At 52.5% G+C, this 57439-nt stretch carries 53 protein-coding genes, 1 tRNA gene and 1 riboswitch; of the genes, 39 read left to right on the forward strand and 15 right to left on the reverse strand.

The features are described 5' to 3' along the window. Window positions 1–93: 93 nt before the first annotated feature. Window positions 94–822 carry an LOG family protein gene (locus HMPREF2865_RS06405; RefSeq protein ID WP_003686578.1) on the reverse strand — a complete coding sequence of 243 codons (729 nt, stop codon included), beginning with the start codon at window positions 820–822 and terminating at the stop codon, window positions 94–96. Window positions 823–963: 141 nt separating this feature from the next. Here HMPREF2865_RS06405 and truC point away from each other — a divergent pair, with 141 nt between their 5' ends. The 34 genes from truC (at window position 964) to murJ (ending at window position 36243) form a co-directional block, all read left to right on the forward strand. After that, window positions 964–1680 carry a tRNA pseudouridine(65) synthase TruC gene (gene truC, locus HMPREF2865_RS06410; RefSeq protein WP_070646572.1) on the forward strand — a complete coding sequence of 239 codons (717 nt, stop codon included), beginning with the start codon at window positions 964–966 and terminating at the stop codon, window positions 1678–1680. Window positions 1681–1777: 97 nt separating this feature from the next. Further along, on the forward strand, window positions 1778–2881 hold the full coding sequence (prfB, locus tag HMPREF2865_RS06415) for a peptide chain release factor 2 (protein WP_003681666.1): 1104 nt from the start codon (window positions 1778–1780) through the stop codon (window positions 2879–2881). A 448-nt stretch (window positions 2882–3329) separates the two neighbouring features. After that, window positions 3330–4787, forward strand: coding sequence for an oligopeptide:H+ symporter (locus HMPREF2865_RS06420; protein ID WP_070646478.1), 1458 nt, complete (start codon window positions 3330–3332; stop codon window positions 4785–4787). A 334-nt stretch (window positions 4788–5121) separates the two neighbouring features. Continuing rightward, entirely contained in the window at window positions 5122–5478 is a 357-nt protein-coding gene (locus HMPREF2865_RS06425) for an NADH-quinone oxidoreductase subunit A (protein WP_003686600.1), read from the forward strand. After that, a complete protein-coding gene (locus tag HMPREF2865_RS06430) occupies window positions 5469–5951 on the forward strand; it encodes a NuoB/complex I 20 kDa subunit family protein (protein WP_002215610.1) in 483 nt (160 codons plus the stop codon). The genes HMPREF2865_RS06425 and HMPREF2865_RS06430 overlap by 10 nt, the downstream gene beginning before the upstream one ends. Window positions 5952–5963: 12 nt before the next feature. Further along, entirely contained in the window at window positions 5964–6557 is a 594-nt protein-coding gene (locus HMPREF2865_RS06435) for an NADH-quinone oxidoreductase subunit C (protein WP_049332999.1), read from the forward strand. Continuing rightward, window positions 6547–7803, forward strand: coding sequence for an NADH dehydrogenase (quinone) subunit D (gene nuoD / locus HMPREF2865_RS06440; RefSeq protein ID WP_070646479.1), 1257 nt, complete (start codon window positions 6547–6549; stop codon window positions 7801–7803). The genes HMPREF2865_RS06435 and nuoD overlap by 11 nt, the downstream gene beginning before the upstream one ends. Then, the gene (nuoE, locus tag HMPREF2865_RS06445) at window positions 7803–8276 is read left to right on the forward strand and encodes an NADH-quinone oxidoreductase subunit NuoE (protein ID WP_004467713.1); all 474 of its coding nucleotides are present in this window, start codon (window positions 7803–7805) and stop codon (window positions 8274–8276) included. The genes nuoD and nuoE overlap by 1 nt, the downstream gene beginning before the upstream one ends. Window positions 8277–8371: 95 nt before the next feature. Continuing rightward, window positions 8372–8956 carry a cold shock domain-containing protein gene (locus HMPREF2865_RS06450; RefSeq protein ID WP_070646480.1) on the forward strand — a complete coding sequence of 195 codons (585 nt, stop codon included), beginning with the start codon at window positions 8372–8374 and terminating at the stop codon, window positions 8954–8956. Window positions 8957–9139: 183 nt separating this feature from the next. Beyond that, complete coding sequence (gene nuoF, locus HMPREF2865_RS06455; protein ID WP_003676995.1) at window positions 9140–10435, forward strand: NADH-quinone oxidoreductase subunit NuoF; 1296 nt, start codon at window positions 9140–9142, stop codon at window positions 10433–10435. Between the two features lie 58 nt (window positions 10436–10493). Further along, window positions 10494–12755, forward strand: coding sequence for an NADH-quinone oxidoreductase subunit NuoG (gene nuoG / locus HMPREF2865_RS06460; RefSeq protein WP_070646481.1), 2262 nt, complete (start codon window positions 10494–10496; stop codon window positions 12753–12755). A 2-nt stretch (window positions 12756–12757) separates the two neighbouring features. Further along, the gene (gene nuoH / locus HMPREF2865_RS06465) at window positions 12758–13834 is read left to right on the forward strand and encodes an NADH-quinone oxidoreductase subunit NuoH (protein WP_070646482.1); all 1077 of its coding nucleotides are present in this window, start codon (window positions 12758–12760) and stop codon (window positions 13832–13834) included. Between the two features lie 75 nt (window positions 13835–13909). Further along, on the forward strand, window positions 13910–14305 hold the full coding sequence (locus HMPREF2865_RS06470) for a GFA family protein (RefSeq protein WP_003676990.1): 396 nt from the start codon (window positions 13910–13912) through the stop codon (window positions 14303–14305). Window positions 14306–14360: 55 nt separating this feature from the next. After that, a complete protein-coding gene (gene nuoI, locus HMPREF2865_RS06475) occupies window positions 14361–14840 on the forward strand; it encodes an NADH-quinone oxidoreductase subunit NuoI (protein ID WP_003747878.1) in 480 nt (159 codons plus the stop codon). A gap of 11 nt (window positions 14841–14851) precedes the next feature. Continuing rightward, window positions 14852–15523 carry an NADH-quinone oxidoreductase subunit J gene (locus tag HMPREF2865_RS06480; protein ID WP_070646483.1) on the forward strand — a complete coding sequence of 224 codons (672 nt, stop codon included), beginning with the start codon at window positions 14852–14854 and terminating at the stop codon, window positions 15521–15523. After that, window positions 15520–15825, forward strand: a complete 306-nt coding sequence (nuoK, locus tag HMPREF2865_RS06485; RefSeq protein ID WP_003747881.1) for an NADH-quinone oxidoreductase subunit NuoK — start codon at window positions 15520–15522, stop codon at window positions 15823–15825. Before HMPREF2865_RS06480 ends, nuoK begins: the two co-directional genes overlap by 4 nt. A gap of 2 nt (window positions 15826–15827) precedes the next feature. Beyond that, the gene (gene nuoL / locus HMPREF2865_RS06490) at window positions 15828–17852 is read left to right on the forward strand and encodes an NADH-quinone oxidoreductase subunit L (protein WP_070646484.1); all 2025 of its coding nucleotides are present in this window, start codon (window positions 15828–15830) and stop codon (window positions 17850–17852) included. Window positions 17853–17925: 73 nt separating this feature from the next. Beyond that, window positions 17926–18231 carry a chorismate mutase gene (locus tag HMPREF2865_RS06495; RefSeq protein ID WP_049332987.1) on the forward strand — a complete coding sequence of 102 codons (306 nt, stop codon included), beginning with the start codon at window positions 17926–17928 and terminating at the stop codon, window positions 18229–18231. A 222-nt stretch (window positions 18232–18453) separates the two neighbouring features. After that, window positions 18454–19950 carry an NADH-quinone oxidoreductase subunit M gene (locus tag HMPREF2865_RS06500; RefSeq protein WP_070646485.1) on the forward strand — a complete coding sequence of 499 codons (1497 nt, stop codon included), beginning with the start codon at window positions 18454–18456 and terminating at the stop codon, window positions 19948–19950. A 9-nt stretch (window positions 19951–19959) separates the two neighbouring features. Continuing rightward, window positions 19960–21402 carry an NADH-quinone oxidoreductase subunit NuoN gene (nuoN, locus tag HMPREF2865_RS06505; RefSeq protein WP_070646486.1) on the forward strand — a complete coding sequence of 481 codons (1443 nt, stop codon included), beginning with the start codon at window positions 19960–19962 and terminating at the stop codon, window positions 21400–21402. Window positions 21403–21622: 220 nt separating this feature from the next. Further along, complete coding sequence (locus HMPREF2865_RS06510; RefSeq protein WP_003686671.1) at window positions 21623–21922, forward strand: DUF2818 family protein; 300 nt, start codon at window positions 21623–21625, stop codon at window positions 21920–21922. 175 nt (window positions 21923–22097) lie between these two features. Further along, window positions 22098–22655: a ribosome recycling factor gene (frr, locus tag HMPREF2865_RS06515; RefSeq protein WP_063068560.1), complete on the forward strand. Its 558-nt coding sequence runs from the start codon at window positions 22098–22100 to the stop codon at window positions 22653–22655. Between the two features lie 57 nt (window positions 22656–22712). Beyond that, window positions 22713–23459 (forward strand): isoprenyl transferase, encoded by a 747-nt coding sequence (locus tag HMPREF2865_RS06520; protein WP_070646487.1) that lies wholly within the window; start codon window positions 22713–22715, stop codon window positions 23457–23459. Window positions 23460–23464: 5 nt separating this feature from the next. Next, on the forward strand, window positions 23465–24259 hold the full coding sequence (locus HMPREF2865_RS06525) for a phosphatidate cytidylyltransferase (RefSeq protein ID WP_070646488.1): 795 nt from the start codon (window positions 23465–23467) through the stop codon (window positions 24257–24259). Window positions 24260–24292: 33 nt separating this feature from the next. Then, window positions 24293–25042 (forward strand): SIMPL domain-containing protein, encoded by a 750-nt coding sequence (locus tag HMPREF2865_RS06530; RefSeq protein ID WP_003747899.1) that lies wholly within the window; start codon window positions 24293–24295, stop codon window positions 25040–25042. 117 nt (window positions 25043–25159) lie between these two features. Next, window positions 25160–26341 (forward strand): 1-deoxy-D-xylulose-5-phosphate reductoisomerase, encoded by a 1182-nt coding sequence (ispC, locus tag HMPREF2865_RS06535; protein WP_070646573.1) that lies wholly within the window; start codon window positions 25160–25162, stop codon window positions 26339–26341. A 132-nt stretch (window positions 26342–26473) separates the two neighbouring features. Then, entirely contained in the window at window positions 26474–27814 is a 1341-nt protein-coding gene (rseP, locus tag HMPREF2865_RS06540; RefSeq protein WP_070646489.1) for an RIP metalloprotease RseP, read from the forward strand. 3 nt (window positions 27815–27817) lie between these two features. After that, window positions 27818–30220 (forward strand): outer membrane protein assembly factor BamA, encoded by a 2403-nt coding sequence (gene bamA / locus HMPREF2865_RS06545; protein ID WP_070646490.1) that lies wholly within the window; start codon window positions 27818–27820, stop codon window positions 30218–30220. A gap of 111 nt (window positions 30221–30331) precedes the next feature. Further along, window positions 30332–30841 (forward strand): OmpH/Skp family outer membrane protein, encoded by a 510-nt coding sequence (locus tag HMPREF2865_RS06550; protein ID WP_039864258.1) that lies wholly within the window; start codon window positions 30332–30334, stop codon window positions 30839–30841. Between the two features lie 101 nt (window positions 30842–30942). After that, the gene (gene lpxD / locus HMPREF2865_RS06555) at window positions 30943–31983 is read left to right on the forward strand and encodes a UDP-3-O-(3-hydroxymyristoyl)glucosamine N-acyltransferase (protein WP_070646491.1); all 1041 of its coding nucleotides are present in this window, start codon (window positions 30943–30945) and stop codon (window positions 31981–31983) included. Window positions 31984–32056: 73 nt separating this feature from the next. Further along, complete coding sequence (gene fabZ, locus HMPREF2865_RS06560; RefSeq protein ID WP_003681704.1) at window positions 32057–32506, forward strand: 3-hydroxyacyl-ACP dehydratase FabZ; 450 nt, start codon at window positions 32057–32059, stop codon at window positions 32504–32506. Window positions 32507–32580: 74 nt separating this feature from the next. Next, window positions 32581–33357: an acyl-ACP--UDP-N-acetylglucosamine O-acyltransferase gene (gene lpxA / locus HMPREF2865_RS06565; protein ID WP_070646492.1), complete on the forward strand. Its 777-nt coding sequence runs from the start codon at window positions 32581–32583 to the stop codon at window positions 33355–33357. 162 nt (window positions 33358–33519) lie between these two features. Next, a complete protein-coding gene (gene lpxB, locus HMPREF2865_RS06570; protein WP_070646493.1) occupies window positions 33520–34695 on the forward strand; it encodes a lipid-A-disaccharide synthase in 1176 nt (391 codons plus the stop codon). Window positions 34696–34704: 9 nt separating this feature from the next. Continuing rightward, window positions 34705–36243 (forward strand): murein biosynthesis integral membrane protein MurJ, encoded by a 1539-nt coding sequence (gene murJ, locus HMPREF2865_RS06575; protein WP_070646494.1) that lies wholly within the window; start codon window positions 34705–34707, stop codon window positions 36241–36243. A gap of 91 nt (window positions 36244–36334) precedes the next feature. Here murJ and thiC read toward each other — a convergent pair whose 3' ends face one another. Then, window positions 36335–38224, reverse strand: a complete 1890-nt coding sequence (thiC, locus tag HMPREF2865_RS06580) for a phosphomethylpyrimidine synthase ThiC (protein WP_070646495.1) — start codon at window positions 38222–38224, stop codon at window positions 36335–36337. A 94-nt stretch (window positions 38225–38318) separates the two neighbouring features. Beyond that, window positions 38319–38418: riboswitch (TPP riboswitch) on the reverse strand. A 110-nt stretch (window positions 38419–38528) separates the two neighbouring features. On the opposite strand from thiC, the gene HMPREF2865_RS06585 reads away from it, so the two are divergent. Further along, window positions 38529–38605, forward strand: a tRNA-Met gene (locus HMPREF2865_RS06585). Window positions 38606–38783: 178 nt separating this feature from the next. Here the strand turns inward: HMPREF2865_RS06585 and HMPREF2865_RS06590 are convergent. Then, a complete protein-coding gene (locus tag HMPREF2865_RS06590; RefSeq protein ID WP_070646496.1) occupies window positions 38784–39920 on the reverse strand; it encodes an FUSC family protein in 1137 nt (378 codons plus the stop codon). A gap of 154 nt (window positions 39921–40074) precedes the next feature. On the opposite strand from HMPREF2865_RS06590, the gene rnhB reads away from it, so the two are divergent. After that, on the forward strand, window positions 40075–40668 hold the full coding sequence (gene rnhB / locus HMPREF2865_RS06595) for a ribonuclease HII (RefSeq protein WP_070646574.1): 594 nt from the start codon (window positions 40075–40077) through the stop codon (window positions 40666–40668). 56 nt (window positions 40669–40724) lie between these two features. On the opposite strand, the gene HMPREF2865_RS06600 is transcribed toward rnhB, so the two are convergent. After that, window positions 40725–41729 carry a quinone-dependent dihydroorotate dehydrogenase gene (locus HMPREF2865_RS06600; protein WP_049332957.1) on the reverse strand — a complete coding sequence of 335 codons (1005 nt, stop codon included), beginning with the start codon at window positions 41727–41729 and terminating at the stop codon, window positions 40725–40727. Window positions 41730–41977: 248 nt separating this feature from the next. Here HMPREF2865_RS06600 and HMPREF2865_RS06605 point away from each other — a divergent pair, with 248 nt between their 5' ends. Continuing rightward, a complete protein-coding gene (locus HMPREF2865_RS06605) occupies window positions 41978–43987 on the forward strand; it encodes an OPT family oligopeptide transporter (protein ID WP_070646497.1) in 2010 nt (669 codons plus the stop codon). Window positions 43988–44045: 58 nt separating this feature from the next. Here HMPREF2865_RS06605 and waaA read toward each other — a convergent pair whose 3' ends face one another. From waaA to HMPREF2865_RS06655, 10 genes are all read right to left on the reverse strand, one after another. Beyond that, a complete protein-coding gene (waaA, locus tag HMPREF2865_RS06610; RefSeq protein WP_070646498.1) occupies window positions 44046–45308 on the reverse strand; it encodes a lipid IV(A) 3-deoxy-D-manno-octulosonic acid transferase in 1263 nt (420 codons plus the stop codon). Between the two features lie 138 nt (window positions 45309–45446). Then, window positions 45447–45878 (reverse strand): plastocyanin/azurin family copper-binding protein, encoded by a 432-nt coding sequence (locus HMPREF2865_RS06615; RefSeq protein WP_063068540.1) that lies wholly within the window; start codon window positions 45876–45878, stop codon window positions 45447–45449. Between the two features lie 70 nt (window positions 45879–45948). After that, entirely contained in the window at window positions 45949–46713 is a 765-nt protein-coding gene (locus HMPREF2865_RS06620; RefSeq protein WP_004519103.1) for an ABC transporter ATP-binding protein, read from the reverse strand. A gap of 10 nt (window positions 46714–46723) precedes the next feature. Next, window positions 46724–47770, reverse strand: coding sequence for a FecCD family ABC transporter permease (locus tag HMPREF2865_RS06625; protein WP_049332949.1), 1047 nt, complete (start codon window positions 47768–47770; stop codon window positions 46724–46726). A 116-nt stretch (window positions 47771–47886) separates the two neighbouring features. Then, entirely contained in the window at window positions 47887–49002 is a 1116-nt protein-coding gene (locus HMPREF2865_RS06630) for an ABC transporter substrate-binding protein (protein WP_070646499.1), read from the reverse strand. 515 nt (window positions 49003–49517) lie between these two features. Beyond that, entirely contained in the window at window positions 49518–51281 is a 1764-nt protein-coding gene (gene ptsP / locus HMPREF2865_RS06635) for a phosphoenolpyruvate--protein phosphotransferase (protein ID WP_070646500.1), read from the reverse strand. Then, window positions 51281–51550, reverse strand: a complete 270-nt coding sequence (locus HMPREF2865_RS06640) for an HPr family phosphocarrier protein (RefSeq protein WP_003683718.1) — start codon at window positions 51548–51550, stop codon at window positions 51281–51283. Before HMPREF2865_RS06640 ends, ptsP begins: the two co-directional genes overlap by 1 nt. Window positions 51551–51599: 49 nt before the next feature. Then, entirely contained in the window at window positions 51600–52028 is a 429-nt protein-coding gene (locus HMPREF2865_RS06645; RefSeq protein WP_049335776.1) for a PTS sugar transporter subunit IIA, read from the reverse strand. A 58-nt stretch (window positions 52029–52086) separates the two neighbouring features. Further along, window positions 52087–52650 carry a hypoxanthine-guanine phosphoribosyltransferase gene (locus HMPREF2865_RS06650; RefSeq protein ID WP_070646501.1) on the reverse strand — a complete coding sequence of 188 codons (564 nt, stop codon included), beginning with the start codon at window positions 52648–52650 and terminating at the stop codon, window positions 52087–52089. A 115-nt stretch (window positions 52651–52765) separates the two neighbouring features. After that, a complete protein-coding gene (locus tag HMPREF2865_RS06655; RefSeq protein ID WP_070646502.1) occupies window positions 52766–54295 on the reverse strand; it encodes an ABC transporter permease in 1530 nt (509 codons plus the stop codon). Between the two features lie 233 nt (window positions 54296–54528). Between HMPREF2865_RS06655 and HMPREF2865_RS06665 the strand changes: the two genes are divergently transcribed. Both HMPREF2865_RS06665 and pdxA read left to right on the forward strand, forming a co-directional pair. Then, a complete protein-coding gene (locus tag HMPREF2865_RS06665; protein ID WP_003747948.1) occupies window positions 54529–55059 on the forward strand; it encodes a cytochrome b in 531 nt (176 codons plus the stop codon). Window positions 55060–55215: 156 nt separating this feature from the next. Further along, on the forward strand, window positions 55216–56220 hold the full coding sequence (gene pdxA / locus HMPREF2865_RS06670; RefSeq protein WP_070646504.1) for a 4-hydroxythreonine-4-phosphate dehydrogenase PdxA: 1005 nt from the start codon (window positions 55216–55218) through the stop codon (window positions 56218–56220). 190 nt (window positions 56221–56410) lie between these two features. Here pdxA and HMPREF2865_RS06675 read toward each other — a convergent pair whose 3' ends face one another. Next, window positions 56411–57406 carry a S49 family peptidase gene (locus HMPREF2865_RS06675; RefSeq protein WP_070646505.1) on the reverse strand — a complete coding sequence of 332 codons (996 nt, stop codon included), beginning with the start codon at window positions 57404–57406 and terminating at the stop codon, window positions 56411–56413. Window positions 57407–57439: the final 33 nt, after the last annotated feature.

Below are 57439 nucleotides of genomic sequence, written 5' to 3' on the forward strand. Positions count from 1 at the left end.
AAAGGCCGTCTGAAAACATTTTCAGACGGCCTTTATTAATGAAGCAAAGGGTAGGTGGGATAACCGCCCTTTTTTAGTTGAAACCTTAGTTTTTTACAGCCCCAGCGACCAAGCATTTTGGTGTTCGGACAAGTCTTCCAAGCGGTTTTCGTAATGGGCGAAGATTTCTTCGATGATTTCGTCTTCGTCGTCGATGACGCGGATCAAGTTCAAATCCTCTTCCAAAATCAGGTTTCTGCCCAGCAACTGCTCGCGTATCCAGTCCAACAGCCCTGCCCAAAATGCTTTGCCCACTAAGATAATCGGGCGGTCGGGCGTTTTGCCGGTTTGTACCAAAGTCAGGCTTTCAAACAATTCGTCCAACGTGCCGAAACCGCCGGGCATGACGACATACGCCACGGCGTGTTTGACGAACATGACTTTGCGCGGGAAGAAGTGTTGGAATTTAATCGACAAATCTTGATACGGATTGGCTTTTTGCTCGTGCGGCAACACGATATTCAGCCCCACCGCCGGGCTTGCGCCTGCAAATGCGCCTTTGTTGGCCGCTTCCATAATGCCCGGCCCGCCGCCGGAAATGACGGAAAATCCGGCATCCGACAGTTTGCGTGCCAAGCGTAATGTGAACTCGTAGTCGGGATGGTTTTCGGGTGTGCGCGCGCTGCCGTAAATGCTGACGGCTGGCTGAATGGCGCGCAATTCTTCGCCGGCTTCGACAAATTCGGAAATAATCTTCAATACATGATACGACTCGCGCGCCTGAATATCGCGGCGTGTTTCGTCGGGCAGCATGGGTTTGGGCAGTTTTTTGAGCAGGCTCACGGCTTTTCCTTCGTGTTTTTATGTGCAGTATTGTAACCCGAAAGGGACGGGCCGTCTGAAAGTTGGGTTTCGGCGGCAAGTGTGCCTGCCACATTTTCAAAAGCCCGTTACAATATCTGCTTTTATTTTTACTGCTTTGCCATGCTCGATATTATCCACCGCGACAGCCGCACCATCGCCGTCAACAAACCTGCCGGAATGCTGGTGCACCGAAGCTGGTTAGACAAACACGAAACCCGTTTTGCCGTGCAGACCCTGCGCGACCAAATCGGGCAGCACGTCTATCCCGTCCACCGCCTCGACCGCCCGACTTCCGGCGTCTTGCTGTTTGCCCTCGATACGGAAGCTGCACGGTTATTGACGCAGCAATTTGAAAATAAAACCATCGAAAAAACTTATTGGGCGATTGTTCGCGGTCATCTGCCTTCAGACGGCCTGATTGATTACGCCCTCAAATATATGCCCGACAAAATCGCTGAAGCGCAGACCGAAGCGACTTTGCAGGAAGCGCAAACCGCCTATCGTTGTCTGGCACAAACCGAGTTGCCGTTCCAATCCGCACTGCGTTATCCGACCTCGCGTTATTCGTGGGCCGAACTCACGCCGCACACCGGCCGCAAACACCAACTCCGCCGCCATATGAAACACATTTTCCACCCCATCGTCGGCGACACCAACTACGGCGATTTGCGCCAAAACCATGCCGTTGCCGAACATATCGGCACGCAACGCCTGATGTTGCACGCGCGAAGCCTCAGTTTTCAAAGCATAGAAGACGGCAGCCGGATGACTGTACAAGCGCCGACAGACAACGACTGGCGGCTTTGGATGGAAAAATTCAAAATCGAGGCCGTCTGAAAAGCCAAACTGCACATTTTCAGACGGCCCGGTCATGGAAAAAAACAGGCAAATCCCTTACAATACGCCCCTAAAATTTTGAAAGAACACAAGAATCATGGAAGCCGAAGTAATCAACCAGCTTAACAACACCCTAAACGACTTGGAGAAGCGCAGCGAAGACATCCGCGTCTACATGGACTACCAAGGCAAAAAAGACCGCCTTGAAGAAGTCGTCGGCCTCTCCGAAGACCCGGAACTCTGGAACGACCCCAAACGCGCCCAAGAAATCGGCAAAGAGCGCAAAATCCTCGAAGGCATCGTGGTGACGCTCGACAACATCGCCACAGGTATCGAAGACAACCGCATGCTGATTGAAATGGCTGTCGAAGAAAACGACGAAGAAGGTTTCGCCGCCGTACAGGAAGATGTGGCCGGTTTGGAAAAACAAATGGCCGACCTCGAATTCAAACGAATGTTCAACCAGCCTGCCGACCCGAACAACTGCTTTATCGACATTACCGCAGGCGCGGGCGGTACCGAAGCCGAAGACTGGGCGGGCATGTTGTTCCGTATGTACAGCCGCTACGCCGAGCGCAAAGGCTTCAAAATCGAAATCCTTGAAGAAGACGACGGCGAAATCGCAGGTATCAACCGCGCCACCATCCGCGTGGAAGGCGAATACGCCTACGGCCTGCTGCGCACGGAAACCGGCGTTCACCGCTTGGTGCGCTACTCGCCGTTTGACTCGAACAACAAACGCCACACGTCTTTTTCATCCGTGTTTGTTTACCCCGAAATCGACGATTCCATCGAAATCGAAATCAACCCTGCCGATTTGCGCATCGACACTTACCGCGCATCGGGTGCCGGCGGTCAGCACATTAACAAAACCGACTCCGCCGTGCGTATTACTCACGAGCCGACAGGGATTGTGGTGCAATGTCAAAACGACCGTTCTCAACACGCCAACAAAGCCGCCGCGATGGAAATGTTGAAATCCAAACTGTACGAATTGGAAATGCGCAAACGCAACGAAGAGAAGCAGGCTTTGGAAGAAGGCAAATCCGATGTGGGTTGGGGCAGCCAAATCCGCTCATACGTTTTGGATTCCTCACGCATTAAAGACCTGCGTACAGGCTACGAAGTCGGCAACACCAAAGCCGTATTGGACGGCGACTTGGACGGCTTCATCGAAGCCAGCCTGAAACAAGGTGTGTAAACCGTAAGAGATAAACAGGCCGTCTGAAAGATTTCAGACGGCCTGTTTGTTGTTGAATATGGCAGTAACTATATCCACTGCGATGATTTATATTTCCAGCGGAAAAGGTTTTATCTATTTGAATAAGATAAAGTCTTATCAGCCTAAATGAAATACTGAACGCAGTAAATATATCCGTTTTTGGCCGCATGAAAAATACAATATAGAAAATCTAAAAATTAATGGGTTTTTAAATATGTAGGGCATGACGGAGATGGCCGCGATATGCTTGTTATGTAGCTATTGAGTTCTTTTTTAAATGCGAATATTAATCTTTTTGTAAAAATATGCTTTTTAATGTTTTGCAAATGCAAAGATTGACGGTAATATATGGTTTCCATAAAAATGATTGGTAGGTATAACAGGCCGTCTGAAGCCTGAGCCTGTCTAATATATAGGAGAACTCATAATGTCCGGTCAAAAGCCGTCTTCTGCCGAGAAAACCTTCTTCGGCCATCCTTTGCAATTATCCACCCTATTCCATATTGAGCTGTGGGAACGTTTTTCCTTCTACGGTATGCAGGGCATCCTGCTGATTTATCTGTATTACACCGCGAATCAAGGCGGTTTGGGTATGGATAAGGCTTTGGCCGGCGGTATTGTTGGCGCATACGGCGGCAGCGTTTACCTGTCCACCATTCTCGGCGCATGGTTAGCCGACCGCATTTGGGGCGCGGAGCGTACCCTGTTTATCGCCGGCATTGTCGTAATGATCGGCCATATTTTATTGGCGATTGTGCCGGGCTTGATGGGATTGCTGTTGGGCTTGGTGTTTATCGCGCTGGGCAGCGGCGGCGTGAAATCGTCTGCCGGTTCGATGGTCGGTTCTTTGTATGAACGGGACGACCTGCGAGAATTGCGTGATGCCGGTTTCTCCATTTTCTATATTTCCATCAATATTGGCGGTTTCTTAGGCCCTTTGTTGACCGGTATTTTGCAAGACAGAATGGGTTTCCATTACGGTTTCGGCGCAGCGGCCGTCGGTATGGCATTTGGCCTGCTGTGGTATTCGCGCGGCCGTAAAAACCTGCCGCATACGCCGGCTCCGAATCCGTTGCGTCCTGAAAAGATACAGACTGCAATAGCTGTCGGCGTGTTGCTGGTTTTGGTGTTGAGCAGCGTGATTGCTTCCGGCGCGCTCAATCTTGAGAACTTTTCACGCTGGCTTTTGGGCGTGGTCATTATCACCGTTATCGCTTATTTTGCACGTTTGCTGGGCAGCAGCCAAGTTGAGGCAGCCAATAAACGTTACATCATGGCCTATATTCCGCTGTTTTTGACTATTTGTATGTTCTGGGCGGTTTGGTTTCAGGTGTACACCGTTGCAACGGTTTATTTTGACGAAACGGTTGACCGTACTTTCTTCGGCTTTACCGTGCCTGTTTCATGGAAAGATTCGATACAGGCCATGTGGGTGGTTCTCTTTTCCGGCGTGATGGCCACGGTGTGGACGAAAATGGGCAAACGCCAACCTAAAACACCGTTGAAGTTTGCACTGGCCATGTTGGTAACCGGCGCCTCTTATTTGTGTTTCATTCCGTATATTTCATCCGAGACCCCGATGCCGATTATCGTGTTTATGCTGATGTTGCTGGCAATTACGATAGGCGAGTTGATGCTGTCGCCGATTTCGCTGTCGTTTTCCACCAAAATCGCACCGAGCATGTTTAAAACACAAATGGTTGCGTTGAATTTCTTAGCATTGTCCATTGGCTTTACCTTGGGCGGAGTGTTGTTTAAAGACTACTACAATGCTCAGTCGCCATTGGATTTCTACTGGATGCTGGCCACCATCGGCGCAGTAACCTGCGGTATCCTGCTGGTACTCACCCCAGTATTGAACCGCATGCTCAAAGGTGTCGATTGATTTTTCTATTTAAAATAATGTGATGTACACAGGCCGTCTGAAAAGAATCAGTTTTCAGACGGCCTGATGTTTTTATTGAGGTTTGGAAAAGGGTGGTTTTCCATATTTTTGAAGTAAATCGGACAGGCAGAAAATCCAAATTAAATGATACATGATTAAACTGAAATTAAAATTGTGAAATATTAAATAAGAATAAGAATTGTTCTCATAACTTTATTGAATTTATTAGGGTTTTTTTACTGATTTGCTGATATTTACCTTTAAATGGCTTTTGAAATTCGATAAAATGGTAACCTATTTTTAAGATTTGTCTGTCAACCAGTTAGGTACGACCATGTTGGCCAGTTACTTTCCCGTCCTCGTATTCATCCTCGTCGGCCTTGCGGCCGGCGTGCTGTTTATTCTGCTCGGCACAATTTTAGGCCCGAAACGTCACTATGCCGAAAAAGACGCGGCTTACGAATGCGGTTTTGAAGCCTTTGAAAACGCAAGGATGAAGTTCGACGTGCGCTATTACCTCGTCGCCATCCTCTTCATCCTGTTTGATTTGGAGGTCGCGTTCATGTTGCCGTGGGCTGTCGTGTTCAAAGATTTGGGCGCGTACGGCTTCTGGTCTATGCTGGTGTTTATCGTCGTTCTGACGGTGGGCTTTATTTACGAATGGAAAAAAGGTGCGCTGGAATGGGAATAGAAGGCGTTTTGAAAAAAGGTTTCATCACCACCAGCGCGGATACGGTGTTGAACTATATGCGTACCGGTTCATTGTGGCCGGTTACTTTCGGCTTGGCCTGCTGCGCCGTGGAAATGATGCATGCGGGTATGGCGCGTTATGACCTTGACCGCTTCGGCATCATTTTCCGTCCGTCCCCACGTCAGGCCGACCTGATGATTGTGGCAGGTACGCTGACCAACAAAATGGCGCCAGCCCTGCGCCGCGTATACGACCAGCTCGCCGAGCCGCGCTGGGTATTGTCTATGGGCTCGTGTGCCAACGGTGGCGGCTATTATCACTACTCTTATTCCGTTGTGCGCGGTGCCGACCGCGTCGTGCCGGTAGACGTTTATGTGCCGGGTTGTCCGCCGACTGCGGAAGCTCTGATTTACGGCCTGATTCAGCTCCAACAAAAAATCAAGCGCACTTCCACCATCGCGCGTGACGAGTAAGGAGAGGACGACATGGCAAGCATTCAAAACTTATACGAGACCGTCGTCGGCGTGCTTGGTGATCAGGCAAGCAAAGTCATTTCAGCTTTGGGCGAGATTACCGTCGAGTGTCTGCCCGAACACTATATTTCAGTCATGACCGCATTGCGCGACCATGAAGAGTTGCATTTCGAGCTTCTGGTCGACTTGTGCGGTGTCGATTACAGCACTTACAAAAACGAAGTATGGCAGGGCAAGCGCTTTGCCGTCGTCAGTCAGCTGCTTTCCGTTAAAAACAATCAACGCATCCGCGTACGAGTCTGGGTTTCAGACGACGACTTCCCCATAGTCGAATCCGTAGTCGATATTTACAACAGCGCGGATTGGTACGAACGCGAAGCCTTCGATATGTACGGCATCATGTTCAACAACCATCCGGACCTGCGCCGCATCCTGACCGATTACGGTTTCGTCGGACATCCGTTCCGCAAAGACTTCCCGATTTCCGGCTATGTGGAAATGCGTTACGACGAAGAGCAAAAACGCGTGATTTACCAACCTGTTACCATTGAGCCGCGCGAGATCACGCCGCGTATCGTCCGTGAGGAGAACTACGGTGGCCAATAAATTAAGAAACTACACCATCAACTTCGGCCCGCAACACCCTGCGGCGCACGGCGTATTGCGTATGATTTTGGAGTTGGAGGGCGAAACCATCGTCCGCGCCGACCCGCATATCGGCCTCCTTCACCGCGGTACTGAAAAACTGGCTGAAACCAAAACCTATCTGCAAGCCCTGCCCTATATGGACCGTTTGGACTACGTTTCCATGATGGTCAACGAGCAGGCGTATTGTTTGGCAGTAGAAAAGCTTGCCGGTATCGATGTGCCTATCCGCGCCCAATACATCCGCGTGATGTTCGCCGAAGTAACGCGCATCCTCAATCACTTGATGGGTATCGGTTCGCACGCCTTCGATATTGGCGCGATGACCGCCATCCTTTACGCCTTCCGCGACCGCGAAGAGCTGATGGACTTGTACGAAGCCGTTTCCGGCGCGCGCATGCACGCAGCCTACTTCCGTCCCGGCGGCGTTTATCGCGACCTGCCCGACTTCATGCCTAAATACGAGAGCAGCAAATTCCGCAACGCCAAAGTATTGAAGCAGCTCAACGAATCCCGCGAAGGCACCATGCTCGACTTCATCGATGCCTTCTGCGAACGTTTCCCGAAAAACATCGATACACTCGAAACCCTCCTGACCGACAACCGTATTTGGAAACAGCGTACTGTCGGCATCGGCGTTGTCACTCCTGAGCGCGCCATGCAAAAAGGCTTTACCGGTGTGATGTTGCGCGGTTCGGGCGTGGAATGGGACGTGCGTAAGACACAGCCTTACGAAGTGTACGACAAAATGGATTTTGACATCCCCGTCGGTGTGAACGGCGACTGCTACGACCGTTACCTCTGCCGTATGGAAGAAATGCGTCAATCCGTACGCATCATCAAACAATGTTCCGACTGGCTACGTGTCAATCCGGGTCCGGTCATTACCACAAACCACAAATTCGCTCCGCCCAAACGTACCGAAATGAAAACAGGTATGGAAGACCTGATTCACCATTTCAAACTCTTTACCGAGGGTATGCATGTTCCCGAGGGCGAGACCTACACCGCTGTCGAACATCCGAAAGGCGAGTTCGGCGTTTACATCATTTCAGACGGCGCAAACAAACCCTACCGCCTGAAAATCCGCGCACCCGGCTTCGCCCACCTGCAAGGCATGGACGAAATGGCAAAAGGCCACATGCTGGCTGACGTCGTTGCCATCATCGGTACGCAGGACATCGTATTCGGGGAGGTTGACCGATAATGTTATCCGCAGAATCCTTAAAACAAATTGATATTGAGTTGGCAAAATATCCTGCCGACCAACGCCGATCCGCTATTATGGGCGCATTGCGTATTGCCCAGACCGAAAAAGGCTGGCTCGCTCCCGAGACCATCGCCTTTGTCGCAGACTATATCGGCATCTCGCCTGCACAAGCCTACGAAGTCGCTACTTTCTACAATATGTATGACCTTGAGCCTGTCGGCAAATACAAACTGACCGTTTGTACCAACCTGCCCTGCGCCCTGCGCGGCGGTATGGCTACCGGCGAATACCTCAAACAAAAACTCGGTATCGGCTACGGCGAAACCACGCCTGACGGCAAATTTACCCTTGTTGAAGGCGAATGCATGGGCGCATGCGGCGACGCACCGGTCATGCTGGTTAACAACCACAGCATGTGCAGCTTTATGACAGAAGAAGCGATTGAGAAAAAATTAGCAGAATTAGAATAGATCGTCTGAACATATTCGGTTTGTAATTAAACTTACTAGTTATTCCAAAATTTTAAATTGTGATTTAAAAGTAACAATAAAAAGGGAAGCGGTTAATGAAAGGGATAATTGTTAAGTGGGATGATGAAAAAGGTTATGGTTTTATACGGATAGATGGTAGTAAACAAGAAATTTTCTGCCATATTTCTGACTTTTCCCAAAGAAGCCCTCGTCCTGAACTTAATGAGGCGGTTGGCTTTGAGGTATCTGCTAACGGAAAAGGAAAAAATGTTGCTAAACAGATTCGTTACTTGAATCGTGAGGCAAGAGATTTTAAGCGGAATCATAACCGTCGTTCGAGTGCAAAGAAAAAATCATTTTTTGCCTTAGATACGTCGTCTTCCATATTGACGAAATTGGTAGGGTTGGCACTTTTTGGGTTAATTGGTTATCAGATATATCAATTCGCCGCAGCAAAATTAGCCCCTAAACAAACTAATGCACCAGTAGAGCTTAATGATCCAGCTACGATACAAGCTAAAAAAAGCAATAGTAATAAATATCGTTGTGATGGCAGGCAATATTGTTCTCAGATGGTGTCATGCGAAGAGGCCAAATGGTTTTTACAGAATTGTTCTGATACCAAAATGGATGGTGATGGTGATGGGATTCCATGTGAAGATAAATGCGGTGGATGGTGATAACTTCAGCAAAGTAGACTAGGTCTATAACCATGAAAACGAAATACAAGGTCGTCTGAAATATCAACTTTAGTGAATCAACATATTTTATTTTAGACGGCATAGAGTCGATATACAAAGGTATATTAGGCCGTCTGAAAACAACGGCTGCAACCTATACGAAAACAAACAGGCACACCAAAAATGGCTATTTACCAATCAGGCGTGATTTTTGACCAAGTGGATACCGCCAATCCCGATTGCTGGACATTGGACGAATACGTCAAACGTGGCGGTTATACCGCCCTGCGTAAAATCCTGTCCGAAAACATCTCGCAAACCGATGTGATTGACGAAGTCAAAACCTCCGGCTTGCGCGGTCGTGGCGGTGCGGGCTTCCCGACCGGTTTGAAATGGAGCTTTATGCCCCGTTCCTTCCCGGGCGAAAAATATGTAGTTTGCAACACCGACGAAGGCGAGCCGGGTACATTTAAAGACCGCGACATCATTATGTTCAATCCTCATGCCCTGATTGAAGGCATGATTATTGCCGGTTACGCGATGGGTGCGAAAGCCGGCTACAACTACATCCACGGCGAAATTTTCGAAGGCTACCAACGCTTTGAGGCCGCTTTGGAGCAGGCTCGTGCCGCAGGCTTTTTGGGTAAAAATATTTTGGGTTCGGATTTTGAATTTGAACTCTTCGCCCACCACGGCTACGGCGCATATATTTGCGGCGAAGAAACCGCATTGCTCGAGTCGTTGGAAGGCAAAAAAGGCCAGCCGCGCTTTAAACCGCCATTCCCTGCTTCGTTCGGCCTGTACGGCAAACCGACTACCATCAACAATACCGAAACGTTCTCCTCCGTTCCATTCATTATCCGCGACGGCGGACAGGCATTTGCCGATAAAGGTATTCCGAATGCAGGCGGTACCAAATTGTTCTGTATTTCCGGCCATGTCGAGCGTCCGGGCAACTATGAAGTGCCATTGGGTACGCCGTTTGCCGAAGTCCTGAAAATGGCGGGCGGTATGCGTGGCGGTAAAAAACTCAAGGCCGTCATTCCCGGCGGTTCGTCCGCGCCAGTTTTGCCTGCCGATATCATGATGCAGACCAATATGGACTATGACTCGATTTCCAAAGCAGGCTCGATGCTGGGTTCCGGCGCGATTATCGTCATGGATGAAGACGTGTGCATGGTGAAAGCCCTTGAGCGTTTGAGCTACTTCTACTACGACGAGTCTTGCGGCCAATGTACGCCTTGCCGAGAAGGTACGGGCTGGCTTTACCGCATCGTCCACCGCATCGTAGAAGGCAAAGGCCGCATGGAAGACTTGGATTTGCTGGATTCTATCGGTAACCAAATGGCAGGCCGCACCATCTGCGCCCTTGCCGATGCCGCTGTCTTCCCAGTTCGCAGCTTTACCAAGCATTTCCGTGATGAGTTTGTGCATTACATCGAACACGGCGGACCGATGAAACCGAATAAATGGTGCTAAGTTTTCAGACGGCCTCTAAAAGAATTATTTATTAAATACCCGTAACTAGGAACGAACCATGTTACAAATCGAAATCGACGGCAAACAGGTATCTGTGGAGCAGGGCGCGACGGTGATTGAAGCCGCGCACAAGCTCGGTACTTATATCCCGCATTTCTGTTACCACAAAAAACTTTCCATCGCCGCCAACTGCCGTATGTGTTTGGTGGATGTGGAAAAAGCCCCCAAACCTCTGCCCGCCTGTGCCACGCCGGTTACAGACGGCATGATTGTGCGTACGCATTCGGCAAAAGCCCGAGAGGCGCAAGAAGGCGTGATGGAGTTCCTGCTCATCAACCATCCGCTTGATTGTCCGACCTGCGACCAAGGCGGCGAATGCCAGTTGCAGGATTTGGCGATGGGCTACGGCAAAACCACCAGCCGTTATACCGAAGAAAAACGTTCCGTCGTCGGCAAGGACATGGGTCCTTTGGTTTCCGCCGAGGAAATGAGCCGTTGTATCCACTGTACCCGTTGCATTCGTTTCACTGAAGAAATCGCCGGCGTGCAAGAAATCGCCATGGCCAACCGCGGCGAACACTCCGAGATCATGCCTTTTATCGGTAAAGCAGTGGAAACCGAATTGTCAGGCAACGTCATCGATTTGTGTCCTGTCGGCGCATTGACCAGCAAACCGTTCCGCTTCAACGCGCGTACTTGGGAGCTGAACCGCCGCAAATCCGTTTCCGCACATGACGCATTGGGCAGCAACCTGATTGTGCAAACCAAAGACCATACCGTCCGCCGTGTGTTGCCGCTGGAAAACGAAGCCATCAACGAATGCTGGCTGTCCGACCGCGACCGTTTTGCCTACGAAGGCCTGTATCACGAAAGCCGTCTGAAAAACCCGAAAATCAAACAGGGCGGCGAGTGGATGGACGTGGATTGGAAAACCGCGTTGGAATATGTTCGCAGCGCGATTGAATGTATCGCCAAAGACGGCAACCAAAACCAAGTCGGTGTTTGGGCCAATCCGATGAATACGGTTGAAGAGCTGTATCTGGCCAAAAAACTTGCCGACGGCTTAGGTGTTAAAAACTTTGCCACCCGTTTGCGCCAACAAGACAAACGTCTTTCAGACGGCATTAAAGGTGCGCAATGGTTGGGACAAAGTATTGAATCGCTGGCGGACAACGATGCTGTATTAGTAGTCGGTGCGAACTTGCGCAAAGAACAGCCGCTCCTGACCGCCCGCCTGCGCCGCGCCGCCAAAGACCGCATGGCTTTGAGCGTGCTGGACAGCAGTAAAGAAGAATTGTTTATGCCGCTTCTGTCTCAAGAAGCCGCACATCCCGACGAGTGGGCAGGCCGTCTGAAAAACCTGTCTGCCAATGCGGAACACGCCGTTACCGCCAGCCTGAAAAACGCTGAAAAAGCAGCAGTGATTTTGGGTGCGGAAGTACAAAACCATCCTGATTACGCCGCCATTTATGCCGCCGCGCAAGAGCTGGCAGATGCGACAGGCGCAGTGCTGGGCATTTTGCCGCAAGCCGCCAACAGCGTTGGTGCGGATGTCTTGAATGTAAACTCCGGCGAGAGCGTTGCCGAAATGGCAAATGCGCCGAAACAGGCAGTCTTGCTGCTCAATGTCGAGCCTGAAATCGATACGGCGGACGGCGCAAAAGCCGTAGCCGCGTTGAAACAGGCGAAAAGCGTGATGGCGTTTACGCCGTTTGTCAGCGAAACACTGCTGGACGTGTGCGACGTATTGTTGCCGATTGCGCCGTTTACCGAAACATCAGGCAGCTTCATCAATATGGAAGGCCGTCTGCAATCTTTCCACGGCGTGGTACAAGGCTTCGGCGATTCGCGTCCGATGTGGAAAGTGTTGCGCGTATTGGGCAACCTGTTTGACCTGAAAGGTTTTGAATACCACGATACCGCTGCGATTCTGAAAGATGCGCTGGATGCGGAAAGCCTGCCGTCCAAACTGGACAACCGCAGCACATGGGCAGGGGAGGGCGTTCAGACGGCCTCAGACCGCCTCGTCCGTGTCGGCGGCGTCGGTATTTATCACACTGATTCTATCGTGCGCCGTTCCGCGCCGTTGCAGGAAACCAGCCATGCCGCCGTGCCTGCCGCGCGTGTAAATCCAAACACATTGGCACGCTTGGGGCTGCAAGACGGACAAACCGCTGTCGCCAAACAAAACGGCGCAAGCGTATCGGTTGCAGTCAAAGCCGATGCCGGTTTGCCTGAAAACGTGGTGCATCTGCCGCTGCATACCGAAAATGCCGCGCTGGGTGCGTTGATGGACACTATTGAACTGGCGGGAGCTTGATCATGCAAGAATGGTTCCAAAACCTCTTTGCCGCAACGCTCGGTCTGGGCGATTTGGGTATCACCGTAGGCTTGGTGGTATCCGTCATCGTCAAAATCGTGATTATCCTGATTCCGCTGATTCTGACCGTTGCCTACCTGACGTATTTCGAACGTAAAGTCATCGGCTTTATGCAGCTTCGCGTCGGTCCGAACGTGACCGGCCCGTGGGGTCTGATTCAGCCGTTTGCCGACGTGTTCAAACTCTTGTTTAAAGAGGTAACCCGTCCGAAGCTGTCAAACAAAGCCCTGTTCTACATCGGCCCGATTATGTCGCTTGCTCCCTCTTTTGCGGCGTGGGCAGTGATTCCGTTCAACGAAGAATGGGTGCTGACCAACATCAATATCGGCCTTTTGTACATCCTGATGATTACCTCGCTGTCGGTTTACGGCGTGATCATCGCGGGCTGGGCTTCCAACTCCAAATATTCGTTCTTGGGCGCAATGCGTGCTTCCGCGCAAAGCATTTCCTACGAGATTGCCATGAGTGCCGCGCTGGTGTGCGTCGTGATGGTATCGGGCAGTATGAACTTCTCCGACATCGTTGCCGCACAAGCCAAAGGTATTGCCGGCGGTTCGGTATTCTCTTGGAACTGGCTGCCGCTCTTCCCCATCTTCATCGTCTATCTGATTTCCGCCGTTGCTGAAACCAACCGCGCGCCGTTTGACGTAGCAGAGGGTGAATCTGAAATCGTTGCCGGCCACCACGTCGAATACTCCGGCTTTGCATTCGCGCTGTTCTTCCTTGCCGAATACATTTTCATGATTCTGATTGCCGCGCTGACATCGCTGATGTTCCTCGGCGGCTGGTTGTCTCCGTTCCCGCAAAGCTGGGGCATTGTCGGCACGCCTTCCGCATTCTGGATGTTCGTGAAAATGGCAGCGGTTCTGTACTGGTATCTGTGGATACGCGCAACCTTCCCGCGCTACCGTTACGACCAAATCATGCGTTTGGGCTGGAAAGTGCTGATTCCGATCGGCTTCGCCTACGTCGTGATTTTGGGCGTGTGGATGATTTCACCGCTGAATTTGTGGAAATAGGGCAGGGAGGCCGTCTGAAAGTTTTCAGGTAGCCTGAACCCCAAATTTTTAACCGTTTCAAACCGAGAGAAACTGATGAAAGCTCAATGCCTGTGCGGCGCAGTATCACTGGAAACCGCCGAAAACCGCGAACTCCACGCCTGCCATTGCGGGAAATGCCGCACATGGGGCAGCGGCGCGTCTTTTACTTTGGCCGCCCGGTCGCCCGAAATCACAGGCAGCGAGCACATCGCGCATTATCAGTCGTCCGAATGGGCGCAACGCTGTTTTTGCAAACACTGCGGCACACACCTGTTTGTGCAGGTTGGCAACGATTATTACATCAACGCCGGGCTGTTTGCCGACAACGCGGGCTTTGAAACTACCTCACAAATCTTTATTGATTGTAAAGCTCCGTATTATGACTTGGCCAACGATACCCCGAAGCTGACCGAAGCCGAGTTTTTAGAAATGGTGGGCGCGGCAGGTTAAAAAAACCGCTTTCAGACGGCCTGTAAACAGAACAATCCGAAAAGAGCATCCGAAAATGGCTAATTTAGTAAAAACCTTCCTGCTGGGCGAATTGGTGAAAGGCATGGGCGTAACGCTCAAAAACTTCTTCGCCCGCAAAGACACGATTTACTTCCCCGAAGAAAAAACGCCGCAATCCGTGCGTTTCCGCGGCCTGCACGCGCAACGCCGTTATCCGAACGGCGAAGAGCGCTGTATTGCGTGTAAATTGTGTGAGGCAGTTTGTCCGGCAATGGCGATTAACATTGAATCGGAAGAACGCGAAGACGGCACCCGCCGCACCAAGCGTTACGACATCGACCTGACCAAGTGCATCTTCTGCGGTTTCTGCGAAGAGGCCTGCCCGACTGATGCGATTGTGGAAACCCATATTTTTGAATACCACGGCGAGAAAAAAGGCGACTTGCACATGACCAAGCCGATTCTTTTGGCCATTGGCGACAAATACGAACCCGAAATCGCCAAACGCAAAGCCGCTGACGCGCCGTATCGTTAAGGAGCAGACGAATGACTTTTTCCGCGATTCTGTTCTATATCCTTGCCGCCATCGTTTTGTACGGTGCGGTTCGTACCGTTACTGCTAAAAACCCCGTGCATGCCGCTTTGCATCTGGTGCTGACCTTCTGCGGAAGCGCGATGATTTGGATGCTGATGCAGGCCGAATTCTTGGGTGTGACGCTGGTGGTGGTTTACGTCGGCGCCGTGATGGTGTTGTTCCTGTTCGTCGTGATGATGCTGAATATCGACATCGAAGCCATGCGCGCCGGTTTCTGGCGTCATGCGCCTGTTGCCGGCGTGGTCGGCACATTGTTGGCGGTTGCCCTGATCCTGATTTTGGTCAACCCGAAAACCGACCTGGCCGCATTTGGTCTGATGAAAGACATTCCGGCCGATTACAACAATATCCGCGATTTGGGCAGCCGTATTTATACCGACTACCTGTTGCCGTTTGAGTTGGCGGCGGTATTGCTGCTGTTGGGTATGGTGGCTGCGATTGCTCTGGTTCACCGCAAAACTTTCAATCCGAAACGTATGGACCCTGCAGACCAAGTTAAAGTACGCGCTGATCAAGGCCGTATGCGCTTGGTGAAAATGGAAGCGGTCAAACCGCAAGTCGAATCTGCCGAAGAAAGCGAAGTTTCAGACGGCCTCAAGCCGGAAGGGGAGGGCAAAGCATGATTACCTTGACGCATTATCTGGTATTGGGTGCGCTCCTGTTCGGTATCAGCGCAATGGGTATCTTTATGAACCGCAAAAACGTGCTGGTATTGCTGATGTCCATCGAGCTGATGCTCTTGGCGGTGAACTTCAACTTTATCGCCTTCTCCCAATATTTGGGTGATACTGCCGGACAGATTTTCGTATTCTTCGTACTGACCGTTGCCGCTGCCGAATCCGCCATCGGTTTGGCGATTATGGTATTGGTGTACCGTAACAGAAAAACAATCAACGTTGCCGATTTGGATGAGTTGAAAGGGTAATCATGAACGACATGACTTTATATTTGGTAATTGCCCTTGTGCCTTTGGCAGGCTCACTGATTGCAGGTTTGTTCGGCAATAAAATCGGACGTGCCGGCGCGCATACCGTAACAATACTCGGTGTGGCGGTGTCTGCCGTGCTGTCGGCTTATGTGCTGTGGGGATTCCTCAATGGCAGCCGTACCAAGTTTGACGAGAACGTTTATACCTGGCTGACAATGGGCGGCTTGGATTTCTCCGTCGGCTTCTTGGTCGATACGATGACGGCGATGATGATGGTCGTGGTAACGGGCGTGTCGTTGATGGTGCATATCTATACCATCGGCTATATGCACGATGAAAAAGTCGGCTACCAACGCTTCTTCAGCTATATTTCTTTGTTTACTTTCAGCATGTTGATGCTGATTATGAGCAACAATTTCATCCAGCTCTTCTTCGGCTGGGAGGCTGTGGGTTTGGTGTCGTACCTTTTGATCGGTTTCTATTTCAAACGTCCAAGCGCAACATTTGCCAACCTGAAAGCCTTTTTGATCAACCGTGTCGGCGACTTCGGCTTTTTGCTCGGTATCGGCTTGGTACTTGCCTATTTCGGCGGTAGCTTGCGCTATCAAGATGTATTCGCTTATCTGCCCAACGTACAAAATGCCACCATCCAGCTTTTCCCCGGTGTGGAATGGTCTTTGATTACTGTAACCTGTTTGCTCCTGTTTGTGGGTGCGATGGGTAAATCGGCGCAATTCCCGCTGCACGTTTGGCTGCCTGATTCAATGGAAGGCCCGACACCGATTTCCGCGTTGATTCACGCCGCAACCATGGTTACCGCCGGTCTGTTCATGGTATCGCGTATGTCGCCGATTTATGAGATGAGCAGCACTGCGCTGTCAGTCATCATGGTAATCGGTGCGATTACTGCCCTGTTTATGGGTTTCTTGGGCGTGATTCAAAACGACATCAAACGTGTGGTTGCGTATTCCACCTTGTCTCAACTGGGCTATATGACCGTGGCTCTGGGCGCGTCTGCCTATTCCGTGGCGATGTTCCATGTGATGACCCACGCTTTCTTTAAAGCCTTGTTGTTCTTGGCCGCAGGTAGCGCGATTATCGGTATGCACCATGACCAAGATATGCGCCATATGGGCAACCTGAAAAAATACATGCCGATTACTTGGCTGACCATGCTGATCGGTAACTTGTCGCTGATCGGTACGCCGTTCTTCTCCGGCTTCTATTCCAAAGATTCGATTATCGAAGCAGCGAAATACAGCACCCTGCCGGGCAGCGGCTTTGCCTATTTTGCCGTCCTCGCCAGCGTGTTCGTTACCGCATTTTACGCGTTCCGCCAATACTTTATGGTGTTCCACGGCGAAGAGAAATGGCGCAGCCTGCCTGAACATCATGACGATCATCATGGCGAAGAGCATCACGGCTTGGGCAAAAATGACAATCCGCACGAAAGCCCGCTGGTTGTTACCCTGCCTTTGATTTTGCTTGCGATTCCGTCCGTCATCATCGGCTATGTTGCCATCGAGCCTATGCTTTACGGCGATTTCTTCAAAGACGTGATTTTCGTTAATGCCGACGCGCATCCGACCATGCACATCATGAAGGAAGAGTTCCACGGCGCATTGGCAATGGTGTCGCACAGCCTGCATTCGCCCGTACTTTACCTCGCTATCGCAGGCGTATTGAGCGCATGGCTCTTGTACGTCAAACTGCCGCATCTGCCTGCGAAAATTGCACAGGCGTTCCGTCCGGTTTACGTTTTGTTTGAAAACAAATACTACCTCGACGCCCTGTATTTCAACGTCTTCGCTAAAGGCACGCGCGCATTGGGTACTTTCTTCTGGAAAGTCGGCGATACCGCCATTATCGACAACGGTATCGTCAACGGCTCTGCCAAACTGGTCGGCGCGATTGCCGCGCAGGTACGCAAAGTCCAAACTGGCTTTATCTACACCTACGCCGCCGCTATGGTATTCGGCGTATTGGTACTGCTCGGCATGACCTTCTGGGGATTGTTCCGATAAAAGCGGGATTTCAGACGGCCTATCTATAGTTTGTGTGTATAGGGGCCGTCTAAAAAAGAAAATTTGAGCAACAATGATTGAAGACAAATTACCGCAAACCCTGGACGAAGTCCGCGAAGCCATTGATGGTTTGGACAAGGGATTAATCGAATTACTCGCCCGTCGGCAGAAATTGGTACGGCAGGCTGGTCGTCTGAAACCTAAAAACGATGTGCGGGCGGTTTCCGCGCCTGAACGGGTGGCTCAAGTGATTACCTCGCGCCGCGCTTATGCCGAAAAGGCCGGTTTGTCGCCCGAAGTAGCAGAAGCAGTTTGGCGCAGCATGATTGATGCGTTCATTAAACTTGAGATGGACACCAACCGTACCGATGGAGCGTAGTCAAAATCTTCGGATAATGGTTTTGACAAGAAAAATATGGAAGAGGCCGTCTGAAAAGAAGGTTTTAGGCGGTTATGGAATAAAAGAATGACGGTAGATATACGTTTTTCTTGATTTTGCCATATACAAAATACACAATCTTTTTCAGACGGCCTCCTGAAATGGTGTCTGAAAACCAACCCATACAACTATATTTTTTATTTTAACCACAGGTTAACCACTATGTTTTCCAACTACCTACTCAGCTTGGCAATATGGATACCCATCGCCGCAGGTGTGCTGGTTCTGGCGACCGGTAAGGACAGCCGTGCGCCGCTGGCGCGTGTGCTTGCCTTCATGGGTGCGCTTGCCGGTTTCTTGGTAACGCTGCCCCTGTTTACCGGTTTCGACCGTTTGAGCGGCGGCTATCAGTTTACCGAGTTCCACGAGTGGATTCCGCTGCTGAAAATCAACTACGCATTGGGCGTGGACGGTATTTCAGTGCTCTTTATCATCTTGAATGCGTTTATTACGCTGTTGGTGGTATTGGCCGGTTGGGAAGTCATTCAGAAACGTCCGGCGCAGTATATGGCGGCATTCCTGATCATGTCGGGTTTGATTAACGGCGCGTTTGCCGCGCAGGATGCGATTCTGTTTTATGTGTTCTTCGAGGGTATGCTGATTCCGCTGTACCTGATTATCGGTGTATGGGGTGGCCCGCGTCGCGTCTATGCGTCGGTCAAGCTGTTCCTCTATACGCTGATGGGTTCGCTCTTGATGCTGGTTGCCATGGTTTACCTGTACTATCAAACAGGCAGCTTCTCTATTGTCGATTTCCAAAACATCAAACAGATTCCGTTGGGCGTACAGCAGCTTTTGTTTGTGGCATTCTTCCTGTCATTTGCCGTAAAAGTGCCGATGTTCCCTGTGCACACTTGGTTGCCGGATGCCCACGTTGAAGCGCCGACCGGCGGTTCGATGGTGTTGGCGGCAATTACGCTGAAACTGGGTGCGTATGGTTTCTTGCGCTTTATCCTGCCGATTATGCCGGACGCGGCACGCTATTTTGCCCCTGTGATCATCGTATTGAGCCTGATTGCCGTGATTTACATCGGTATGGTGGCTTTGGTGCAAACCGATATGAAAAAACTGGTGGCGTACTCTTCCATCAGCCATATGGGTTTTGTCACTTTAGGTATGTTCCTGTTTGTGAACGGTCAATTGAATGACTGGGCATTGAAAGGCGCAATCATTCAAATGATTTCCCACGGTTTTGTGTCTGCCGCGATGTTTATGTGTATCGGCGTGATGTACGACCGCCTGCATACCCGCAATATTGCCGATTATGGCGGCGTGGTCAATGTGATGCCTAAGTTTGCGGCGTTTATGATGTTGTTCGGTATGGCCAATGCCGGTCTGCCTGCAACTTCCGGCTTCGTGGGCGAGTTTATGGTGATTATGGGCGCGGTTAAAGTGAATTTCTGGGTAGGTGCGTTGGCCGCCATGACCTTGATTTACGGTGCGTCTTATACCCTGTGGATGTACAAACGCGTTATTTTTGGTGCGATCCACAATCCGCACGTTGCCGAAATGAAAGACATCAATTGCCGCGAATTTGCGATTTTGGCGATTCTGGCGGTTGCTGTATTGGGCATGGGTCTGTATCCGCAAGCGTTTATCGAAGTGGTGCATCAAGCGGCAAACGATTTGATTGCCCATGTGGCACAAAGCAAGATTTGAGGTGTGTAAATGAACTGGTCTGATTTGAATTTAATGCCCGCCATGCCCGAAATCGTGCTGCTTGCGCTATTGGGTGTCGTATTGCTGGCAGACTTGTGGATTTGCGATAAAAACCGCTATCTGACCCATCTGATGAGTTTGGGAACAGTCATTATTGTGGCCGTCACCCAATTGGCGGTATGGGAGCAGGGCAGTGTCGATGCCTTTCACGGTATGTATATTGCAGACGGCATGTCCCGTTTGGCAAAACTGGTGCTGTATGCGCTAACGTTTGGTCTGTTTATTTACAGTAAACCGTACAACCAAGACCGCCAAATCTTCAAAGGCGAGTTTTATACCCTGTCGCTGTTTGCCCTGTTGGGTATGAGCGTCATGGTCAGCTCGGCACATTTCCTTACTGCGTATATCGGTTTGGAATTGTTGTCTTTGTCACTGTACGCCATGATTGCCCTGCGTCGCGATTCCGGTCGTTCTGCCGAGGCTGCGCTGAAATACTTCGTATTGGGCGCGTTGGCTTCTGGCCTGCTGCTCTATGGTATTTCCATGGTTTACGGTGCTACCGGTTCCCTCGATTTTGCTTCTGTCTTGGCTTCTGCTTTCAATGAGCAGGCCAACGAGTGGTTGTTGAAATTGGGTATGGTGTTTATTGTAGTCGCCATTGCATTTAAATTGGGTGCGGTTCCATTCCATATGTGGGTGCCCGATGTGTACGATGGCGCGCCGACCTCTGTTACCGCCTTTGTGGGTACGGCTCCGAAAATTGCCGCTGTTGTCTTTGCGTTCCGTATCCTTGTTACCGGTATGGGTACCATACATTCAGACTGGGCGCCGATGTTGGCTATCCTTGCCGTTGCTTCTTTGGTGGTCGGTAACCTTGCCGCCATCATGCAAACCAATATCAAACGTATGCTCGCCTACTCCACCGTATCGCACATGGGCTTTATCTTGTTGGCGTTTATGGCAGGCGCAGTCGGCTTTACCGCAGGCCTGTATTACGCCATTACCTATGCTTTGATGGCGGCAGTCAGCTTCGGCGTTTTGATGGTATTGTCCACCAAAGACATTGAGTGTGAAGACATCAAAGACCTCGCAGGCCTTAACCAACGCCATGCATGGTTCGCCTTCCTGATGTTGCTGTCTATGTTCTCCATGGCGGGTATTCCGCCGCTGATGGGTTTTTACGCCAAATTCGGCGTGATTATGGCACTCTTGAAACAAGGCCATGTTTGGTTGTCCGTATTTGCCGTCATCATGTCGCTGATTGGCGCGTTCTACTACCTGCGCGTGGTCAAAGTCATCTACTTCGATGCGCCTGATCATGACCAGCCAGTCGGCAGTAACTATGCCGCCAAATTTGTCCTGACGGTCAATGCCTTCCTGCTGCTCCTCTGGGGTATCATGCCGCAAACCGTTATCGACTGGTGTGCCAAAGCATTGGAAAATACCTTGTAAGCTTCAAACAAAACCAACGGCGGCTGTTCCAAAGTCGCCGTTTTTGTTAGGATTCGCATTCGGATGAAATATACCCAAAGTTCAGACGGCCTCAAGCCTTTGAACAATCATCAAGCAGGTATCATCAAGATATTGAATATCCCACGGATAATGATGGGCAAGAATGCCCATTTAACATGTTAAAATCACACGCAGGCCGTCTGAAAACAGAAAGACCATCATGACCGCATCCATGTACATTCTTTTGCTGTTGGCACTTATCTTTGCCAACGCACCATTTATTACCACCAAATTCTTCGGCATCATCGCCCTGAAACGCAAACACATCGGCCATCACTTGATCGAATTGTTGGCAGGCTTCCTTCTTACCGCGATTCTCGCCTATATCCTCGAATCGCGCGCCGGAGCCGTACATGCCCAAGATTGGGAGTTTTATGCGACCGTTGTCTGCCTCTACCTGATTTTTGCCTTCCCATGCTTCGTATGGCGTTACTTTTGGAATGAGCGGAATAGAGAGTAGGATTTGAATAAGGAAAAGGCCGTCTGAAAGATTTTCAGACGGCCTTTATTTTGTTTGATGTTAAATATCGGTTAGAAAACAAGGCTGTTGGGGCGTAAAGCCTTGTCGTGGGGGCGGTTTAACGGTACTATTCTCGGTTAATCCTGTTTTATTCCTATGAAATTGAAAGTATAAGATGATTAATGATATTCAAAAGACAGCTGAAGGCAAAATGCAGCGTTCTCTGGAAGTGTTGAAAGAAAACTTGGCTAAAGTGCGTACCGGCCGTGCGCATACCGGCCTGCTCGACCAAGTGGAAGTGGAATACTGGGGCAGCATGGTGCCTGTGAGCCAAGTGGCAAACGTAACGCTTTTGGATGCGCGTACGATCGGTGTGAAACCGTTCGAGAGCAATATGGCTGCAAAAGTCGAGAAAGCGATTCGTGATTCCAACTTGGGCCTGAACCCTGCTTCTGTCGGTGATTTGATTCGTGTCCCTATGCCTATGTTGACTGAGGAACGCCGTAAAGATTTGATCAAAGTGGTACGCGGCGAGGCGGAAGAAGGCCGTGTTTCTATCCGCAATGTGCGCCGTGATGCAAACGACCATATCAAGAAATTGTTGAAAGACAAAGAAATTTCTGAAGATGAAGCCCGCCGTGGCGAGGAAGCGGTTCAGAAGTTGACCGACAAATATATTGCTGAGGCAGACAAGCTCTTGGCTGCCAAAGAAGAAGATTTGATGGCGATTTAATCCTGTGTGCAAACCGTTCAGACGGCCTTTGGACGGTTTGCTCCCTGAAAGGCAGACATGAAAAGCAGTACGCAGACGATTTTGGAACACTCTGCCATCCCCCGACATATTGCTGTGATTATGGACGGCAACGGACGTTGGGCAAAGAAGCGTTTTCTTCCCCGTGTGATGGGGCATAAGCGCGGCTTGGATGCGCTGGAGAACATGGTGAAGCATTGTGCTGAACTGGGTGTGCGGTATTTGACCGTGTTTGCTTTTTCGACTGAAAACTGGCGACGCCCCGAGGAAGAGGTTTCTTTTCTGATGGGGCTGTTTTTGCAGGCTTTGCAAAAGCAGGTGCGCCGTTTGCACGATAACAATATGCGCTTGAGAGTCATCGGCAGCCGTGAGCGGTTTAATGCTGAGATCCTGAAGGGGATTGAGGCGGCAGAGACGTTGACGGCAAACAATACCGGCTTGACTTTGAGCATTGCCGCCGATTATGGCGGCCGCTGGGATATTTTGCAGGCGGCAAATCAGTTGATTGCCGAGGGTGTAACTGAGATTACGGAAGAGGCGTTGTCGCGCTATTTGATGTTGGGCGATGCACCCGAGCCGGATTTGTTTATCCGAACCGGCGGCGAGACGCGCATCAGTAATTTCCTGCTGTGGCAGATGGCGTATGCGGAATTGTATTTTACGGATACGCTGTGGCCTGATTTTAATGAGAAATCGCTGAACGAGGCGATTGCTTCGTTCCAAAAACGGGAACGCCGCTTCGGGCGGACTTCCGAACAGCTGCCGCTTGAGCAGCAACGGGGTTGAGAATTATGTTGAGACAACGGATTTTAACGGCGCTGTGGCTCTTGCCGCTGATGCTGGGTATGCTGTTTTATGCACCTATGTGGCTGTGGGCGGCGTTTTGCGGCCTGATTGCCATGTTGGTTTTGTGGGAATATGCCCGCATGAGCGGCTTGGACAAGCTGAAAATCAATCATTATTTGGCTTCAACGCTGGTGTTTGGTGTGATTGCCTATGCCGGCGGTTGGCAGCTGCCCAATTTGGTTTGGTGTGTCGTATTAGCGTTTTGGCTGATTGTCATGCCTTGGTGGCTGAAAGCGAAATGGAAGCTAAACGGTGGCTGGCAGGCTTACACGGTCGGTTGGTTGTTGGTGATGCCGTTTTGGTTCGCACTGGTTTACCTGCGCCCTCAGCCTGAAGACGCGCTGTCTTTATTGGCGATTATGGGCTTGGTGTGGGTGGCCGATATTGGCGCGTATTTCTGCGGCAAGTCGTTTGGCAAGCGCAAAATTGCGCCGACCATCAGCCCGGGTAAAAGCTGGGAAGGTGCAATCGGCGGCGCATTGTGCGTTGCCGTGTACATGACCATCGTATGGAAAGCCGGTTGGCTGGCTTTTGAAGCCGGTTGGTTCAAAACGATTTTGATCGGCTTGATCCTGACCGTGGTCAGCGTGTGCGGCGATTTGCTGGAAAGCTGGCTCAAACGTGCGGCCGGTATCAAAGACAGCAGCAATCTGTTGCCGGGACACGGCGGCGTGTTCGACCGTGTGGACAGCCTGATTGCCGTTATCAGCATTTATGCCGCCTTTGTATATTTGTTTTAAACCGCCCGTCTGACGTGGTTGGGGGAGCTGATTATGTCCGAACAAAAACAGATTTCATCTTTATCGATTTTGGGCGTATTGTTGGCACTGGGATTGATGGCTGCGGCGTTTATTTTGGGCGTGCAGTTTAAGAATCTGCGCCAGCCAGGGACGATTACCGTAAAAGGTTTGGCGGAGAAAAACTTCCAATCCGACAGCGCGACGTGGAATACGGGCGTGAACGCGCACGGCGAGAGCTATCAGGAAGTTTTGGATTTGCTGACGGCAAGACGCAAAAAGCTATCTAAGTTTTTGGGCGAGCAAGGCTTTACGGCGGCTGAAATGAAAGTGGGCCTGCCTGAAGTGTCGCGCGTTTTCAATGAAACCCGCGACGAACTCGGCAACGTAACCCGCACGCCCAACGGCTACGATGGCGACCTCAATATTGTGGTCAACACCAAAAAACTGGACAAAATCCAAGCCGCCCAGCGCGCCATTTTGAATTTTCGTGCGCAAAACGAATTCATCCGCTTCGACAATCCTCAATATTTGCTGGGCAATTTGGAAACCATCAAACGCGATTTGATTACGCAGGCGACTGAGGATGCGCAGAAACGCGCGGCCGAATTTGCCAAAACCGGCGGCGGCAAAGTGGGCGCCATGCGTTCTGCTTCGCAAGGCTCGTTCAACATCTATGCCGACACCGGCAGCAGTGAGGACGACGAATACGGCGGTTCTTACGATAAAAGCACCGTCGGCAAACAAGTCCGACTGGTTGTTACCATCGAATACGGCATTGAGTAATTCTTTCAGACGGCCTGTTTAGCCGCGAGGCAAAAGGCCGTCTGAAAATTGGAAACGGCAAAGAAATCTATTTCAAACACAATGAATACCGTTTGCATAGCACACAAAGAACACACCATGACACAACAAGTTCTGACCATATTAGGCAGTACCGGCAGCATAGGCGAAAGCACTTTGGACGTTGTCTCCCGCCATCCCGAGAAATTCCGCGTGTTCGCGCTGGCAGGGCATAGGCAGGTGGACAAGCTGGCGGCGCAATGCAAACAGTTCCATCCGGAATATGCTGTTGTCAGCGATGTCGGCCATGCGGCCGAGCTGGAAAAGAAACTCAAACAAGAAGGCATCAGTACGCAGGTTTTATATGGTTCTCAAGCCCTGATTAACGTAGCTTCTGCCGATGAAGTCAGCGGCGTGATGTGTGCCATTGTCGGTGCGGCTGGTTTGCCGTCGGCTTTGGCCGCTGCTCAAAAGGGCAAAACCATTTATCTGGCAAACAAAGAAACGCTGGTGGTTTCCGGCGCATTGTTTATGGAAACCGCCCGTCAAAACGGCGCCACCGTCTTGCCGATTGACAGCGAACACAACGCCATCTTCCAAGTATTGCCAAGGGATTACACAGGCCGTCTGAATGAGCACGGTATCAATTCGATTATCCTGACCGCATCGGGCGGCCCCTTCCTTAACACCGATTTAAGTACATTTGACAGCATTACGCCCGAGCAGGCGGTCAAGCATCCGAATTGGAGCATGGGTCGCAAAATTTCCGTCGATTCCGCGTCAATGATGAATAAAGGCTTGGAGTTGATTGAGGCGCATTGGCTGTTTAACTGTCCACCGGAAAAACTCGAAGTCGTCATCCATCCGCAATCTGTAATTCACAGCATGGTGCGTTATCGCGATGGTTCGGTATTGGCGCAGTTGGGCAATCCCGATATGCGTACGCCGATTGCTTATTGTTTGGGCCTGCCCGAACGTATCGACTCCGGCGTGGGCGAGCTGGATTTCGGCGCATTGTCCGCATTGACCTTCCAAAAGCCTGACTTTAACCGTTTCCCATGTCTGAAACTTGCCTATCAGGCCATGAATGCAGGCGGCGCCGCGCCTTGCGTGTTGAACGCCGCCAACGAAGTTGCCGTGGCCGCTTTTTTAGATAAACGCATCAAGTTTACCGATATTGTCAAAGTCGTTGCCCACTGCCTTGCCCAAGATTTTTCAGACGGCCGTCATGATATCGAAAGCCTGTTGGCGCAAGACGCGCAAACACGCAGGCAGGCAGAAGCCTTTATCGGCAAACAATAAAGCTTCAATGACAGGCCGTCTGAAACGTCAACCGCTTGGCATTTAGGCAGACAAAATGGAACAACTGCCTTTATAATCGGTTTTCAGACGACCTTATCCGTTGATGATCACACTCCACACAGGGGATTTTTTTTGCAAACCTTTTTAGCCTTTATCGTCGCCATTCTGATTTTGGTCAGCCTGCATGAGTTCGGACACTATATTGTTGCCCGCTGGTGCGGCGTTAAAGTCGTGCGCTTTTCCGTCGGCTTCGGTAAGCCCTTTTTCACCCGAAAACGCGGCGATACCGAGTGGTGTCTTGCCCCGATTCCGCTGGGCGGTTACGTTAAAATGGTCGATACGCGCGAAGGCGAAGTGGCAGAAGCAGATTTGCCCTACGCCTTTGACAAGCAGCATCCAGCCAAACGCATCGCCATTGTCGCCGCCGGCCCTTTGACCAATTTGATTTTAGCCGTTTTGCTTTACGGCTTGAGCTTTTCTTTCGGCGTAACCGAGTTGCGCCCTTATGTCGGCATGGTCGAGCCTGCCAGTATTGCCGCCAAAGCAGGTTTTCAGGCAGACGATAAAATTGTATCGGTCAACGGAATCGCCGTTAAAGACTGGAGCGATGCGCAAACCGAGATGGTGTTGAACCTTGAAGCCGGCCCTGTAAAAGTCGCTGTTCAGACGGCCTCTAATACACAAGCCATCCGCATAATTGATGCCGCCGGCACGCCTGAAGCAGGTAAAGTTGCGAAAAACCAAGGCAACATCGGCCTTTTGCCTTTTAGAATTACTAACCGCATCGGCAAAGTCTTGGCCAATAGTCCGGCCGAAAAAGCAGGTTTGAAGGAAAACGACAAACTGCTGACCGCCGATGGAAAGCCCATCGAAAGCTGGCAGGCATGGACGGAACTCTTCCGCGCCAGCCCCGGTAAACGAATCGAGCTGACTTACGAGCGCGACGGTAAAATACTGGCGACCGCTATTCGACCGGACAGCGTCGAGCAGTCGGCAGGCGTGCTGGTCGGTAGAGCAGGGCTTGCCGCCCAGGCGGATAAAGAGTGGGATAAAACCATCCGCTACCGTTATACGCCTTCCGTTGCCCAAGCCTTTGAATTGGGTTGGAACAAAACCGTCAACTATTCGTGGACGACCCTCAAATTTTTCGGAAAACTGGTTACAGGCAATGCCTCTTTGAACCATATTTCCGGCCCCCTGACCATTGCCGATGTCGCCGGACAATCCGCCAAACTCGGATTGCAGAGCTACCTCGAATTTCTGGCCTTGGTCAGCATCAGCTTAGGCGTGTTGAACCTTTTGCCCGTACCCGTTTTAGACGGTGGACATCTGGTTTTCTATACCGCCGAATGGATACGCGGAAAGCCTTTGAGCGAGCGCATACAGGCAGTCGGCCTGCGCTTCGGACTGGCAGCCATGCTTTTGATGATGGCTGTGGCTTTCTTTAATGACATCAACCGTTTGTTTGGATAATTTATGAAACTGAACCAGATTGCTTCCGCTTTAATGGTATTGAGCCTGTCTCCACTGGCATTGGCTGACTTTACCATTCAGGACATCCGCGTCGAAGGCCTGCAACGCACCGAGCCGAGTACCGTCTTTAACTACCTGCCCGTTAAAGTCGGTGATAATTTCAATGATGCGCGCAGTGAAGAAATCATCAAAAAACTCTACGCAACCGGTTTCTTTGACGACGTACGCGTCGAGACCATGGACAATCAAGTCCTGTTGACCGTGATTGAGCGTCCGACCATCAGCTCGCTCAATATTACCGGCGCGAAAATGCTGCAAAACGATGCCATCAAGAAAAACCTTGAAGCATTTGGTTTGGCGCAATCCCAATACTTCAACCAAGCAACGCTGAATCAAGCCGTTGCCGGTTTGAAAGAAGAGTATTTGAGCCGTGGCAAACAGTCTGTCCAAATCACTCCGACCGTAACCAAACTCGCCCGCAACCGCGTGTCTATTGATATTGCCATCGAAGAGGGCAAATCTACCAAGATTACCGATATTTCATTTGAAGGCAACGAAGTTTATTCCGACCGCCGTCTGATGAAACAAATGTCCCTGAGCGAAGGCGGCATGTGGACTTGGATCACGAAGAGCAACCAGTTCAATGAGCAAAAATTTGCTCAGGACATGGAAAAAATCACCAATTACTACCAAAACAACGGCTACTTCAACTTCCGTATTTTGGATACTGACATCCAAACCAACGAAGACAAAACCAAGCAGACCATTAAAGTAACCGTCAGCGAAGGCGACCGCTTCCGCTGGGGCAATGTACGCATCGAAGGCGATACGCTGGAAGTGCCGAAAGAAGATTTGGAAAAACTGCTGACCATGAAGCCGGGCAAATGGTACGAGCGCGCGCAAATGTCCAATTCGCTCGAAGCCATCCAAAACCGCATGGGTCAGGCAGGTTACGCATTCAGCGAAATCAATGTCCAACCGATTCCAAATGCCGAAACGCATACTGTTGATTTTGTGTTGACCGTTCAACCGGGCCGCAAAATCTATGTGAACGAAATCAACATTACCGGCAACAACAAAACCCGTGACGAAGTCATCCGCCGCGAGTTGCGCCAAATGGAATCGGCGCCTTACGACTCTGCCAAACTGCAACGTTCTAAAGAGCGCGTTGAGTTGTTGGGCTATTTCGATAACGTTCAATTTGATGCGGTTCCTGTGGCCAATACTCCTGACCAAGTTGACCTGAACATGAGTCTGACCGAACGTTCTACCGGCTCGCTCGACTTGAGCGCAGGTTGGGTTCAGGATACCGGTTTGGTGATGTCTGCCGGTGTGGCTCAAGACAACCTGTTCGGTACGGGTAAATCCGTTGCCCTGCGCGCTTCCCGCAGTAAAACCACAGTAAACGGCTCGTTGTCGTTTACCGACCCATACTTCACACCTGACGGCGTAAGCTTGGGCTACGACCTTTATGGTAAGACTTACGACCCGCGTAAAGCTTCTTCCAGCGCGAAACAGTATAAAACCACGACTTTCGGCGGTGGTTTGCGTATTGGTATTCCGGTTACCGAATATGACCGTGTGAACTTCGGTTTGGCCGCTGAGCGTCTGACCGTGAACACCTACAAAGGCGCGCCTAAACGCTATGCCGACTTTATCAACCAATACGGTAAAGGCAACGGCAGCGGCGTGGGTAACTTCAAAGGCTGGTTGTACAAAGGTACCATCGGCTGGGGCCGCAACAAAACCGACAATGCCTTGTGGCCGACCCGCGGTTACCTGACCGGCGTAAATGGCGAAATCGCTTTGCCGGGCAGCGACCTGCAATACTACACCTTGACCCACAACCAAACTTGGTTCTTCCCATTGAGCAAAGATTTCACGCTGATGCTGGGTGGCGAAGTCGGTTATGGCAACGGCTACGGCAAAACCAAAACCATGCCGTTCTTTGAAAACTTCTACGGCGGCGGCTTAGGCTCTGTCCGCGGCTTTGAAAGCGGTACGCTGGGCCCGAAAGTTTATGACGAATACGGTGAGAAAATCAGCTACGGCGGTAACAAAAAAGCCAACGTTTCCGCAGAGTTGCTCTTCCCAATGCCGGGTATTAAAGACTCGCGTACTGTCCGTCTGAGCCTGTTTGCCGATGCGGGCAGCGTGTGGGACGACAAAACCTACAACGACAGCAGCAGCAATTCTTATTACACCAATGGCGCGCTCCAAAACGTGTATGGCGTAGGCACAACGCACAAATCGACATTCAAAAACGAATTGCGTTACTCTGCCGGTGCTGCCGTGACCTGGCTCTCTCCGCTGGGTCCGATGAAGTTCAGTTATGCTTATCCGATTAAGAAAAAAGAAGGCGACGAAATCCAACGCTTCCAATTCCAACTCGGTACGACATTCTGATGATGTTTAGGCCGTCTGAAACCGGGTTTGTCCGTTTCAGACGGCCTCATGGCAGATTGGCGGCAAGCTTATTGCAAACCGCCCGTTTGTTTTCAAGCAAGGATTTTTATCATGAGTAAAATAGCCGACACCCTCCGTGTCCTCGCCGTAGCCCTGCCGGGTTTCGTGCTGTTGCCGCAAGCGGCGGCGGATGGCGTGCAGAAAATCGGTTTTATCAATACCGAGCGCGTTTATCAGGAATCCAAGCAGGCGCAAAACATTCAGATGACTTTGGAAAAAGAGTTCAAAAGCCGTCAAACCGCCTTGCAAAAGCTGCAGCAGGAAGGCGAGGCTTTGGAGCGAAAACTGAGCGGTGACAAGCTCAGCGACAGCCAAAGGGAAGCCGAAACCCAAAAATGGCGCAATCTGGTACAGAAATTCCGCAAGCAGCAGGCCGAGTTGGCTGAAGACTACAACTTGCGCCGCAATGAAGAATTCGCCGCGCTCCAGCAAAATGCCAACCGCGTCATCGTCGATTTAGCCAAACGCGAAGGTTACGACTTCATCTTGCAGGACGTGATTTACGTCAACGGCCGCTACGACATTACCGATAGCGTTATCAAAGCCCTAAATGCTCACTGACCCTGCTCGGCAGCGAATGTAACCATACAGACAAACCTAAGGCCGTCTGAAACCCAAACCGGCATCTTTCAGACGGCCTGACATCTTGACGGCAGATTATCATGACTTCACAAGCATACACCCTGTCCCAAATCGTTTCCCAACTCGGCGGCGAATGGAAAGGCGAAGACATCGCCATTACCGCCGTCCGTCCGTTGGATCAGGCTCAGGCGGAACACATCAGCTTTTTGGCCAATCCGAAATACAAAGCCGAAGTACACGACAGCCAGGCAGGCGCAGTGATTGTGTCGCCGAAAGCCGCAGATGAATTTGCAGGCCGCAACCTGATTGTGGCTGCCGACCCTTATCTTTATTTTGCCAAAGTGGCACGATTGTTCTCGCCGATTGTCAAAGCACAGGGCGGTGTACATCCGACTGCCGTTGTTGAGGCCAGCGCCAAAGTGCCGGCGAGTTGCGAAATCGGCGCGAATGCCTATATCGGCGCGAATGCCGTATTGGGCGAAGGTTGCCGTATTTTGGCCAATGCCGTTGTCCAACATGATTGCACGTTGGGCGATGAAGTCGTGCTGCATCCCAACTCCGTCATCTATTACGGCTGCACTTTGGGCAACCGTGTCGAAATCCACAGCGGCGCAGTCATCGGCGCAGACGGTTTCGGCTTGGCCTTCGCCGGCGATTCATGGTTTAAAATCCCACAAACCGGCGCAGTCACGCTGGGCGATGATGTGGAAATCGGTTCGAACACCAATATCGACCGCGGCGCGATGAGCGATACGACCGTCGGCAACGGTACTAAAATCGACAACCAAGTCCAAATCGGCCACAACTGCAAAATCGGTGCGCACACCGTTATCGCCGCCAAAACCGGCATTTCCGGCAGCGTCACCATCGGCAATTATTGTATTATCGGCGGCGGCGTCGGCACGGTCGGACACATCGAAATCGCCGATAAAACCACCATCGGCGGCGGCACATCCGTTACCCACAGCATTACCGAAAGCGGCCAGCATTTGGCCGGTATTTTCCCGATGTCGGGCTACAAAGACTGGGCGCGCAATGCCGTTTATATCCACCGTTTGAGCGAAATGAACAAACGCCTCAAAACGCTGGAAAAACAGCTTGCCGACAGCGACGAAGCCTAAAGGCGGCGCAAACAGTCCGCGCCCCGCATCCGAATACGTTTAAACCCAATACAAACAAGGAAAGACGAACATCATGGACGTACAACTCCCGATCGAAGCCAAAGACATTCAAAAACTTATCCCACACCGTTATCCGTTTTTGCAACTCGACCGCATTACTGCGTTCGAACCGATGAAAACCCTGACTGCGATTAAAAACGTCACCATGAACGAGCCGCAGTTCCAAGGCCACTTTCCCGACCTGCCCGTGATGCCCGGCGTGTTGATTATCGAAGCCATGGCGCAAGCGTGCGGCACACTCGCCATCCTCAGCGAAGGCGGCCGCAAAGAAAACGAATTCTTCTTCTTCGCCGGTATCGACGACGCCCGTTTCAAACGCCAAGTCATTCCCGGCGACCAACTGGTTTTTGAAGTCGAGTTGTTGACCAACAAACGCGGTATCGGCAAATTCAACGCCGTTGCCAAAGTCGACGGCCAAGTTGCCGTTGAAGCCGTGATTATGTGCGCCAAACGCGTGGTGTAAGAATGGGACAGGCCGTCTGAAAGTTCAGACGGCATCTTGCAGGTAATACCTGTATCAGACAGCAAGGAGACAGCATGACTCTTATCCATCCGACCGCCGTCATCGACCCTAAAGCCGAACTCGACTCCAGCGTCAAAGTCGGCCCATACAGCATCATCGGCCCCAATGTGCAAATCGGTGCGAATACCGAAATCGGCCCGCACGTCGTCATCAACGGCCATACGACCATCGGTGAAAACAACCGCATTTTCCAATTTGCCAGCCTCGGCGAAATTCCGCAGGACAAAAAATACCGCGACGAGCCGACCAAGCTGATTATCGGCAACGGCAACACCATCCGCGAATTTACGACGTTCAACCTCGGCACGGTCACCGGCATCGGCGAAACCCGTATCGGCGACGACAACTGGATTATGGCCTACTGCCACCTTGCCCATGACTGCGTGGTCGGCAGCCATACCATCTTCGCCAACAACGCCTCACTCGCAGGCCACGTTACCATCGGCGACTACGTCGTCTTGGGCGGCTACACGCTGGTGTTCCAGTTCTGCCAAATCGGCGACTACGCCATGACCGCGTTTGCCGCCGGCGTACATAAAGACGTACCGCCGTACTTCATGGCCGCAGGCTACCGCGCCGAACCGGCCGGCCTCAACAGCGAAGGTATGCGCCGCAACGGCTTCACGGCCGAACAGATTGCCTCTGTCAAAGATGCGTATAAAACCATTTACCATCGCGGCATTCCGTTTGAAGAAGCCAAGGCAGATATTCTGAAACGCGCCGAAACCCAAAGTGAATTGGCGGTATTTAAAGAATTTTTTGCACAATCCACACGCGGCATTATCCGTTGATTGATGGATTGAAGGCCGTCTGAAACTTTTTCAGACGGCCTTTGGATTGCAAAAATCCGCGCAGTAGGGCAGGTTTCTTGTCCGTTTGCTACTGATGCCGTCTGAAAACGGGCGGGCAAATGTCCGCACCCAAATCTTTTAGCTTCCGAACCTCAACAACACATGAACCCCAATCCTTCCCCCCTTATCGCCATCAGCGTCGGCGAAGCTTCCGGCGACTTGCTCGGCGCACACTTAATCCGTGCCATTAAGGCGCGTTGCCCGAATGCGCGGTTTACCGGCATCGGTGGCGAGCGCATGAAAGCGGAGGGTTTTGAGAGTTTGTACGATCAGGAAAAGCTGGCGGTACGCGGTTTTGTTGAGGTCATCAAACGCCTGCCGCAGATTTTGAAAATCCGCAAAGGTCTGGTGAGCGATTTAATCCGCCTCAAGCCGGATGTGTTTATCGGCATCGATGCGCCGGACTTCAATCTCGGCGTAGCGGAAAAACTCAAGCAGGCAGGCATTCATACTATTCATTACGTCAGCCCGTCGGTTTGGGCGTGGCGGCGCGAACGGGTCAATAAAATCGTGCATCAGGTCAACCGCGTGTTGTGCCTGTTTCCGATGGAGCCGCAGCTTTATATCGATGCCGGAGGCAAGGCTGAGTTTGTCGGCCATCCGATGGCGCAAACCATGCCGCTGGAAGCGGATAGGGCGGCGGCGCGGCAGAAGCTGGGCGTGCCTGTGGACGTGCCCGTGTTTGCCATATTGCCCGGCAGCCGCGTGAGCGAAATCGATTACATGGCGGCGGTGTTTTTTCAGACGGCCTTATTGCTGCTGAAACGCTATCCGCAGGCACAGTTTTTGCTGCCTGTGGCAACGGCCGCAACGCGCAAACGCATTAGCGAAATTTTGGCGCAGCCCGAGTTTGCCTCTCTTCCCATCACGCTGACCGACAAGCAGTCGGATACGGTTTGCACTGCTGCCGACGTGGTATTGGTCACCAGCGGTACAGCGACTTTGGAAGTGGCCTTGTGCAAGCGGCCTATGGTCATCAGCTACAAAATTTCGCCGCTGACTTATGCGTATGTGAAAAACAAAATCAAAGTGCCGCATGTTGGTTTGCCCAATATTTTGTTGGGTAAAAACGCTGTTCCCGAGTTGCTGCAACATGATGCCGTCCCTGAAAAACTGGCGCAGGCCGTGGCAGACTGGTATGACCGCCCTGAAGCCGTGGCCGCGTTGGAACAGGATTTCCACGCCTTGCATCTGTTGTTGAAAAAAGATACGGCGGCATTAGCGGCGGCAGCAGTATTGGAAGAAGCCGGATTTTCAGACGGCCTTAAAGACAATTAAGGAAAATACATGAATTTATTGGGAGCCTTGGCCAAGGTTGGCAGCCTGACGATGGTGTCGCGCATTTTGGGCTTTGTGCGCGATACGATTATTGCCCGTGCGTTTGGTGCAGGCATGGCGACGGATGCGTTTTTTGTCGCGTTCAAACTGCCCAACCTGCTGCGGCGCGTGTTTGCAGAAGGCGCATTTGCCCAAGCCTTTGTACCGATTTTGGCGGAATACAAAGAAACCCGCTCGCCCGAAGCCACGCAGGCGTTTGTGCGCCATGTGGCCGGTATGTTGTCGTTTGTGCTGGTCATCGTTACTGCGCTGGGCATACTAGCCGCGCCGTGGGTGATTTATGTTTCTGCGCCCGGTTTTGCCAAAGAAGCCGATAAGTTTCAGCTTTCCATCGACCTGCTGCGGGTGACGTTTCCTTATATCTTTTTGATTTCCTTGTCGTCTTTTGTTGGTTCGATACTCAATTCCTATCATAAATTCGGCATTCCCGCCTTTACGCCGACATTTTTGAACATCTCCTTTATTGTCTTTTCCCTGTTCTTCGTACCGTATTTCGATCCGCCTGTTATGGCTTTGGCGTGGGCGGTATTTGTCGGCGGCGTGTTGCAGCTGGTGTTCCAACTGCCTTGGTTGGCGAAACTGGGCTTCTTGAAAATGCCCAAACTCAGCTTTAAAGATGCGGCGGTTAACCGCGTAATGAAACAGATGGCCCCGGCTATTTTGGGCGTGAGCGTGGCGCAGATTTCCTTGGTTATCAACACCATTTTTGCCTCGTTTTTGCAGTCTGGCAGCGTGTCATGGATGTATTACGCCGACCGACTGATGGAATTGCCGACCGGCGTTTTGGGCGTGGCACTTGGTACGATTTTGTTGCCTACCTTGTCCAAACACGCAGCCAGTCAGGATACCGAGCAGTTTTCCGGCCTGCTCGACTGGGGTTTGCGCCTGTGTATGCTGCTGACCCTGCCTGCCGCCGTTGGCCTTGCCGTGTTGTCTTTCCCTCTGGTTACGACCTTGTTCATGTACCGTGAATTTACGCTGCACGATGCGCAAATGACCCAACACGCACTGATTGCCTATTCCTTCGGCTTGATCGGTCTGATTATGATTAAAGTGTTGGCTCCCGGTTTCTACGCCCGCCAAAACATCAAAACCCCCGTTAAGGTCGCTATTTTCACGCTGATTTGCACGCAGTTGATGAACCTTGCCTTCATTTCGCCGCTCAAACACGTCGGTCTGTCCCTCGCTATCGGTTTGGGCGCGTGTCTGAATGCAGGTTTGCTGTTTTTCCTTTTGCGCAAACACGGCATCTACCGCCCCGGTAAAGGATGGGCAGCGTTTTTGGTCAAAATGGTCATCTCTTTGGTCGTCATGGGCGGCGGTTTGTGGCTGGCGCAATATTATCTGCCGTTTGAATGGGTACACGTCGGCGGCTTTAAAAAAGCAGGTCAACTCTGCATCCTGATTGCCTTGGGCGGCGGCCTCTACTTTGTTTCCCTCGCCGCGCTCGGCTTCCGTCCGCACCATTTCCGCAGGGTAGAAAAATAAGCAACTGTAGTGCGTATTGCTTTGGCTTAAAGGCTATTCACTAAAAAGGCCGTCTGAAACATTTTCAGACGGCCTTTTCTTGCTTTACGTTTTAACTATAAAGCTTGGCTCCTTTTTTGATGAACTCAATCGCTTTTTCTTCCATGCCTTGCTGTTGGGCTTTTTGCTTGTCGGCGTAGTCGCGTACTTCCTGCGTGATTTTCATTGAGCAGAATTTTGGGCCGCACATCGAGCAGAAGTGGGCGATTTTCGCGCCTTCGGCGGGCAGGGTTTCGTCGTGGAAGCTCTCGGCGCGTTCGGGGTCGAGGCTGAGGCGGAATTGGTCGCGCCAGCGGAACTCGAAACGCGCCTTGCTCAGGGCGTTGTCGCGCAACTGTGTGCCCGGCCAGCCTTTGGCGAGGTCGGCGGCATGGGCGGCAAGTTTGTAGGTGATGATGCCGGTGCGCACGTCTTCTTTGTCGGGCAGGCCGAGATGCTCTTTCGGGGTAACGTAGCAGAGCATGGCCGTACCGTACCAGCCGATATTGGTCGCGCCTATGCCCGAGGTGATGTGGTCGTAGCCGGGGGCGATGTCGGTAACGAGCGGGCCGAGGGTGTAGAAAGGTGCTTCAAAGCAATGTTGCAGCTCTTCGGTCATGTTTTCTTTCACGCGTTGCAGCGGTACATGGCCGGGGCCTTCGATCATAACCTGTACGTCGTGTTCCCATGCTTTGGCGGTCAATTCGCCCAAGGTGTGCAGCTCGGCAAATTGGGATTCGTCGTTGGCATCGGCAATGCAGCCGGGACGAAGGCCATCGCCGAGGCTGAACGACACGTCGTAGGCTTTCATGATTTCGCAGATCTCGTCGAAATGTGTGTAGAGGAAGTTTTCCTGATGATGGGCGAGACACCATTTCGCCATGATAGAGCCGCCGCGCGATACGATGCCTGTGAGGCGGTCAGCCGTCATCGGTACATAGCGCAGCAATACGCCTGCGTGCAGGGTGAAATAGTCCACGCCTTGTTCTGCCTGTTCGATTAAGGTGTCGCGCACCAAATTCCAAGTCAAATCTTCGGCGATGCCGCCGGTTTTTTCCAAAGCTTGGTAAATCGGCACGGTGCCGATGGGGACAGGTGCGTTGCGGATAATCCATTCGCGCGTTTCATGGATGTGCGCGCCTGTGGATAAGTCCATAATCGTGTCCGCGCCCCAGCGCAGCGACCACACCATTTTTTCGACTTCTTCTGTCAGGCTGGAAGTGACGGCGGAGTTGCCCAAGTTGCCGTTGATTTTGACGCGGAAGTTGCGGCCGATAATCATCGGTTCGAGTTCGGGATGGTTGATGTTGGCAGGGATAATCGCGCGTCCGGCGGCAATTTCTTGGCGCACAAATTCGGGCGTGATTTGGTCGGGATGGGTCGGGATATTCGCGCCGAAACTTTGCCCTGCGTGTTGCTTCAAGAGCTTGGCGTATTCAGGCCGTCTGAAAAGTTCGTCCAGCTTCATGCGTTCGCGTATGGCGACAAACTCCATCTCCGGCGTAATGATGCCTTGGCGGGCGTAGTGGAGCTGGGTTACGTTGCGGCCTGCTTTGGCGCGGCGCGGGCGGGTGATTTGGTTGAAACGCAGATGGGCGGTTTTCGGATCGTGTGCGCGTTCGGTGCCGTATTCGCTCGACAGGGTAGGCAGGATTTCGGTATCGCTCCGTTCATCCAGCCATGCGGTGCGGACGTGCGGCAGACCCTGTTTTAGATCGATGTGTGCCGCCGGATCGCCGTATGCGCCGCTGGTGTCGTACACTGGAATCGGCGGATTGGCTTCCGTACCTTGCGCCGAGTAGGTGTCGTCCTGACGGATTTCGCGCAAAGGCACGCGGATGTCGGCGCGGCTGCCCGGGATATAGACGCGGTCGGAATTGGGATATTGGAAGCGGATGCCGATGTCTTCGCTCAAGTCGGAAAGACGGCGCGCCTCATCGCCGGTTTTTTTAGCAGTAGTCATAAAAAATTGCTCCTGTTTCTCGGTTATGAAATGGAAACAGGAGCATTGCTTTTTTTCAGACGGCCTTGTGGATATCTTCAATCAACCGTTTAAAATCACATTTGCCGAAACTCCCCACGCAGGTATTATCCTGTTCGGGTGTAAAGGGTATTTCTCAGCCGCTCGGTTTGAAAGCAGCACCCCTGTTTCTTTATTAACGAAAATTAAACCATGCGGACGGTTTTTTGTAAAGCGGCGTTTTTCGCATTTTCTGTCAAAAACGCTTGACAGCGATTCCATCTTTCCGTATAGTTACAACTTCTGACGCGGGATGGAGCAGCATGGTAGCTCGTCGGGCTCATAACCCGAAGGTCGTAGGTTCGAATCCTGCTCCCGCAACCAAATATAAAAATCCCCTGCAATTGCAGGGGATTTTGCTTTATGCAGCATTTATTGTTGCTTGGATTGATTGAAAGGCCGTCTGAACCATTGGGTTTCAGACGGCCTTTTTTATTGGCCGATGTTATCGGCGGCTAATTTGCTTTTGTCTTTTATTTTGAGTTTGTGTTTTTCAGACGGTCTATTGTTGCTCTGGATCGGTATCGTTGCGCAGGTGTTCTTTCAGGCGTTGCAACTCTTTTTTGTCCAACCATTTATTGCGCGAACGTTGCAACAGGATCACCAAAGCGGCGATTTCGTTGCGCATATTGGTACTGAGCCAGAGGAAGCCTTGCCAGTCGTAATGCAGGCGGGCGGCAGGTTTGCTTAGTTCGGTATTGAGCGAAGTATCGATGCGGATACGGCGGGCGTAGTGGCCTTTGATGAGGCGGACGGTCAGCCGAAGCTCGCGTTGGAGTTGGTTGAAATGGCGGTCGAGTAGGCGGATTTCGCTTTCGTTGAGCGTAGGCGCGCGCAGTTTGGCGGCAGTGGTCAGGAGCAGCTCGGTGGTGTTGACGATTTTGCGGTGGGCATGCTGCATGGCTTCCATCATATTGTTGCTGATGTGGCTTTCGCCGGATGTGGCGGCCAGATGGCTGCGGCTTTTGACCATGCGGGCGTTGATTTTGCGCATTTTAATCATGTTTTGCTCCAAACGCTCACGGGTCATGCGCTTGCCGTTGCTGATTTCGGCAATCATTTTGGCGCAGTCGGTGAGGTTGTCGGCAAGCATGAAGCGCCACATCAGGGTAGAGCGCAGGGGCAGGAGTTTGGCGGCGGCAATGGCGATGGCGGCACCAATCAAAACGTTCATGGCGCGCATCAGGCCGCTGTCGAGCCAGTGGTGGCTGCTGTCGCCGATGAGCATGCACATGGTCAAACCGGCAAGCATGGCGACATAACCGTTTTTGCCGACCGCAGACCAACCGGCCACTGCGCTGGCGGCACCGATAATCAGATAGAAGAAAACGCCGTCTTGCAAATAATGCTGGTTCAACCATAAAACGGCCAACCCGACGCCCAAACCGATGGCCGTGCCGAGCATCCGTTCGACTGCTTTGGAGTAAATCGCGCCTTGGAATTGCAGCATGCCGAGGACGACAAAGACGGTCATGCCGATCCACTCGCCGTGTTGCAGGTGGAAGACTTTGGCCAACAGGGTGGAAAACACGATTGCCAAGCCGAGGCGGAAGGCGTGGATATGGCGGCGATAGCGGTAGCGCTCGTAGGCGTTGAGCCAGCGTTCAGAAAAATGGAGGCGTTCGGATTGGGCAGGCATGTTGTAAGACGTATCGGTATGTGGGGATGTAAATTATAACTGATTGGTAAAACAGATGAAATTTGAACTGCTCTCAAACGGCTTGTCCTATTGCGGATTTTCTCTGCCGCAAGCGGATATAATGGAGGCTTTGAATCAGACAGGCGGTGAAGAAATGGCGACGATTTTAAGCGCAGGCGTGGACGAAGCGGGACGCGGCCCTTTGGTCGGCAGCGTATTTGCGGCGGCAGTGATTTTGCCGGAACATTTTGACCTGCCGGGTTTGACCGACTCAAAAAAACTGAGCGAAAAAAAGCGCGATATGTTGGTGCAGATGATTAAGGAACAGGCGGTTGCGTGGAGCATTGCCTTTGCCGATCCCGACGAAATCCTGCAACTGAACATCCTGCACGCAACCATGGCCGCGATGAAGCGCGCAGTCGAGGGGCTGTCGGTTACTCCCGACAAAGTGTGGATAGACGGCAACCGTGTACCGAAAGATTTGAATGTTCCTGCCGAAGCAGTGGTCAAAGGCGACAGCAAAATTATTGAAATCTCCGCCGCTTCGGTTTTGGCCAAAACCGCGCGCGATGCAGAAATGTATGAATTGGCGAAACGCTACCCGCAATACGGGTTTGACCGCCACAAAGGCTACGGCACGGCGCAACACTTGGCCGCGTTGAAACAATACGGCGTCTTGCCGGAACACCGCCGCGATTTCGCACCGGTCAAAACCTTATTGGCACAAGGCAATCTGTTTGAAGAATGAGAGCATAGCAAAAGGCCGTCTGAAATCTTTCAGACGGCCTTATTTTTGGAAAAGTATTATTTCAACGCAGCCAAACACTCTTTAATCAACTCAGGGCCGCGATAAATCAAACCGCTGTACACTTGAACCGCACTGGCGCCCAAGCGGATTTTTTCTGCCGCGTCCGCGCCGTTCATGATGCCGCCGACGCCGATAATCGGCAGCTTGCCGTCAATGCGTTCCGCTAAAAGTTTCAACACCTGATTGCTTTTCTCGCGTACGGGCAAGCCACTTAAGCCGCCTTGTTCGCCTGCAAGCGGATGGCTGCCCAAGCTTGATTTGTCGATGGTTGTGTTGGTGGCGATGATGCCGTCCATTTCCACGGATTTGACCACATGGGCGATGTCGTCGATTTGCGCTTCGTCTAAATCCGGCGCGATTTTGACTGCCAGCGGCACATATTTGCCATGCGCGGCCGCCAGTTGCGCCTGTTTGTTTTTCAAGGCTTCCAACAATGCGCTCAATTCGTCGCCGCCTTGCAAAGCGCGCAGGTTTTTCGTATTGGGAGAGGAAATATTGACCGTGATGTAGCTCGCGTGGGCGTAGGCTTTTTCCAAGCAAATCAGATAATCGTCGGCCGCGTTTTCAATCGGCGTAACGGCATTTTTACCGATGTTGATGCCCAAAATGCCTTTAAAGCGGCTGTTTTCAATGTTGCGGATCATCGCATCGATGCCGTGGTTGTTGAAACCCATGCGGTTGATGATGCCTTGGTGTTCGGGAACGCGGAAAAGGCGCGGCTGCGGATTGCCCGGCTGCGGCTTGGGCGTTACCGTGCCGATTTCGACAAAGCCGAAACCCAAAGCGGCAAACGCATCGATACACTCGCCGTTTTTGTCCAAACCTGCCGCCAAGCCGACCGGATTGGGCAGCTGCAAGCCCATCAGCTCGGTTGGCCGAGTGTGGCTGTCCACTTTGGGCAGCAGGCCGAGTTTTTCGATAGAACGCAAACTGTTGAGCGTGAAATGATGGGCCTTTTCTGCATCGAAACGGAACAGGATAGGGCGGACGAGTGAATACATGGCGGCAGCTTTCTGAACGGTTGATGAATTTGGCGTTATTTTACCTGAAACCGTCAAACTGCCCCAAACGTCTGTATCGATATGATTTTATTGTTTGGCGTCAAATGAAAATAAATAGGGCTTTTGCGTGTAATCGGATAGTTCATTAAAATGGTAAAAGAGAGGCTTTTCAGACGGCCTGATGGATGTATCAAAAGGCCGTCTGAAAAGTTTTGATTTGATTGTTTACCTGATACAGGAATATTTTTATGAAACAGGCGGTTGATCCTTATGCGAGTTTCCGTGAGCTGACGTTGCGGGGGATAATTCTCGGCGCGTTGATTACGGTGATTTTTACGGCATCCAATGTGTATTTGGGCTTGAAGGTGGGCCTGACTTTTGCGTCTTCGATTCCGGCTGCGGTGATTTCGATGGCGGTTTTGAAGTTTTTTAAAGGCAGCAATATTCTGGAAAATAATATGGTGCAGACTCAGGCTTCGGCCGCGGGTACGCTCTCCAGTATTATTTTTATTCTGCCGGGTTTGCTGATGGCCGGTTATTGGGCGGGCTTCCCGTTTTGGCAGACAACGCTGCTGTGTATGTCCGGCGGTATTTTGGGCGTGATTTTCACTGTGCCTTTGCGTTATGCAATGGTGGTGAAGAGCGATTTGCCTTATCCGGAAGGTGTGGCAGCGGCCGAGATTTTAAAGGTCGGCGACCATGATGCGGACCAACAGGAAGGCGGCAGCGGTATCAAGGAATTGGTGTCGGGCGGCGCTCTGGCGGGTTTGATGAGCTTCTGCGCAAGCGGTTTGCGCGTGGTGGCGGACAGCGCGAGCTTTTGGTTTAAAGGCGGCGCGTCGGTGTTCCAAGTGCCGATGGGCTTTTCTTTGGCCTTGCTGGGCGCGGGTTATTTGGTCGGCCTGACCGGCGGTATCGCGATTTTGCTGGGTATTTCGATTGCCTGGGGCGTGGCCGTGCCTTATCTGTCGGCGCATATTCCGCAACCTGCCGATATGGAGATGATTCCTTTTGCGATGTCTTTGTGGAAGGAAAAAGTCCGTTTTATCGGCGCGGGTACGATCGGTATTGCGGCGATTTGGACGCTGTTGACTTTGATGAAACCGATGGTCGAGGGTATGCGCCTGTCTTTCCGTAATTTCGGCGGCGCGCAGATGACCGAGCGCACGGAACAGGATTTGTCGCCTAAGGCGATGATTGCCTGGGTGTTGGCGATGATGCTGGTGTTGGGCGTGTCCTTCTTCCACTTTATCGGCGACTCGCATATTTCCGGCGGTTTGGCTTGGCTGTTGGTGGTCGTATGTACGCTGCTGGCTTCGATTATCGGCTTTTTAGTGGCCGCGGCTTGCGGTTATATGGCCGGTTTGGTCGGTTCGTCTTCCAGCCCGATTTCGGGTGTGGGCATCGTCTCTATCGTTATCATTTCGCTGGTGTTGCTGCTGGTCGGCGAATCCGGCGGCTTGATGGCGGATGAGGCAAACCGCAAATTCCTGCTGGCGTTGACGTTGTTTTGCGGCGCATCTGTGATCTGTGTGGCTTCAATTTCCAATGACAACCTGCAGGATTTGAAAACGGGTTATCTGGTAAAAGCGACGCCTTGGAAACAGCAGGTTGCGCTGATTATCGGCTGCGTTGTCGGTGCATTGGTGATTTCGCCTGTGTTGGAGCTTTTGTATGAAGCCTACGGCTTTACCGGCGCGATGCCGCGTGAAGGCATGGATGCGGCCCAAGCCCTTGCCGCGCCTCAGGCAACTTTGATGGCCACCATCGCCCAAGGTATTTTCTCACACAATCTGCAATGGGATTATATTTTCACCGGCGTGGCCATCGGCGTGGCGTTGATTGCGGTCGATTTCACATTGCGCAAATCTTCCGGCGGCAAGCGTGCTTTGCCGGTATTGGCCGTGGGCATGGGCATTTACTTGCCGCCGTCTGTGAATATGCCGATTGTGATCGGCGCGGTATTGGCGGCGGTGTTGAAATCCGTCATCGCCAGCCGTCAAGAAAACCGTGAAGGCCGTCTGAAAAATGCGGAACGTATCGGTACGCTGTTCTCTGCCGGTTTGATTGTCGGCGAGAGCCTGATCGGTGTGATTATGGCGTTTATCATTGCCTTCTCCGTAACCAACGGCGGTTCGGATGCGCCTTTGGCCCTGAACTTGGAAAACTGGGATACGGCCGCCAAATGGCTGGGCTTGGCGTTTTTTGTTTTCGGTATGTTCGTGTTTGCACGTCGCGTGTTGAAAGCAGGACGCTAAGTTTGTAGGTTGAGAAAAGGCCGTCTGAAACTTTGGTTTCAGACGGCCTTTTTATCTCTTAACGCTGATTCAAACAATCTGCAATCGCTTTGGCAATTTTGGCACTGGCGCCTTGGTGTTGCGAAATGAATTGCTCAGTGTGGCTGATCAGCTGTTGGCGCAGCGTTTCGTCGTCGAGGTATTGGCGCGTGGTTCTGTACCAGGCTTCGGCGGTTTCGACGCGGACGGCGGCTTTGGCTTCGACTGCGCCTTTGCAGGCTTGGGCGAAGTTGTAGTTGGAGTAGCCGAAGAGGGTGGGGACGTGGCAGGAGATGGGTTCGATGATGTTTTGGCAGCCGGCATCAACGAGGCTGCCGCCGACGAAGGCAATGTCTGCGCTGAGGTAGTAGGCGGCAAGTTCGCCCATGCTGTCGCCTATCCAAACTTGTGTATCGGGGGAAACGGGTTGTCCGTCGCTGCGTTTTTGGACGGTATAGCCAAGCGATTTGGCAGTATCGTAGGCCGTCTGAAAGTTTTCAGGGTGGCGCGGTACGATGACCAGCAAGGCATTGCCGCGGTAGCCCTGCCATGCTTTGAGGAGCAGCTCGGCTTCGTCTGTGCCTTTGTACACGCGCGTGCTGGCGCAGACGACGACGGGGCGTGCGCCGATGCGTTCTTTAAAGGCGACGGCAAGCGGGCGCGAGTCGTCGGGGGGCGCGATGTCGTATTTGGTGTTGCCGCAGACGTGGACATTGGACGCGCCGATGAGGTGCAGGCGTTCGGCATCGGCGGCGGTTTGGGCAAAGCAGCCGGAGAGAGTCTGCATGGCAGGCTCGACCAGCTTGCGGATTTTGAGGTAGCCGCGTTGGGATTTTTCAGAGAGGCGTGCGTTGGCCAAAAAGAGGGGAATGCCTGCTTCTTTGCAACCCTGCATCAGGTTGGGCCAGATTTCGGTTTCCATCAAAATGCCACAGATGGGGCGGTGTTCGGCTAAAAATCGGGCGACCCATTCGGATTTGTCGTAGGGCAGGTAACGGCATTGCGCATCGGGGAACAGGGATTGCGCGGTGGCGCGGCCGGTCGGTGTCATTTGGGTAATCAAAAACGGCGAGTCGGGAAAATGGCGGCGCAATGCCTGCACCAAAGGCTCGGCCGCACGCGTTTCGCCGACGGATACGGCGTGTATCCAAATCGGGTGTTGTACAGGATTGGGATACGCCTGCCCGAAACGCTCGTCCCAATGCTCGAGATAGGCTGGGGATTTGAGGGCGCGGCGGCGCAGGTGGCGGCGGATCAGGAAGGGGGCGAGGTGCCACAGCGTGGCGTAAAGGCGGCGTATCATGCTTACGGGTCTTATGTCGGAATAGGCCTATTTTATCGGAAACTGAAACGGAAGATATAGCTTTGATGCGTGTTTTACGCAAAGGAAACAGGCCGTCTGAAAGGTTTCAGACGGCCTTTAATACAGGCATAAAAGCGTTTACTTCACTTGCGCCATATATTTTTTCAGACGGCCTTTGCTTTGCATGGCGCGGTTTTCCATTTCATCGACAACGGCTTGCGCTTTGGCTTTGTTTACCGGCTTGCCGACCTGAATCACGCCGCTCATGTTCATCATGCGGTGCGGCGGGCAGGTATAGACATATACGCCTTCTTTGTCGAGCTTGAGCGTGAAGTCTTTACCGTCTTCGGAGAGGAAGTCGGCAACGCCGTCGGGCAGGGCTTTGCTTTGCACCCAGTGGCCGCTGTTAGTAGCTTTGAAGGTAACAGTGTCGCCGACTTTGGCGTTGACGTAGCCGGGCTCGAACACCATGCTGCCGTCTTTGCCGTTGTCGAGCATTTTGATTTCGTGGTTGGCGGCGTATGCGCTCAGGGAAGCGGTCAGCATCAGGAGGAAGAGTGATTTTTTCATGGGAAAGTCCTTTTTTGTGAAGAGTATAAAATGATTGCTGGGGCCGGTTTCTTGATGGCAGATTTCCCAGCTAGGATTGCCGCATTGGGCGAATAACGGGCAGGCCTTTGCTGTCGTATAAGAGCTCGATGTCCACTTTATACAGCCTGCCGATCATGTCCGCCTGCAACACGTCCTGCGGCGCGCCCTGCGCCTGTACTTTGCCTTCGCCGAGCAGAATCACGCCGTCTGAAAACTGCGCGGCGAGGCTCAAATCGTGCAACACCATCAACGTAACCAGATTGTGTTCGTGCGTGTATTGCACCACGCGCTCTAAAAGGTTGAGCTGATGGTGCATATCCAGCGCGCTGACCGGTTCGTCCAGCATCAGGATTTCGGGGCGGCGCAGCATGACTTGGGCAAACATCACGAGCTGCCGCTGTCCGCCGGAAAGCCGCATAACGTCTCGGTGCGCCAGATGGCCGATGCCCAGCTCCGCCATGATACTTGCGGCTTCGTGCAGCAGTTCGTCGCCGACGTGCATGTGCAGCGCGTCCATGCGGCCGAGCAACACGACTTCCAGCGCGGTCAGCGAGGCTTCGGCGGCGGTGTCCTGCGGCATATAGCCTATGCGTTTGCGCCAGCTTTGCAGGTGGATTTTGCTCAACACTTCGTCGCCGTAGCGGATGGTGCCTTTGTGCGCCACTTCGCCGAAAATCGTTTTCATCAGTGAGGATTTGCCCGTGCCGTTGGGGCCGAGCACGGAATAGACTTTGCCTTGTTCCAGCGTCAAATCGATATTGTCGGCGACCACATAATCGCCGCGCCGGATGTGTACGTTTTCAAGTTTCAACATTTCAGACGGCCTATCGTTTCGTTAATACAATCCAGAAGAAGAACGGCACGCCGACAAACGACGTAACAATCCCCACCGGAAACAGCGCGCCCGGGATAATCACCTTGGACAACACGCTGGCTACCGACAAAAACGCCGCCCCCGCCAGCATCGCGCCGGGCAGGAAGAAACGTTGGTCTTCGCCCAAAAGAATCCGCGCCACATGCGGCGCAACCAAGCCGATAAAGCCGATCACGCCGACAAAACTGATGGCTGTCGCCGTCATTACCGCCACCAACACCAGCGTTTTCAGGCGTAAAAATTGCAGATTGATGCCCAGCCCGACGGCGCGTTCTTCGCCCAAGCGCAGCGCAGTCAGCTTCCACACATCGCGCGAAAGCAGAAACACGCATACCGCCGTAACCGCCGCCGTAACGATGACTGTTTCCCAAGTCGCCTTGGTCAGGCTGCCGAACAGCCAAAACAGAATCTGCTGCGAAATCTCAGGCGCGGCGATAAATTGAATCAGCGACAAAATCGACTGAAACAGGAACAACAGCGCAATCCCCACCAACACCAACATCGCCGAATTGAAGCGGCGCGCTGAGGCAAACAGAAACAAGATGCCCGAAGCCAGCATGGTCATCACAAACGCGCCGATGGGAACGGCGACCGTTTCAGGCAGCCCGAAACCGCCGAACGCAATCACCGCTGACGCGCCCAAACCCGCCGCCGCCGCCAAGCCCAGCGTATAAGGGCTGGCCATCGGGTTGTTCAGGAGCGTTTGAATTTCCGCACCGCCGACACCTAAAGCCGCGCCGACCACCAAGGCCATCACCGCAATCGGCAGGCGCAAATCCATCACAATCAGGCGGTTCATTTCATCGACTTCGGGTTTGCCCAGCAAAACATTGACCACTTCGCCGACGGGCAGCGTGTCCGTCATCGCAGGGCCGGTGGCGATGTCGAATAGGAAACTGACCGCTGCGATGACTAAAAACATCAACACAATCAACCAACGCTTGCCTTCCAACTTGCGCTGGTTTTTCACAATCTCGGCGACAACCGAATCATTCATGTTTCAAACCTTTAAAAAAGAGTGTTGTGAAAGGGGAGAACAGGTTTGCCTTTTTCTTCCGCAAAAATTTCAGACGGCCTTCCGATTTAAAAGGCCGTCTGAAAATCTAAATTACCTTATTGTCCTTTCGGATAGAGGTAGAACGTGCCGTTCGGTACGACGGGCAGGTTTTGGCGGTAGAAGTCCAGATAGGTCTTCTCAGGGTTGAAATCCTTAAACAACTGCGGATAAATCGCTTTGGCCATAAACTGAATCGACGCGCTGTCGGACAGCGTGCGCGAGTTGGCGTGGTAGGCGGCGTAGAGGCGGTTGTTTTTAATCGCAGGCAGGTTGGCCCAGCCGGCGCGTTTGGCAAAGCCTGCCAAGCGTTTTTCCGCTTCGGCTTTTGGAATGCCCCAGCCCATCACCATGGCGGCAGGGTTTTTCTTCAATTCGGTTTCGCGGCCGGTAATCACGATCACGTCGGGTTTGGCGGCGAGGACTTTTTCAGGATTGATCGGGCCGTAGAATTCGACCGAAGAAGCGGCGATATTGTTGCCGCCGACCAGTGTCGCCATCGAACCCCACATGCTCTTGCCGAAGGTAACGCTGTGTTCGGCAGGGCCTTTGTTGCCGAACTCGATATAGACTTTAGGCTTGGGCAGGTTGGCTTTTTGCACGCGCGCCTGGATGGTGTCGGCGATGCGTTTGTAGTCTGCCGCCAGTTTGTCGGCTTTTTGCTGCTGTCCGGTCAATGTACCGATGAGCTTGGTCGATTGAACGTGTTTGGCCACTGTTTGCGCGTTGTAGTCCAACACGACGATGGGGATGCCGGCTTTGTTGATGCGGTCGAGATCGGAACCCAAAGCCTTGTATTGCCATTCGGCCAAAACCAGCAAATCAGGTTTCAGCGCCAATACTTTCTCAATCGAAAAAGTGCCGACTTCCACTTCGCCCACGTCGGTCAGCTGATTCAGTTTAGGCACGGCTTTGCTGAATGCCGCCCAGCTTGGCGGCGCCCAGTCGGCCCAAACTGCTTTGGAAAAACCGACAACGTTGTCCAGCGCGGTTTTACCGCCGATGGCCATGTAGTCTTGATAGTAGAAGCCCAACACCACGCGCTTGGCAGGCAGGTCGACAGTTACCTTACGGCCGAGGATATCGGTCAGCTGAACGGGTTTGGCAAAAGCGGATACGGAGCCGACTGATAAAGCTGCGGCGGCAATCAAAGCAGAAAGTTGCGTAAATCTCATGAATCATTCCTTTAAAATATGATGATAATTACTATCTTTTTATAAATTTATAAGGTATTGAATCTTTTTTCAAGTGAATGTAGGGATAGACATATTTCGAAATAAAAAGTTTCATCATTAAAACGAAGGGATAGTGTTTATATAGGGCTTTGGTGTACTGAAGACCTAGTAAAAAGGAATGATATGGGGTACCTAAAGCCATAGTGGGCAGTAGCTGGAATGGATCGGTAAAGGGTTTTTTATTGCAAAAAAATAAAAGGTATTCGGTTGAAAACAAGGCCGTCTGAAACCTTGCAATCAGGGTTCAGACGGCCTTTGGTGGAGGCATAAAAGTTTTATTTCACTTGCGCCCTATATTTTTCAGACGGCCTGTAAGCAGTATTTGGGAAAAATGAAAAAGGTTGGTTTTTGAAATGGCGAAATAGGGAAGAAGAGGGCTTAAGGGAGAGTCGGGCGTAAACCCAAAATGGGGACGAATAAAAGGGCGTGTATCGAAACACGCCCTTTTTAGAGATTCAGACGGCCTGTGATTCCGCCTGTTCGCTTTGGTTGAGGATTTTAATCAGTTTTTCGGCTTTTTCCGGGTCTTCGCAGCGCAGGATTTTGGCGGCATCGTTTTCGAGATGGCCAGTGTGGCTGTGCAGGATGATGTTTTTAACCGAAAGCAGGTTGTTGGGGTTCATGGAGAAGCGGCGCAAGCCCATGCCGAGCAACAGTCGGGTGAAGACGGTATCGCCGGCCATTTCGCCGCAGATGGACACGCCTTTTTCCATGCGGTTTGCGGTGCGGATGATGTGTTGCAGCGTTTTGAGGACGGCAGGGTGGCCGGGTTGGTAGAGGTGGCTGACGCTGTCGTCGCCGCGGTCGACCGACAAGAGGTATTGAATCAGGTCGTTGGTGCCTATGGAGATGAAATCGACGAGCTTGAGGATGCTGCCGACGGTCATGGCGGCGGATGGGATTTCAATCATGCAGCCGATGCTGACCGGGCCGAAGGCTTCGTCGCGTTCGGCGAGTTGGCGTTGGGCCGTGTCCAGATGGATAAGGCATTGGCGCACTTCGGAAATAGACGTAATCATCGGCCACATCATGCGCACGGGGCCGTGGGTGGCGGCGCGGAGGATGGCGCGCATTTGGGTGCGGAACATGACCGGCTCGGCGAGGCACAAACGGATGCCGGTCAGGCCGAGCGCGGGGTTGAGGCTGCCGTTGGGCGTGCTGTTTTGGCCGAACCAGCGCGGATTTTTATCGACGCCCAAATCGACGGTGCGGATGGTGATGTTTTTGCCTTTGAGTTTTTTGACGATGCCGGCATAGACTTCGTATTGTTCGTCTTCGGTCGGCATGTTGTCGCGGTTGAGGTAGAGGAATTCGCTGCGGAACAGGCCGACGCCGTCTGCGCCGAAGTTGTGCAGGGCTTTGATGTCTTCGGCGGATTCGATGTTGGCGAGCAACTCAATGTTGATGCCGTCGGCCGTGGTGGCGGCGGTTTTTTTGATTTTGTTGAGTTCGCGCTTGTGGCTGCGGTATTCGCGGGCGAGGCGGCGGTATTCGTTGAGGACGACTTCGTCGGGATCGATGATGAGGACGCCGTTGATGCCGTCGACGATGACGATTTCGTTTTCGGTGATGAGTTTGCGGGCGTTGTGCAGGCCGATGACGGAAGGGATGTCGAGGCTGCGGCCTAAGATGGCGGTGTGGCTGGTCGGGCCGCCGGCATCGGTTACGAAGGCGGTAATGTGCTGCTCTTTGAATAGTACGGTATCGGCAGGCGAGAGGTCGTGCGCGATGAGGACGGTATCGTCAAACAGGTTGCCGGCGAGGTTGATTTCGTTGCTTTGGCCGACAAGGTTGTTGTGGATGCGGCGGACGACTTGGAGCATGTCCTGTTTGCGTTCGCGCAGGTAGTCGTCGTCGATGCTGTCGAACTGGGCGGCAAGCTTGTCGCTTTGCAGTTTCAATGCCCATTCGGCGTTGATTTTCTGCTCGCGCAAAATGTCGATGGGTTCGCGCGAGAGGGTGACGTCGGTCAGCAGCATCAGGTGCAGGGAGATGAACGCACCCAATTCGGTCGGGGCATTTTCGGGAATCGCACCGCGTAACTGTTCCAATTCTTTGCGCGTGGCTTTGATGGCGTTGTCGAAACGGGCGACTTCGGCATCGAGTTTGTCGGGATCAATGTCGTATTGGGGGACTTCCGTTGTGCCGCGCGTGATGAGGTGGGCGTGGCCGATGGCAATGCCTTTGCCCGCGGCTACACCGTGTAGGACGATGCTCATTATTCGCCCTCGCCGAAGTAGTCGTTGATGAGGTCGGTCAACGCTTGCATGGCGGCGGCTTCGTCTGCGCCTTCTGTTTCCAGCTCAATCACGGTGCCTTTGGCGGCGGCCAGCATCATCAGGCCCATGATGCTTTTGCCGTTGACGCGGTTGCCGTTTTTGGTGACCCAGACTTCGCTTTGGAATTGGGAGGCGGTTTGGGTGAATTTGCTGGAGGCGCGCGCGTGCAGGCCGAGTTTGTTGATGATTTCGATTTCTTGTTTGAGCATGGATGTCCCCTAAATGTAATGTTCGTAAAGTGAATGTTTTCAGACGGCCTTAGCCGTGTTCTTTGCACACCAGGTCTTCAGGTGCGGATGTAATGGCGAAAATGCCCCGGATGGCGGCTTCTTTGACGGTTTCGGTGAAGTCGGAGAGGTTTTCGGCTTGTGATGAGTATTGGATGGCTTTAATCATCATCGGGGCGTTGAGGCCGGTCAGGATGGCGGATTTGTTTTCGCGCACCAGCCGGCGTGCGGCGTTGCATGGGGTTGCGCCGAAGATGTCGGTCATGATCAGCACGCCGCGGTTGTTGGGAAATTCCTGCAATGCGGCGATGGCGTTGTTGATGATGTCGTTTTGATCCTCGTCGGGCTGTACGCCGAGGATGTGGAGATTTTCGGGGAAGCCGTTGGGAAAGAAATGGTCGGCCAAACCGCGATAGGCTTCACCTATGGTTTCATGTGTAATGATTAACAAACCTATCATGATGTGTTCCTAGCATGGGGGTTGAGGCCGTCTGAAGATTTTTCAGACGACCTTTGTTTTATTTATTGTTTAAGGCGTAGATTTCGCCGAGGTTGCGCCAGCAGCCGGCGGCATCCATGCCGTAACCGAAGACGTAGCGGTTGGGCACGTCCAAACCGACATAATCGGCTTTGGTCGGTTTTTCTTTGTCGATCAGCTTGTTGGCAAACACGGCCGCACGGCAGCTTGCCGCGCCCATTTCCAACAGTTTTTCCTGAATGGCGGCCATGGTGTGGCCTTCGTCTAAAATATCGTCCAAAACGACTACATGACGGCCTTTGATTTGCTCGGGGTCAGGCATGCGTTTCCAGTTGAACGCGCCGCCTGCGAGTTTGTCGCCGTAGCGGGAAACGTGGACATAGTCAAAGTCCAAAGGGAAGCGCAACAGCGGCAGCAGCTGCCCTGTAAACACCACCGCACCACCCATGACAGGCAGGAGCAGGGGGTATTTGTCGCCCAAGTCGCGGGTGATGTCGTCGGCAACTTTTTGCAAGGCCGCGCGGCATTGTTCTTGGCCAAACAGCAAGTCGGCATTGTCCAGCATGGCTTGGGTTTCAAGGCGTTTGGTTTCTAAGTCAGTCATGATAGGGTCGTGTTGAGTGCGTTTAAAAACAAATTATATAGCGGATTCAATCAATTTTCGATACAAGGCGCGGCAATAGTGTGGTGAAAGTGAAGGGAATTTAAGCAGATCATGTTCAGACGGCCTTTTGTCCTTCCGCTTCGTCCACCAGCAAAAATGCCGTCAAAGCCAAAGCGGTCAATACCGCCGTCAACACCATCGCCCGTCCGTAATTGTCTGCACCGGCGCGCCCGAGATAATCGTAAATCAAGGTGGTCAGCGTCTGCCATTCGGGACGCGACAGGAACAATGTGGCCGCAAATTCGCCGATACACGTTGCCGAAGCCAAAGTCAGGCCGCGCCGCAAAGCCGGTTTCAATAAAGGCGCGGTTACATAACAGGCCGTCTGAAAACCATTTGCGCCCATGGTGCGCGCCGCCGCCGCGTAATCTTTGGGCAAACCATCCCACGCGGCCAGTACGTCTTTGGCCACAAACGGATACGCCAACAGCGCGTAAGTCGCCGTCAGCAGCCACAGCGAAGCCGTCCACTGCGGATAGAGCAGCAAAACGCCAAACGCGATGCACACGGGCGACACCATAAACGGCAAAAACATCAGCGCGCGCAACCACGCCATTTGCCGTGCCGCCGCCGCATACAGCACGCCCAAAACCGTCGCCGCCGCCACCGCTGCCGCAGAGAAACGGACGGTGTTCCACACAGCCGCCCACGTTTGCGCTTCCAGCAAGACTGCCCACGAAGAGCCTGCCGATACCGCTTTGAGCCATACCGCCGCCAAAGGCAGCAGGCAGCACACTGTCAACATTACCAATACCGTTGCCGTCAGCCATTTTTCCCAAGCCCATATCGGCGCACGCGGAGGCAAAGGCGATACCGACTTATCCACAGCCACGCGCCTGCTCCAATACGCATACAAACCGCCTGCCGCCGCCGTAACCGCCAGCACCAGCCACACCAACACCGACGCACGCGCCATGTCCAACTCATACGCCACCAGCCGGTAGATTTCCACTTCCACTGTTGCAAAACGTTCGCCGCCGAGCAGTAAGGCCAGCCCGAAGCCTGAAAAACAATATAAAAACACCAGACACGCGCCACCGGCAACCCATGCGCGCACCACCGGCCATTCGACCCAGAAAAACCGCCGCCACGCGTCCGCGCCCAAAGATTGTGCCGACAGTAACCGCGCCTGCGGCACACGCACAAATCCCTGATACGCCGAGCGCACCAAAACCGGCAGGTTGAAAAACACGTTGCCGTAAATCAGCAGCCACGGCGTGTCCTGCCAACCTGCCGCCAGCATGCCGTGTGCGCCAAACAAAGCCAGCACGCCCATGCCTGCCACCAAAGTCGGCATCACAAAAGGCAGCATCAGCAGGCGTAAAACCGTGCGCCGTCCGGCAAAGTCCATCCGTGCTAGCACCCACGCCGCAGGTACGCCCAAAGCCGTGACCAAGACGCAGGTTAAAACCGCCTGCGCCACCGTCCAGCCCAAGCGCAGGCGCATATAGTCATCAGCTACCACTTCCGCCCAAGCGCCTTCGCCGTCGTAAAACGCCAGCGACAGCAAAGGCGCGGCCACCATGACCGCCAAGAAACCTAAAGGCAGAAGCAACAGCGCAAACCGCCGAATCCAAACCTGCATCGATGCGTACCCGAGAATAAAAACGCCTATTTTAGCCCGAGTTCGGCATAGAAGGTGGTATTCCTGCCCTTGTTTTCAGACGGCCCGGGCAGCCTGACGGATAAAACCGCCGTTTCTTCAAATTTTCCAAATATTTACGAAATCTCTTCAAAAAGGCAACATAATTGGTTGGGCATTTTTGTTACAATGCCGCCGATTCAAAAAACCAAACAAATCAAAAACAAGGAAACATTATGACCGCTACACGCCCACAAACCTACGATGCCGTCGCGCGCGCGTTGCATTGGCTGACCGTACTCGGTTTCATCGGCATCCTCTCCACCATTACCGTTTGGACCATCTACGATGGCGAAGAATGGGTCAAATCGCTCTTCGGCGTGCATAAATCCATCGGTTTCATCACGTTGCTGGTGATTGCCGTGCGCATTGTTTGGGCTTTGCTCAATGCGTCCAAACGTCCTGCCGCCGACAGCTTTGCCGCCAAAGCAGGCCACCTTGCCCTTTACGTCCTCATGCTCGCCGTTCCCGTTATCGGCATGATCCGCCAATACGGCGGCGGCCGCGGCCCGTTGAAAGTATTCGGTGTCGAAGTGATGCAGGGTTCGCCTGAAAAAATCGAATGGATGTCCAACCTCGGCAATATGGCGCACGGCAAACTCGGCTGGCTGCTTTTTGCGCTTGTCGCCGGCCACATCGCCATGGTTGTCGTCCACCGCATTCAAGGCCACGACGTTTTGTACCGTATGATCGGCCGCCGTTCTTAAGTGTAAAACGGTAAACAGCCAAGGCCGTCTGAAAACAGTTTGACCAAGCAAAACTGTTTTCAGACGGCCTTTTTGTATTTGTGTTAATCTGAAAAAAGTAGGGCAGGCATTTTGCCTGACGTTGTCTAAATACTGTAAACCGTACCGAGAAACACCATGACTGCTCCCATTCTCGCCATCACTTCCGGCGAACCGGCCGGCATCGGCCCCGACATCTGCCTCGATTTGGCTTTCGCCGACCTTCCTTGCCGCCCCGTTGTTTTGTGTGACAAAAACCTGTTGGCGCAAAGGGCCGAACAGCTCGGCAAATCCGTCATCCTGCGCGACTTCCAAACCCAAGCGGCTGATCCTTTGCCCAAGGGCGAACTCGAAGTCCTGCATATTCCTTTAGATGCCGAGTGTCGGGCAGGCGAACTCAATCCTGCCAATGCCGCGTATGTTCTCCGGCTGCTGGATACGGCGTATCAAGGCATTTCAGACGGCCTGTTTGCCGGTATGGTGACCGCGCCGCTGCATAAAGGCATCATCAACGATGCCCACGCAGGCAACGGCTTTTTTAGCGGCCATACCGAATACCTCGCCGAAAAAAGCCATACCGAACAAGTTGTCATGATGTTGACCGGCGGCGGCCTGCGCGTAGCATTGGTCACCACTCATCTGCCGCTGAAAGACATTTCCGCCGCCATCACGAAGCCTTTAATCGAGTCGGTTGTCCGCATTCTTGAACACGACCTGCGCCATAAGTTCGGCATAGCCAATCCGGCCATCCTCGTTACTGGCCTCAATCCCCACGCCGGCGAAGGCGGCCATTTGGGACACGAAGAAATCGATACCATTATTCCGGCACTTCGTGCCCTTCAGGCCGAAGGCATAGACGCACGCGGCCCTTATCCGGCCGATACCGTGTTCCAACCCTTCCTGCTCAAAGATGCCGACGCCGTCCTCGCCATGTATCACGACCAAGGGCTGCCGGTGCTCAAATATGCCGGTTTTGGTGAAGGCGTGAACATCACCCTCGGCCTGCCCTTTATCCGCACTTCCGTCGACCATGGTACTGCCTTGAACTTGGCAGGCACAGGCAAAGCTGATTCCGGCAGTTTGATTACCGCTGTCCGCGCCGCGCTCGATATGGCGCACAATATGCAGAAACAGGCCGTCTGAAACGTGAAGGTTTAATCGTTTGCAGGCGTAATGTGTTCCTGTAAAAGCATCATCAGGGAGCATCTGCCTGCTGATTTGATGAAGTCGATGGATGTTTGGACAATAATCAGCGTTTTATTTTAAAAACCATATAAAAAGGCCGTCTGAAGCCCCATGTTTTGGGTTTCAGACGGCCTTTTGGTTTTTTGGTTTACCAAATTTCAGACAAAGTTTCTTTGACTTTGGCCTTCACTTCCGCACCGAAGCGGCGGCTGAGCATTTTGCTGAAATCGTCTTGCGGCGTGTAGTTGACCAGCTCGGGGGCTTTGACAACATCGCGGGCAACGCTGTAAATGCTGCCGAAGTCGTCAATCAGGCCGACCTGTTTGGCTTCTTTGCCAGTGTAAATACGGCCGCTGAAAACGTCGGGATACTGTTTGTCTTTCAACCTTGCGCCACGGCCGAGTTTGACGGCTTTGATAAATTCTTGGTGGATATCGCCCAACATGGTTTCCCAAATTTGAGTTTGTGCCGGGGTTTCAGGCGTGAAAGGGTCGCCCATGCCTTTGTTGCTGCCGGCGGTTTTCAGACGGCGTTTGACACCGGCTTTGTCCATCAGGCCGGTAAAGTCGAAACCGCCGCCGATCACGCCGATGCTGCCGACAATGCTGGAAGGGTCGGCGTAAATTTTGTCGGCTGCGGCAGCAATGTAGTAGCAGCCGGAAGCGCACATGTCTTCGGCAACGAGGTAAACAGGGATGTCTTTGTGTTCGGCTTTGAGGCGGCGGACTTCGTTAAAGGCCGTGTTGGACACGACAGGCGAACCGCCGGGGCTGTTGGCGCGGATGATGATGGCCTTAGCGTTGCCGTTCTCGTAGGCGGCTTCCATGCTGTCGCGCAGGATTTGGACTTGGTCGTCGATGTCGTTGCCGATTTCGCCGGTCAGGTCGATAACGGCGGTGTGTTCACTGCGGGCATGGATACTTGTGGTTTTTCCTTCTTCTTCTGCGAAGCCGAAGATCAGGCTGAGGAAGATGAGGACGGCGACACCGCGCCAGATATTGCGCCAAATACGGGCGCGGCGCTGTTCTTGGTAGGCGGCGAGGAGGACTTCGCGCAGGGTGTTGCGCTCCCAGTTGTCGACGGGTGTGGAGGCTGAAGAGGGTGTGTTTTGGGCATCGCCTTCACGGTGGATTCGGTATTGCATGATGTGATGTGCTTTCTTGTGGGCCGTCTGAAT

It is taken from the genome of Neisseria sp. HMSC073G10, from assembly GCF_001812605.1.
In the GTDB taxonomy this organism is placed as follows: domain Bacteria; phylum Pseudomonadota; class Gammaproteobacteria; order Burkholderiales; family Neisseriaceae; genus Neisseria; species Neisseria subflava_A.

Bases quoted from the DNA above. Each gene is read 5' to 3' on its own strand.
- HMPREF2865_RS06590 (WP_070646496.1), bottom strand. From the start codon at position 39,920: ATGCCTGCCCAATCCGAACGCCTCCATTTTTCTGAACGCTGGCTCAAC.
- waaA (WP_070646498.1), bottom strand. From the start codon at position 45,308: ATGATACGCCGCCTTTACGCCACGCTGTGGCACCTCGCCCCCTTCCTG.
- HMPREF2865_RS06600 (WP_049332957.1), bottom strand. From the start codon at position 41,729: ATGTATTCACTCGTCCGCCCTATCCTGTTCCGTTTCGATGCAGAAAAG.
- HMPREF2865_RS06500 (WP_070646485.1), top strand. From the start codon at position 18,454: ATGTTTTCCAACTACCTACTCAGCTTGGCAATATGGATACCCATCGCC.
- HMPREF2865_RS06665 (WP_003747948.1), top strand. From the start codon at position 54,529: ATGACCGCTACACGCCCACAAACCTACGATGCCGTCGCGCGCGCGTTG.
- nuoI (WP_003747878.1), top strand. From the start codon at position 14,361: ATGGCTAATTTAGTAAAAACCTTCCTGCTGGGCGAATTGGTGAAAGGC.
- HMPREF2865_RS06520 (WP_070646487.1), top strand. From the start codon at position 22,713: ATGAAAAGCAGTACGCAGACGATTTTGGAACACTCTGCCATCCCCCGA.
- HMPREF2865_RS06420 (WP_070646478.1), top strand. From the start codon at position 3,330: ATGTCCGGTCAAAAGCCGTCTTCTGCCGAGAAAACCTTCTTCGGCCAT.
- HMPREF2865_RS06605 (WP_070646497.1), top strand. From the start codon at position 41,978: ATGAAACAGGCGGTTGATCCTTATGCGAGTTTCCGTGAGCTGACGTTG.
- HMPREF2865_RS06510 (WP_003686671.1), top strand. From the start codon at position 21,623: ATGACCGCATCCATGTACATTCTTTTGCTGTTGGCACTTATCTTTGCC.
- lpxD (WP_070646491.1), top strand. From the start codon at position 30,943: ATGACTTCACAAGCATACACCCTGTCCCAAATCGTTTCCCAACTCGGC.
- HMPREF2865_RS06550 (WP_039864258.1), top strand. From the start codon at position 30,332: ATGAGTAAAATAGCCGACACCCTCCGTGTCCTCGCCGTAGCCCTGCCG.
- HMPREF2865_RS06470 (WP_003676990.1), top strand. From the start codon at position 13,910: ATGAAAGCTCAATGCCTGTGCGGCGCAGTATCACTGGAAACCGCCGAA.
- nuoH (WP_070646482.1), top strand. From the start codon at position 12,758: ATGCAAGAATGGTTCCAAAACCTCTTTGCCGCAACGCTCGGTCTGGGC.
- HMPREF2865_RS06625 (WP_049332949.1), bottom strand. From the start codon at position 47,770: ATGAATGATTCGGTTGTCGCCGAGATTGTGAAAAACCAGCGCAAGTTG.
- lpxA (WP_070646492.1), top strand. From the start codon at position 32,581: ATGACTCTTATCCATCCGACCGCCGTCATCGACCCTAAAGCCGAACTC.
- frr (WP_063068560.1), top strand. From the start codon at position 22,098: ATGATTAATGATATTCAAAAGACAGCTGAAGGCAAAATGCAGCGTTCT.
- lpxB (WP_070646493.1), top strand. From the start codon at position 33,520: ATGAACCCCAATCCTTCCCCCCTTATCGCCATCAGCGTCGGCGAAGCT.
- HMPREF2865_RS06425 (WP_003686600.1), top strand. From the start codon at position 5,122: ATGTTGGCCAGTTACTTTCCCGTCCTCGTATTCATCCTCGTCGGCCTT.
- pdxA (WP_070646504.1), top strand. From the start codon at position 55,216: ATGACTGCTCCCATTCTCGCCATCACTTCCGGCGAACCGGCCGGCATC.
- prfB (WP_003681666.1), top strand. From the start codon at position 1,778: ATGGAAGCCGAAGTAATCAACCAGCTTAACAACACCCTAAACGACTTG.
- nuoG (WP_070646481.1), top strand. From the start codon at position 10,494: ATGTTACAAATCGAAATCGACGGCAAACAGGTATCTGTGGAGCAGGGC.
- HMPREF2865_RS06675 (WP_070646505.1), bottom strand. From the start codon at position 57,406: ATGCAATACCGAATCCACCGTGAAGGCGATGCCCAAAACACACCCTCT.
- HMPREF2865_RS06530 (WP_003747899.1), top strand. From the start codon at position 24,293: ATGTCCGAACAAAAACAGATTTCATCTTTATCGATTTTGGGCGTATTG.
- nuoF (WP_003676995.1), top strand. From the start codon at position 9,140: ATGGCTATTTACCAATCAGGCGTGATTTTTGACCAAGTGGATACCGCC.
- HMPREF2865_RS06630 (WP_070646499.1), bottom strand. From the start codon at position 49,002: ATGAGATTTACGCAACTTTCTGCTTTGATTGCCGCCGCAGCTTTATCA.
- HMPREF2865_RS06450 (WP_070646480.1), top strand. From the start codon at position 8,372: ATGAAAGGGATAATTGTTAAGTGGGATGATGAAAAAGGTTATGGTTTT.
- nuoK (WP_003747881.1), top strand. From the start codon at position 15,520: ATGATTACCTTGACGCATTATCTGGTATTGGGTGCGCTCCTGTTCGGT.
- bamA (WP_070646490.1), top strand. From the start codon at position 27,818: ATGAAACTGAACCAGATTGCTTCCGCTTTAATGGTATTGAGCCTGTCT.
- ispC (WP_070646573.1), top strand. From the start codon at position 25,160: ATGACACAACAAGTTCTGACCATATTAGGCAGTACCGGCAGCATAGGC.
- rnhB (WP_070646574.1), top strand. From the start codon at position 40,075: ATGGCGACGATTTTAAGCGCAGGCGTGGACGAAGCGGGACGCGGCCCT.
- nuoL (WP_070646484.1), top strand. From the start codon at position 15,828: ATGAACGACATGACTTTATATTTGGTAATTGCCCTTGTGCCTTTGGCA.
- HMPREF2865_RS06525 (WP_070646488.1), top strand. From the start codon at position 23,465: ATGTTGAGACAACGGATTTTAACGGCGCTGTGGCTCTTGCCGCTGATG.
- HMPREF2865_RS06430 (WP_002215610.1), top strand. From the start codon at position 5,469: ATGGGAATAGAAGGCGTTTTGAAAAAAGGTTTCATCACCACCAGCGCG.
- HMPREF2865_RS06480 (WP_070646483.1), top strand. From the start codon at position 14,852: ATGACTTTTTCCGCGATTCTGTTCTATATCCTTGCCGCCATCGTTTTG.
- truC (WP_070646572.1), top strand. From the start codon at position 964: ATGCTCGATATTATCCACCGCGACAGCCGCACCATCGCCGTCAACAAA.
- HMPREF2865_RS06645 (WP_049335776.1), bottom strand. From the start codon at position 52,028: ATGATAGGTTTGTTAATCATTACACATGAAACCATAGGTGAAGCCTAT.
- HMPREF2865_RS06495 (WP_049332987.1), top strand. From the start codon at position 17,926: ATGATTGAAGACAAATTACCGCAAACCCTGGACGAAGTCCGCGAAGCC.
- nuoE (WP_004467713.1), top strand. From the start codon at position 7,803: ATGTTATCCGCAGAATCCTTAAAACAAATTGATATTGAGTTGGCAAAA.
- HMPREF2865_RS06655 (WP_070646502.1), bottom strand. From the start codon at position 54,295: ATGCAGGTTTGGATTCGGCGGTTTGCGCTGTTGCTTCTGCCTTTAGGT.
- fabZ (WP_003681704.1), top strand. From the start codon at position 32,057: ATGGACGTACAACTCCCGATCGAAGCCAAAGACATTCAAAAACTTATC.
- HMPREF2865_RS06640 (WP_003683718.1), bottom strand. From the start codon at position 51,550: ATGCTCAAACAAGAAATCGAAATCATCAACAAACTCGGCCTGCACGCG.
- ptsP (WP_070646500.1), bottom strand. From the start codon at position 51,281: ATGAGCATCGTCCTACACGGTGTAGCCGCGGGCAAAGGCATTGCCATC.
- HMPREF2865_RS06620 (WP_004519103.1), bottom strand. From the start codon at position 46,713: ATGTTGAAACTTGAAAACGTACACATCCGGCGCGGCGATTATGTGGTC.
- HMPREF2865_RS06435 (WP_049332999.1), top strand. From the start codon at position 5,964: ATGGCAAGCATTCAAAACTTATACGAGACCGTCGTCGGCGTGCTTGGT.
- murJ (WP_070646494.1), top strand. From the start codon at position 34,705: ATGAATTTATTGGGAGCCTTGGCCAAGGTTGGCAGCCTGACGATGGTG.
- HMPREF2865_RS06615 (WP_063068540.1), bottom strand. From the start codon at position 45,878: ATGAAAAAATCACTCTTCCTCCTGATGCTGACCGCTTCCCTGAGCGCA.
- thiC (WP_070646495.1), bottom strand. From the start codon at position 38,224: ATGACTACTGCTAAAAAAACCGGCGATGAGGCGCGCCGTCTTTCCGAC.
- nuoN (WP_070646486.1), top strand. From the start codon at position 19,960: ATGAACTGGTCTGATTTGAATTTAATGCCCGCCATGCCCGAAATCGTG.
- HMPREF2865_RS06650 (WP_070646501.1), bottom strand. From the start codon at position 52,650: ATGACTGACTTAGAAACCAAACGCCTTGAAACCCAAGCCATGCTGGAC.